Below are 56,221 nucleotides of genomic sequence, written 5' to 3' on the forward strand. Positions count from 1 at the left end.
GCGGGCCCACGAGGTCTTCGGCGTCGACCGGGCGTTGCTGATCACTCAGGACTGGCATCTGCCGCGGGCGCTGTATCTGGCGCTGGCGGCGGGCATCGAGGCTCAAGGGTGCGTGGCGCCCTCGTCCCCGGTGGCGGGAGAGTGGCGGCTGCGAATACGGGAGTGGCTGGCGCGGGTGGCGATGCTGGGCGATCTCTACCTCTGGCACCGCAAGCCGCACTTTCTCGGCCCACGCGAGCCGATTCGCCTCGTCGGCGGCGGCTGAGGCTCAGCGCCGCGAGCGGGGCTTCTGCAGCTTGTAGAGCTCGCGGATCAGCGCCCGGCAACCCTTCCAGCAGCGCTCGATGACCGGCTCCATCTCGTCGGGCAGTGGGTGGGTGTAGAGCGTCGACAGCGACTGCATGACCACGCGCTCCTGCTCGAGCAGCTCGCCGACCAGCACCTGGCTGTCGTCTCCGACGAAACTCTTCAGGCGGCTCCATAGCCAGAGATAGTCATCGCGCTCGACATCGGCGTCGCGCGGCAGGAGGTTGAGGTGCTGCTTGGCGAGCTTCTGCAGCTCACGCATCGCCTCGCCCCGCTCCTCGTAATGAGGCTTCAGAGCATCGCGCAGCGTGGGGCGCAGGCGCTCGAGGTTGTCCTGGAAGTAATCCAGGCTGTCGGCCAGCGCTTCCAGTACGTTGTCCATCGCCACCTGGCGATTATCGAGAAACATGGGCGGTCACCTCCTCCGGTGACGCAGATTGTGCGGCTCGAAACAGTGTTTTGCTACCCCCGGAACGAAGAAATTGTGTGTTTCCATTCCGGGGGCGTGACAGGGGTATCGGCCGACTGCGGCGCGGCTTTAATTCCGTGTCAGCCCTTGGGCTTGGGCGGTGCCTTGCGCGGCGTGGCGGCGTGCTTCTCGAGGTGCTCGATGATCAGGCCGGCGATGTCGCGCCCGGTGGCCGTCTCGATCCCCTGCAGCCCCGGCGACGAGTTGACTTCCATGATCACCGGCCCGTGGTTGGAGCGCAGCAGGTCGACGCCGGCCACCCGCAGGCCCATCGCCTTGGCGGCGCGGATCGCCGTGGAGCGTTCCTCCGGGGTGATGCGGATCACGCTGGCGCTGCCGCCGCGATGCAGGTTGGAGCGGAACTCGCCGTCGGCGGCCTGGCGCTTCATGGACGCCACGACCTTGTCGCCGATCACCAGACAGCGAATGTCGGCGCCGTTGGCTTCCTTGATGTATTCCTGAACCATGATGTTGGCCTTCATGCCCATGAAGGCCTGGATCACGCTTTCCGCCGCCTGGTTGGTTTCGGCCAGCACCACGCCGATGCCCTGGGTGCCTTCCAGTAGCTTGATGACCAGCGGGGCGCCCTTGACCATGGTGATCAGGTCGGGGATGTCGTCGGGAGAGTGGGCGAAGCCGGTCACCGGCAGGCCGATGCCCTTGCGTGACAGCAGCTGCAGCGAACGCAGCTTGTCGCGGGAGCGGGTGATGGCCACGGAGTCGTTGAGCACGTAGGTGCTCATCATCTCGAACTGGCGCAGTACCGCGCAGCCGTAGAAGGTGACCGACGCGCCGATGCGCGGGATCACGGCGTCGAAGCGTTCCAGCTCACCGCCCTTGTAGTGGATCGAGGGCCGATGCGAGGCGATGTTCATGTAGCAGCGCAGGGTGTCGATCACCCGCACCGAATGCCCCCGTGCCTGCGCCGCCTCGATCAGTCGGCGCGAGGAGTACAAGTTGCGATTGCGAGAAAGCAGGGCGATATGCATGTTGTGACTCCGGAGCGGACGAAAGGGCAGGCGTGACGAGTTCAGGGCTCGCCGTGGAGAAAGGCGGCACCGGGCGCGACGAGCAGGCGTCGCATGGCGCGCCGACCCAGCAGCATGGGGTGGCGCATGTCGCTGCGGTCGGTCAGGCTCAGTTCGACCGGGTATTCGAGGTCGCCGAGCCGCATGAGCGTGCGAATCACATAGCGCCATTCGGCCTGGCCGTTGGAGCTGGTCACGCGACGGCGATCATGCAGGTGCAGGCGTACCGCGTGCGGCGGGCTGTCGGGGCCGCTGCCACGGGTCAGAAAGCTGATCCAGACATGGCCGTGTTCCTCGAAGGTCTCGATCTCCTCGGCATGCAGGGCGGAGGTACGCGCTCCCGTATCGGCCTTGCAGCACAGCGTCAGGCCAATCTCCGGCAGGGTGACCATCTCGCGGCGGCCGATCACGGCCTTGGCATGATAGGGCAACGCTTTCATGGGCGAACACCGGGTTTCAGCGATTGAGGGCATGCAGACGGCGCCCGACCGGCGACTCGGGGTCGACCTGGCGCAGCGTCATCAGCAACGGTAACCGCAGTCGCGGGATCAGGGCCAGATCGCGGACCACCTTCATGAAAGGGCCCTCGCCCTGGCCGGCGAGCACGTCGAGAAAGCGTGGCAGACGCTGGGCGTCTTCCAGATGCGCCCAGCCGCGCGCAGCGATCGCGGCGAGCAGGTCCGGCCCGGCGGCAGCCGCATCGCCCAGCAGGCCATCGTACCAGCGGCCGACCCGTTGCGTCTCGCCCTGACCCACGGCGCGCACGCAGGCGCAGAAGGTTTCCAGGTCGCCCTGCGCGGCGGCGGTCTCGCCCCGGGCGATCAGGGCGTCGGTCAGCGCGGGGGCGGGCACGACATGCTCCAGAGCGTGGCACAGCGGGCGCAGTGCCGCCACCGGCAGAGCGGGCAGCTGCCGGGCGAGCTGGGCCGCCTGCTCGGCATCGTGGCGCACGCAGAAGTCGGCGATGCCCTGGAGGCCCAGCGCCTGCCAGCCGTCGGCCGGCAACTGGCCGGTCAGATAGGCTTCAGCCAATTCAAGATGCTCGCTGGCGCTCCGGTCGAGATCGGCACTGGCACGGGCGTGCAGCACGGCGCGCTGGGTGATCTCCGGCGTGAAGGCCAGCGGGTTGTCCTGCATCAGGTTGTCGATGCGCTCGCCATCCCCCGTCTCGATCCCTCCGGCGAGCCGCTCGGCGGTACGCCCCAGGGTCTCGAGGAGACGTTGCAGGAAGGCGTCTCTCGGCACCGGGTCGATATGTCCCTGCTCGTCGAGCGGGAGCGCCAGGAACCATACCAGGGGGTCGCTTTCCGGACTCAGCTGAAACACGCAGGCCAGCTGCGCCTGGCCGAGCCAGGGCTGCGGCCAGCCCTGTTCGCCGCTCTCGAAGGCAACGAGGGTTTCGGCCGGGCAGGGGGCGACACGGCGTCCCATCGTATAGAAATGCGTACGCGCGCCGGTGCGGGTGAAGAAGTCGCTAAGCGTATGTATCGGCTGCATGGCGTCCTCATGGTTGGCGGCGCACTGTAGCGCGTCGCGGCCTGGCTTTCCAGCCTTGCGCAGCGCGGTTGATCATTCTTTGAACGATGCGCCGGAAACAGCATGAATCGGGCATCGGCGCGACTTTTCCCGCGGTTGTCCACAGGGTCTTTCAGGGCTTCTGTGCATTATCGCGATGGCGGGGTTCGGTTGGCCCCTCGGGGGTACGCGGGCGATAATGAGGTAGGTTTCACCACGGAGTTGTCATGACCACTCATCAGGAACTCGAGCAGGCGCTCGAGAATCTCGAATCGACGCTGCGCAGCGTCGACCTCTGGAACACCGCCCGGCCCGAGCCCGAGGCCTTCGACAGCCGCGAGCCGTTCTGCGTGGATACCATGGCGCTGCCCCAGTGGCTGCGCTACGTCTTCATTCCGCGCCTGCAGGCGCTGGTCGATGCGCGGGCCGCCATGCCGGCGACCTGTCAGGTGGCGCCGGCCGCCGAGGCCTACCTGAAGGACTCGCGGACCAGTACCCGCGTGCTGGTCGTGTCGGCGATCGCCGAGGTGGATCGCGTCGTCACGGAGGGCTGACATGGCCTACTACTTTGCCTACGGCAGCAACATGAACGTGGCGCGGGTGGCCGCCCGGATCGGCGAGACGCGCCGGGCACTGCCCGCCGTGCTCGAGGCACATGGCCTGCGCTTCGACAAGGCGTCGCGTATCCCGGGTATCGCTCATGCCAACGTGGCGCCGGCGTCGGGAGAGCGGGTCGAGGGGGCGCTGTTCGAGCTGTGCGAGCCCGCGCAGATCGAGCGCATGGATCCTTTCGAAGGGGTGCCGCACGATTATCGGCGCGAGCGCTGTACCGTGCAGACCACCGAAGGGCCGATCGAGGCGTGGATCTATATCGCCCGGCCGGAGCGCACGAAGCCGGCATTGAAGCCGGCCCGCGAATACCTCGAGCATCTGCTGGCCGGCAGGCCGTTCTTGTCCCGTGACTATCACGACCGGCTGGCCGCGGTGGACGCCGTGGATGGGCTGTGCGAGGCGACGCTGGCAGTGCTTGGGCTGTCCCGGCGCTCGCCGCGCTGAGCCGACCCCGTCAACGCAGAACGCCGGCCCTCGTGAGGGCCGGCGTTGTCGTTGCTGCGTGTTGTTGCCACGGCGGGTCAGAAGTTGAGCGTCACGCCACCGCCCACGATGACCGGGTCGGTATCGAGCTCGCCGCTGTTGCCGGCGTAGCTGTAGTCTGCGTCGACATCGGCGTAGGACGCGAAGCCGTTGAACGACAGGTTCTTGGTGACCACCAGGTCGACGCCCACTTCGCCCTTCGGCGCCCAGGTGTTGTCGACGTTGAGGCCGCTGCTTTCCCCGGAGAAGCGCGTGTAGTTGGCGCCCACCCCGGCATAGGGCTGGATGCGGGAATCCAGACCGCCCAGCGGGTAGTACTCGACCATCAGGTCGATCGGCTGGCTGTCGACATTGGCATCGACCCCCGGGCCGCTCAGCGAGTGTTCGAACTTGTCGCTGCCACCCAGGGTGACACCCACCTTGTCGTGCAGCATGTAGCCGACGCTGCCCACGAAAGCGCTGTCGTCGCCGATCTCGACGCCGGCATTGTCGCCGTCGGAGTGGTTTTCGGCGTAGCCGCCGCGGATCAGCACGTCGCCGGCCTCATAGGCCAGGGCGGCCTGGGATGCAGCAATGAGACCACCGGCGAGCAGAGTTGCGGAAAGCCGTTTCAGCTGGGTCATGGGAACCTCCTTCTTTGCCATGTAGGCGACATCCGTTGTCCGAGTCGCTTTCTACTCGTAAGGAAACGCTGTTTCCTAACTGTGGCTGCAGTATAGGAAACGCTGTTCGAAATTGTCATGTAAAAAAATGTATCTTTTTGGAGAGATTGATTTAAGAGGATCGCGAGCCACGGTCTTGCCGTGGGCCGCTTGGCGAAAATCGCCCTGGAAAGCTTAACTGGAGGGGAAGGACAGGGGGGAGAACCGCATGGACAGGGCGATGTATCGTCAGCTGCCGCGACTGCTGGCGCTGGGCTGGGCCACGCTGATGGCGCTGGTGCTGTTGTGGCATCCGGAGGTCATCCGGGGCATCGCGATGCCGTGGCGGCTGCCGCTGTGGCTGCTGGGCGTGGCGGCGCTGGGCATCGGCTTCGCCCATGGGGCCGGGCTCACGGCCGGGCGCGCACGCGGGCCACGGTACCTGGCAAGTCGCGGCTGCTGGGTACTGCTCGCCGTGTTCTCGCTGCTGGTGCTGTGGCGGCTCTAGGGCGGCCTGCAAGCGGTTTTCGTGTCGTCAGGCGTATCACAACGGAAAAGGGCTCCCGGAGGAGCCCTTTCAGACCGCGTGGCGTCGTCAGACGCTGCCTTCAGCGAGGAATCTGCTGATATTCTCCCGCGTCGGCCGTCACGCTGCTCACCACCAGAATGGCGAGGAAGGAAGCGATGAAGCCGGGGATGATCTCGTAGATGCCGGGGCCGCTCAGGAAGGAAGCGTCCCAGCCCAGGGAAATCCAGATCATGACGGTGACGGCGCCCACGATCATGCCGGCGATGGCGCCCGTGCCGTTGGTGCGTGACCACATCAGCGACAGGATGATCAGCGGGCCGAAGGCGGCGCCGAAGCCGGCCCAGGCGTGACTGACCAGCCCCAGGACCTGAGAGTTCGGGTCGGAGGCGATGATGACGGCGACCACGCCTACCAGCACGACGCTGATCCGGCCCACGGTGACGGTTTCCTTGTCCGTGGCGTCCTTGCGCAGGAACAGCCGGTAGAAATCCTCGGTCAGCGAGGAGGAGGAGACCAGCAGCTGGCTGGAGATGGTGCTCATGATGGCCGCCAGCAGGGCGGCATAGAGGAAGCCGGTGATCAGCGGGTTGAACAGCAGGTCCGCGAGGATGATGAAGATCGTCTCGGGGTCTTCGACATTCATGCCGTTGCGGACCGCATAGGCCCGGCCGAAGATGCCCAGGGAGATTGCGCCGATCAGCGAAATGAGCATCCAGCTCATGCCGATGTTACGGGCTACCGGCACCTCCTTCAGGGTGCGGATGGCCATGAAGCGCACGATGATGTGCGGTTGCCCGAAATAGCCCAGCCCCCAGGTGACCGCCGAGAGCCAGCCGATAAAGGTCAGTCCCGAGGTCCACGAGAGCAGGTTGGGATCGACCTCGTTCAGGGTCTGCGAGGCCTGGGAGAACCCGCCGCCGCCTTCGCCGAAGAGGACGACCAGCGGCATGATCACCAGGGCCAGCATCATGATGCAGCCCTGCACGAAGTCCGTCATGCTCACGGCCAGGAAGCCGCCGACCACGGTATAGGCCAGCACCACGCCGAGGGTGAGGATGACGCCCGTCGCATAGTCGCTCAGGCCGCCGATGTTGATGACCCCCGCGAACGCACTTTCGAACAGCTTGCCGCCCGCGACCAGGCCCGATGCCGTGTACACCGCGAAGAACACGACGATGACGATGGCGGATACCGTGCGCAGCGACAGCGCCCGGGTCGGGAACCGGTTGGCGAGGAATTCCGGAATGGTAATGGCATTACCGTAGTGAACCGTCTGTTCGCGAAGACGGGGCGCCACCAGGGTCCAGTTGAAGAAGGCCCCCACCAGCAGGCCGATACCGATCCAGGCCGAGCCCAGGCCGGACACGAACAGCGCCCCGGGCAGGCCCAGCAGCAGCCAGCCGCTCATGTCCGAGGCGCCGGCCGACAGGGCGGCCACCTTGGGACTCAGGCCTCGGCCCCCGAGCATGTAATCTTCCGATGAAGAGGTCGCCTTGCGCATTGCATAGATGCCGATGGCAATCATGAGCACAAAGTAAGCAATTAGACTGATCCAAACACCGATAGCCATGGAGCGTCTCCAGTTAATCAGGACGGACTAGCGTCGACCGGTCAGCGGGTCTTGCGTGCGGAATCCGGCCGTGGCAAGCATTGTTTATGTAAGCCTTTAGCGATTCAAGACAGGCGATGACGCCGGTCCGGTTTCACCGCCGGGAGGCGCATGGAGGTAGTGTCGGTAGTCAGCTTTTTTTTAACCATGGTGGGTCGTCCTTCTTCAGTTATTGTTGTCAAGCGCCGAAAGGATCCTGCGTTTCGGGAAGGCGATCGGCAAGACCTTTTCGCACGCCTCCGTCCAGCGGGCGGGGCTCGAGGCCCCGCCCGACGGCCTGTCGCTCGGGTCAGTCATCACCCAGCGCGAGCAGGGACGCATTGCCGCCCAGGGCGGCGGTGTTGATGGTCAGCGCCTTTTCGGTGGCGAAGCGCAGCAGGTAATGCGGCCCGCCGGCCTTGGGGCCGGTTCCGGAGAGCCCCTGGCCCCCGAAGGGCTGGACGCCGACCACGGCCCCGATGATATTACGGTTCACGTACACATTGCCTACCCGAACTTTCTGCGCGATGGCCTCGGCGAAGGATTCGTTGCGGCTGTGCACCCCGAACGTCAGGCCGTACTGCTTGGCGTTGATCGATTCGATGACCCCTTCGATGTCGCTGGCCCGGTAGCGCACGATGTGCAGGATCGGGCCGAACTGCTCGCGCTCCAGCGCGTCGATGCCGTCGATCTCGAAGGCGGTCGGCGCGACGAAGGTGCCCTCGGCGGTCTTGGCCGGGTCCAGCTCGGTCTCGGCGATCAGCCGGTTCTCGCCCTTGAGCCGCTCGATGTGGGCCTGCAGCCCCTGGCGGGCGTCGTCGTCGATCACCGGGCCGACATCGGTGCCCAGGTGGCGGGGGTCGCCGACGTGCAGCTCGGCCATCGCGCCCTTGAGGATCTGGATCACCCGGTCGGCGATATCTTCCTGGAGGTAGAGCACGCGGAGCGCCGAGCAGCGCTGACCGGCGCTCTGGAACGCCGAGCGGATGACGTCGGCCACCACCTGTTCGGGCAGGGCGGTGGAGTCGACGATCATGGCGTTGAGGCCCCCGGTCTCGGCGATCAGCGTGGGCAGCGGCGCGCCTTCACGGTCGGCCAGCGAGCGGTTGATGAGCTGCGCGGTATCGGTGCCGCCGGTGAAGGCCACGCCGGTGATGCGGGCATCCGAGGTCAGCACGCTGCCCACGGTGGGACCGTCGCCGGGGAGCAGCTGCACCACGTCGCGCGGCATGCCGGCTTCGTACAGCAGCTCGACGACGCGGTGGGCGACCAGCGAGGTCTGTTCGGCGGGCTTGGCCAGCACGCTGTTGCCGGAAACCGCCGCGGCGACCATCTGGCCGCAGAAGATCGCCACCGGGAAGTTCCACGGGCTGATGCAGGCGAAGACCCCCTTGCCGCCCATGATCAGCTGGTTGGATTCGCCGGTGGGGCCGGGCAGCGCCATGGGTTCGGCGAACAGCTCGCGGGCCCGGTTGGCGTAGTAGCGACAGAAATCCACCGCCTCGCGGATCTCGTCGACGCCGTCGGTGAGCAGCTTGCCCCCCTCGCGGGAACACAGCGTCATCAGCTCGGCGAGGTTGGCCTCCATCAGGTCGGCAAAGCGTTCGAGAATCTGCGCGCGCTCCTCGACCGGCGTGGCCTCCCAGCGCGGGAAGGCCGCCCAGGCGGCCTCCACGGCCTGCTTCGCCTGCTCGGCGGTGGTCCACTGCACGCTGCCCACCACCTGACGCCGATCGTAGGGGCTGAGTACCTCATGGCGCTGGGCATCGAGGGTATCGACCTCGAAGGCCAGCAGCGGCTTGACGTGGTACTGCGTGTCCATGAAGCCGTCCATGGCGCTGGTCAGCGGCCGGTAGTGGCTCCAGATATTGAGGTTCACGCCGTGGGAGTTGCGCCGGCCGGCGCCATAGATGTCCCTGGGCAGCGGAATGCGCGGGTTGGCATAGGTGTCGTACTGGCGCAGGCTTTCCACCGGATGCACGCACAGCGATTCGACCGGCACCCGCGGGTCGACCAGCTGGTGAACGAACGAGGAGTTGGCGCCGTTTTCCAGCAGCCGGCGCACCAGGTAGGGCAGCAGGTCCTTGTGGGCACCGACCGGCGCGTAGATGCGGCAGTAGGTGCCCTTGGGGGCGCGTTTCAGGGCGGCGTCGTAGAGCGCCTCGCCCATGCCGTGCAGGCGCTGGAACTCGAAGGCGCGGTCGGCGTCGTTGGCCAGCTCCAGGATGGTGCTGATGGTGTGGGCATTGTGCGTGGCGAACTGCGGGAAGATCCGCCCGCGGGTGTTCTCCGAGAGCAGGAAGTGGGCACAGACCAGGTAGGCGACATCGGTGTTGGCCTTGCGGGTGTAGACCGGATAGCCGTCGATGCCCAGCTGCTGGGACTCCTTGACCTCGGTGTCCCAGTAGGCGCCCTTGACCAGGCGCAGCGGAATCTCGTCGCCCTGCTGGTCGGCGAGGCGGTTGATGTAGTGCAGCACCGGCAGCGCGCGCTTGGCGTAGCCCTGCACCACCAGGCCGAAGTGACCCCAGCCCTTGGCGGCGTCGCTCTCGTAGACGGCGCGGAAGACCTCCAGGGACAGCTCGAGGCGGTCCACTTCCTCGGCATCGATGGTGACCGCCACGTCACGCTCGCGGGCCATGGCGACCAGCTGCTTCACGCTGTCGACCAGCTCGACGAGGATCTGCTCGCGACGCCCGAACTCGTAGCGTGGATGCAGCGCCGAGAGCTTGATCGAGATCGACGGCGCCGGCGTCCTGGCGTCGAGCTTCTGGCTGACCGCGCCGACGCGCTCGATCGCCTTGGCGTAGTCGTCGAAGTAGCGCCGGGCGTCGTCGCGGGTGCGCGCCGCCTCGCCGAGCATGTCGTAGGAGTAGGTGTAGCCCTTGTCGAACAGCGGCTGGGAGCGCTTGAGCGCCTCGTCGACGGTGCGACCGAGCACGAACTGGCGGCCCATGATCTTCATCGCCTCGACCATGGCGCGGCGGATCACCGGCTCGCCCATGCGATTGACCAGCTTGTTGATGAAGGTGGCCGGCTTGCCCTCGCGGGGCTTGTCGAGCTGGATCACCCGGCCGGTCATCAGCAGGCCCCAGGTGGAGGCGTTGACGAACCAGGACTCGCTCTGGCCGACGTAGGATTTCCAGTCGGCCGGCCCCAGCTTGTCCTCGATCAGGGCATCGGCGGTGGCCTTGTCGGGGATGCGCAGCATGGCCTCGGCCAGGCACATCAGCATCAGCCCCTCGTGGGTGTCGAGGCTGTACTGCTGGAGGAGTTCGTCGATGGAGTCGACGGCGGTGTCCATCTCGCGGACTTCCCGAACCAGGTCGGCGGTCTTGTCGGCGATGCGCTGGAAATCCTCGTCATCGGCCTGGAGGAAGGCGACCAGCTCGCGCATGAAGGCGTCTTCGTCGACGATGTAATGCTCGCTCACTCGGTCGAGCAGCGCGTTCAGGTCCTGTTGCCAGGTCTGCTGGTCCAGCATGGTCTTGGCTTCGAGCATGAGAAGACCCCGTTATCAGGTAGTGACTCGGGCGCAGCCGGGCCCGACGGTGGCAATGCCGTTCCCCCGTCGTCCGTGACGAGCTCTGCAACGCCGGAATCCCCGGCTGCGAACACCAGGGTGCGAGAAGCGATTCTGTAATGGCTTGAATTTAGAGTGGGAGAGATTGCGGCGTCTTGCCAATTTCTTGGCCGGCATTGTCAAAAAGCCGGAAAGTGTGTCCTGTCGTGGTCTTTTTTAGACCAAGGTCGAAGATGATCGCGGCCGATCACGCCGTGTTCCGGGCGGGCACGGCCGGCGCACGGGCACGCTGGCAGCGGCTTGCGCGGCGATTCAGCGGCTCAGCCGTCTGGGCGAGGCGGTGGCGACTCGGGTCAGGCGCCGATGCCGGCGCAGGCGACCCGGGGGCTCGTTGAAGACGCGGCGGAAGGCATGGGACAGCGCGCTCTGGCTGGCAAACCCCGTCCGGGCGGCAATCTCGTTCAAGGGCAGCGGCGAATCGGTCAGCAGCTCCCGGGCGGCATGAAGGCGCTGGCGCAGCACGTACTGGTAGGGGGTGACGCCGGTCTGTTGGCGGAAGCACTCGCTGAAGTGCGCCACGCTCAGGCAGGCGCGTTCGGCCAGATCGGCGACGGCGAGGCGCCGGTCGAGATTGCGCTGGATGAAGGTGTCGATGTCCGCCAGGTCGATGCGTCGCCGCGAAGCCGGCATGGTGTCGGTTTCGGGAAGGCGGGCGCGCAGACAGCCGAGAAAGGTGGCCGCCAGCAGATCGCCCGGTGCCGGCCGGGGTTGCGTGAGTTCCTGCAGCAGGAAATTCAGGTAGGCGCGCAGTGGGTCATCGAGTGCAAAGAAGCGCGGGGCGTCGAACAGCCGGGCGTGCTCGCGGTGGGCCCCGGACAGCGCCGGGGCATCGTCCGGCAGGTCGAGGATCAGCTGCCGGTTGGTGCCGATGCCCTCGTAGTAGTGCACGTAGTTGGCCGGCACGATGCAGCCGGAGAGTGCCTCGATGCGCCCGCCCAGGCCTTCGATCTCGAAGTCGGCGTGCCCGTCGAGGCCGATCACGATCTGGTGGAAGTCATGATCGTGATGCTTGATGGTGTTGTCGAGCGGCGTCAGTCGCAGCGTGCTGGTCATGGGCCGACCTCGTGACGACGGGAGTGCCATTGTAAGCGCTCGGCCGCGGCGACGGTAGGCTCAGAACTCGCGGCGGCCCTCCTCGAGGGCCAGGCGGGCGGCCAGGTGGTCGCGCAGCACGGTCAGCTCCTCGCGTCCGGTGCGCGACAGCAGCGAGCCGCCCTGCTGGGACCGCAGGGAGCGGCCGTGCTCTTCCATGATGCGCTGCGCGCTGCGGCGCACCCCCTCGAGATAGGCGTCGTGACGGATCGGATAGCCGACCACGGTATGCCATTCGGACTCGGAGGCCTGGCCGTTGAGCACGCGCTCGAACAGGCGCAGCAGGTGCTGCGGTTCGGTCCGGTAACGCGGAGTGCGCGCCAGCATCAGCATGGCGATGCTGCCGCCGACGACGAGCAGGGTGACGAGGAAGATCAGCAAATATAGCGCCATGGAGACAGGCCGAAAGGTTGAGAGCGGGCGACGGGAGTCGATCGGGTGGCGCACCACCGGGCTGGCGCACCACCGGGCTGGCGCACCAGATCGCGACCCTTGGGATTATGCAAGGAATCTGGAGCGGGCAACGAGATTCGATCGGATGGCGCACCACCGGGCTGGCGCACCAGATCGCGACCCTTGGGACTATGCAAGGAATCTGGAGCGGGCAACGAGATTCGAACTCGCGACCCTCAGCTTGGGAAGCTGATGCTCTACCAACTGAGCTATACCCGCTCGGCGGCTCGATCATAATGAAAGTACGCCCGCCAAGGCAAGCCCCGGTCGTCATGGTTACATTGCGATACAAAACAGTTCGTCCCGGGAGGGAGAAATCCGGCGAGGCTGTGGTCACAGGAATGAGCGCAATTTTCCAGCAGTCGCGGAAAATGGCGTCTTTGCTTACTTTATTCGATCCCTTGACCGCCACATCATCCCGATGTGGCGGTTTTTTTCGCGAGGATGCTCGGCGGGTCAGTGGCCGCGCATCTGCAGAATGGCGCTGACCACATCGCGCCGGGTCACGATCCCGACCAGCCGTTCGCCCTCGACGACCGGGTAGACCTTGGGCTTGGTGCCGAGCATTTCCTGGGCCAGGTCGGTGATGCTCTTGTTGGGCGTCACCGTCAGCACCTCGTGCCGCATCAGCTCACGTACCGGTGCCGGCTCCTCATCGTGATAGGCGCTGTCGAGCAGCTTGCCCATGACATCCATCTCCGAGACGAAGCCGATCAGATGGTCGCGCTCGTCGACAACGGGGGCCCCGGGGAGCCGGTGCAGGGCCAGCCCGGCGACCAGCGTGGCCACGGATGTGTTGCCGGTCACCCGGTAGCAGTCGCGGGACATGATATCGCGCACGACGGTGGGGGCCTTGGTGTTCATGGCGGTGCCTCCTGCCGAGGGGGCCGACGGCCCCGTCGCTGTGTCCGGCCGGCAAGGCCGCCGGCCGTTGAAACCCGAGGGCCGGGCTCAGTCGCCCGGGCCGCACTCCATGCAGTGTTCGAGGATCGCCGGGCCCAGCTGCAGATTGGCGTTGAGATCGCGCAGTCCCGTGCGCAACCCCTCCTCGATCACCGGGTGGTAGAACGGCATGTCGAGCATCTGCGAGACCGTCAGCCGCTGCTGCAACGACCAGGCCAGCAGATGGGCGAGATGCTCGGCACGGGGGCCGAAGATCTCGGCGCCCAGGAACAGCCCGGAACCGTGCTCGGCGTAGAGGCGCATCAGCCCCTGGTTGGCACGCATGACCCGCGAGCGGCCCTGACTCTCGAAGGAGACCTCTCCGGTGGCCAGGCAGTCGCAGCCGCCGTGGCGCTTCTCGAGCTCCGCATAGCTCGGGCCCACTGTGGCGATCTGCGGGTCGCTGAACACGATACTCAGCGGCGCCCGGCGGTGGCCGACCCGTACCTCGGGGAAGCGCCCGGCGTTGTCGCCGGCGATGCGCCCTTCGTCCGTGGCTTCGTGGAGCAGGGGCAGCTCCTGGTCGGCGTCGCCGGCGATGAAGACGGGCGCGGGCTTGCCGTCGGCTGTGCGGCACTGCATGGTGTAGCGGTTGAAGCATGGCACACCACGCGAATCGAGTTGCAGGTCGGCATTCTCGAGCGCCAGGCGATCCGTGTTGGGGCGGCGCCCCGTGGCGGCCAGAAGATAGTCGAAGCGCTCGGTCAGGCGTCGGCCGGTGCCGCGCTCGATGAACGTCACCACCACCTGGTCGCCGTCCCGCTCGATGCCTTCCACGGTGGCATCAGTATCCACGTAGAGCGCTTCGTGCTCGTTGAGGGTACGCTCGGCGTAGTCGCGGATCACGGTATCCTGCAGTGGCCCCAGGCCGCCGCCGACACCGAACAGGCGCACGCGCACGCCAAGCCGATGCAGGGCCTGGCCGAGTTCCAGGCCGATCACCCCCGGGCCGAAGACCGCCACCGACTCGGGCAGGGTCTCCCACTCGAAGAGATCGTCATTGGTCACCAGCCGGTCGCCGGCCGCCTCAAGGAGCGCGGGATGTTGCGGCCGAGAACCACTGGCGATGATGATGCGCCGCGCGACGACCCGGGTGTGGTTGTCGATCTGCAGCGTGTCGGGGGCGACAAAACGGGCGTAGCCACGCAGCCGGTTGCGCTCGGGGATGCCGTCGACCGACTCGATGACGAAGCCCACGAAGCGGTCGCGCTCGCGACGGACCCGGTCCATCACCGCTCGGCCATCGACCTGTACCTCGCCGGTCACGTTGATGCCGAAGGGGGCGGCGTCACGGGCGTGGTGGGCCGCCTCGGCGGCGGCGATCAGCAGCTTGGAGGGCATGCAGCCGACCCGTGCACAGGTGGTCCCGTAGGGCCCGCCCTCGATCAGCAGCACGGATTGGGTGTGGGCCCTGGCGGCGCGATAGGCGCCGAGGCCGGCACTGCCGGCCCCGATGATGGCTACGTCGACGTGGCGTGTCTCCATGACGCGTTATTCCTCCCGTATTCGATGACAAGATAGCGTGTCGTGGTCAGTGGTGCCGGTGTGCCGGGCAGACGAAGACGCACCCCTTGTCTGCGCGGTGTGCCGCCACCACTGTATATCTTGGGTGAAGTCAGTATGTCGGGAGAGCTGTCGCCAAGGAATTTGATTGGTTGAAAAGTTTTAATAGCTATTTTTGATGGTCGGGGCGGTGGCGTGCAAGGCCGCCCCGAACGAGGAGGTCACCATGGATGCTCGAGAGTATCTCGCCAGACAGGGCGTGAACCTGGATCGCGAGGAGGATCGCCCCAACACCCTGGAGGAGCTGGCCTGGGAGCGGGCGCGTCAGGCCGGGGCCCAACGGCCGCGTACCGGTACGCCCCACGACTGGGAAGACTGGGAGCGTTACCATGATCAGCTGGCCGGCGGCGCTGACCAGCTGGCGCGCAAGATTGACCCGACGGCGCACGGGCGTGGCGCTCGCGACGCCGCAACGCGCCGGGACGACGACGAGGGCACCGGCAACGGGGCCTGATCACCAAGGAAAGGAGAGAGGTAAACGCATGGACGTGATTCGCATCATTCTGGCCATCATTCTGCCGCCCGTCGGGGTATTCCTGCAGGTCGGCTTCGGTCTGCACTTCTGGCTGAACATTCTGCTGACGCTGCTGGGCTACATTCCCGGTATCGTGCATGCGGTCTGGATCATCGCCCGGCGCTGACGGCCGGACAATGCAAGACCCCCGGCGCCTTGCGGCGCCGGGGGCTGAATGGCTGATTCCGTCGATTCGCCCTCGCTCGCGTCAGTAGGGGGCAACACTCATGCTGGAACCACTGCCGACCAGCTTGACCCGCTGGCCGACCTGCCAGTTGCGATCGGCCTTCTGAACCACCACCACCGTGTCGCCGCTGTCGCGCCGTACTTCCAGCTCGTAGGCGTTGACCTGATTGGCGCGATCCTCGATCTTCTTGCCGGCCACACTGCCGCCGATGGCCCCGGCCGCGGTGGCGATGTCACGTCCCGAGCCGCCGCCGATCTGGTGGCCGAGCAGGCCGCCGATCACCGCGCCACCGACCCCGCCGATGAGGCCGCTGCCCTGATCGTCCGCCTGGATACGCACGGGACGTACCGAGACGATGGTGCCGTAGGTGACGGTCTGGCCGGTCTTGGCCTGACTGCCTCGGTAGACATCGCCCGAATAGAGGTCACTGTTGGCGCAGCCGCCCAGGGTCAGAAGGCCCAGCGCCAGTACAGGCAGGTAACGCGTCAGCTTCATTGCCAGTTCTCCCTCTCGCTTTGAAAACGCTGTTTGATAACCCAGTCTAACCGGCATCCGCGGGTTTGACCATGGTGCCGGGTAAAGGTGCCGTGTTGCGATCAGTGTAGTGGAGCCCTCGGGCGAAAACGCAAGCGCGGGGAGGCCTGGGCCTCCCCGCGGTGCATTGCGGTGCGCGGCGGTGCGATCAGCCGAACTGGTTCATGGTATTGGCCTGGCCGCCGGCCTTCAGGGCCCCCTCGCCGGAGAAGTACTCCTTGTGGTCGTCGCCGAGGTTGGAGCCGGCCATGTCCTGATGCTTGACGCAGGCCAGGCCCTGGCGGATCTCCTGGCGCTGCACGCCGGTCACGTAGGCCAGCATGCCCTCTTCGCCGAAATAGCCGCGCGCCAGGTTGTCGGTGGACAGTGCCGCGGTGTGGTAGGTGGGCAGGGTGATCAGGTGATGGAAGATGCCGGCTTCCCGTGACCCCTTGCGCTGGAAGTCGCGGGTCCACTCGTCGGCCAGCTCGGCCAGTGGGGTGTCGTCGTACTCGGCACTCATCAGCTGGCTGCGATCGTAGGCCGAGAGGTCCTTGCCTTCCTGTTCCCAGGCGTCGAACACCTGCTGGCGGAAGTTGAGCGTCCAGTTGAACGACGGCGAGTTGTTGTAGACCAGCTTGGCATCCGGCACCACCTCGCGGATGCGCTCGACCATGCCCGCGATCTGGCCCACATGGGGTTTTTCGGTCTCGATCCACAGCAGGTCGGCGCCGTTCTGCAGGGCGGTGATGCAGTCGAGCACCACCCGGTCCTCGCCGGTGTCGGGGCGGAAACGATACAGGCCGTTGGCCAGTCGCAGCGGCTTGCGCAGTTCACCGTCGATCTTGATCACGGTGTCGCCCTCGTCGATGTCCTCGGCGCTGGACACCGGCACGGTGTCGAGGAAGCGGTTGTACTGCCAAGCCAGGTCGCCGGGTTCCTGGCTGACCGGGATCTTCTGGGTCAGGCCGGCGCCCAGGGAGTCGGTGCGAGCCACGATCACGCCGTCCTCCACGCCCAGTTCGAGGAAGGCGTAGCGCACCGCGTTGAGCTTGGCGATGAAGTCCTCGTGGGGCACCGTGACCTTGCCGTCCTGGTGACCGCACTGCTTGGCATCCGATACCTGATTCTCGATCTGGATGCAGCAGGCGCCGGCCTCGATCATGCGCTTGGCCAGCAGGTAGGTGGCTTCCTCGTTGCCGAACCCGGCGTCGATGTCGGCGATGATCGGCACCACGTGCGTCTCGAAGTTGTCGATCCGCTCCTGGGCGGCCTTGGCGGCGACGTCATCACCTTTGGCGCGGGCGGCGTCGAGCTCGCGGAACAGGTGGCCGAGTTCGCGGGCGTCCGCCTGGCGCAGGAAGGTGTAGAGCTCCTCGATCAGCGCCGGCACGGCGGTCTTCTCGTGCATCGACTGGTCAGGCAGGGGGCCGAACTGGCTACGCATGGCGGCGACCATCCACCCCGAGAGGTAGAGGTAGCGCTTGGCGGTGGTGCCGTGGTGGCGCTTGACGGCGAGCATCTTCTGCTGGCCGATGAAGCCGTGCCAGCAGCCCAGCGACTGGGTGTAGCGGCTGGGATCGGCGTCGTACTCGGCCATGTCGCGGCGCATGACGCCCGCCGTGTAGCGGGCGATGTCCAGCCCCGTGCGGAAGCGGTTCTGCAGTCGCATGCGGGTGGCGTACTCGGGGTTGATGTTGTCCCACTTGCCGCCCTGCTGGTCGCGCAGCTGGCTGAACGTGGTGAGCGTGTCCTGATAGCGGGTCATGGCGCATCCTCGTCAGTGGTGGCCTCGTGGCCTGTTGTCGTGAGCTGGAGTGGCGTCGGTGCCGATATGCTGCAGCCGCGAAATTCGCGGTGGCTTTCCGGCGGTGATGCCTTGCCGTCTTCGGGGCGCTGGCGGCAACTCGTGACAGGATGTCGGTGGCGATCGATCACTACATGATAGTTGTTAAACGATCGTTTTAATCCTGTCTTGCAATGCAATATGGCCCACAACCATGGGGCTCAACAATCATCACTTGGGGGAAAGGCGGGTTGTAGTATGACTACAGAAACCGGCAAATTGCGTGATTTCTGTAGTCGCTTTTCGCGGGTGCGGAAAAGAGCTGTAAAATCAGTCGTTCAGCGGAAGGCGCATATTGCGGTGCAAAATTCCGGCGTCGAGAAAGGTGTCGCCGTAGGCTTCGAAACCCAGGCGGCGATAGAAGTCCAGGGCCTGAATCTGGGCGGCGAGTTCGACGTGAGCATGGCCCTGGTCGCGGGCGGCGCGAATGGCCTCGCGCATCAGGGCCAGCCCGATGCCCCGCCCCCGGCCGGTGGAAAGCACGGCGACACGCCCCACATGGCCGTCGGGCAGCAGGCGGGCGGTGCCCACGGGGGTGCCGTCGTGCCAGGCGAGAAAGTGCACGCAGTCCGGGTCACGCCCGTCCCACTCCTCGTCCTCGGGGACCGCCTGTTCGTCGATGAACACCCGTCGGCGGATGTCGCCGGCCAGCGCGCCCAGGCGTTGCCAGTCGCCGCGTTCGATGTGCAGGGTCGCCTCGCTCATGCGTCCTCCGTGTCGGCTTCGGGGTCGGTCGGCCAGCTCAGGCTGCCGCGATCGAGCAGGCCGGTCACGATGCCGGTCGCCTCGGGGACGGCCAGCAGTGCGGCGTCGAGCGCGGTGTCGCCGGCGAGATGACGGGCCAGGCGAACGTCGCAGCCGACGGCATCGCCGTCGACGAACAGGGTGGCGCGCCCCTCGCCGTGGTCCCGGCAGGCGAAGCGCGAGCCCGGGGTGCGTTCGAGCGTGACCCCGGCGTGTAGTGCCGCGACAAGCGTGTCACCGTCCGCCGGTACCTCGGCGGCGATCGGGTGGTCCGGGTACTTGGGCTGGGTCATCGCCCGGCCGAACCACTGAAGCAGCTGCGCCGGATCATCCAGGGTCTCGAGGATCAGGGTGCGCATGCGGGCCAGTGCCGCATCGTCGATCTCGCCGGGATGGGCCGCCGGCGTCAGGTCCGGGTCCGCGTAGCGCAGCGAGTCGGGCAGCTGCTCGCCGAGATAGTCGGCGAACGAGGTAATCGACTCGTCGGCCGACAGCGCCCGGAAGCCCACCGAGTAGGTCATGCAGTCCGCGGATTCGCTGACCCCGTGGTGGGCGATGCCGGGGGGCAGGTAGAGCATGTCGCCGGGTTCCAGGCGCCAGTCCTGACCGGGCTCGACCGTGAAGCGCTCGAGGATCTTGAGGTCGATGCCCTCGAGGATCGGCGCGTCGTCGCCCGCCACGCCACCGAGCTGCCAGCGGCGGACCCCGCTACCCTGGAGCAGAAAGACGTCATACTGATCGACATGCGGGCCCACGCTGCCGCCGGGTGGCGCGTAGCTGACCATGACGTCGTCGAGCCGCCAGCGCGGCAGGAAATGGAACCGGGCGAGCAGTTCGTCGACCTCGGGCACGTAGTGATCCACCGCCTGCACCAGCAGTGTCCAGTCGCGCTCCGGCAGGCGGGCGAAAGTGGCGTCGTCGAAGGGGCCGTGGCTGACTTTCCAGGGGCGTGGCGCGCCGTCGTCGGCCCGGCCGTCTTCCTCGACCAGGCGGGCCTCGACGCCCTCCTCGCAGGCCAGACCGGCGAGTTCCTCGGGGGCGATCGGCGAGACGAAGTCGGGCAGGGCGCCGCGGATCAGCAGCGGCTTCTTCTGCCAGTACTCGCGGAGAAAGTCGGCGCTAGTCAGACCGCCAAGCAGGGTGAGCGGGGTATCAGGGGGCATGGGTACCACCTCTTGACGAAATACTGAAGTCGCGGGACGGGTATTGGTGGCTTCGAGTCGCGGCTTTTCCGGCAACAGGCCTGTACGAGGGCGCTGTGAACCCTTCCTTGGGCGCTACTTTTTCCATTCTTGGAAAAAGACCCTCTTCAGGCCTGTTCCCGGCACCGCTTGCCATACTGGCGCTAGGCGCTTACAGCTGGCGCGCCTGCTCCGCGGCATTGCCCACGTAGGTGGCCGGCGAGAGCGCCTTGAGCTCGGCCTTGACCGCCTCGGGCAGCTCCAGCGTGTCGATGAAGGCGGCGAAGCCGGCCTGGTCGATGCGCTTGCCGCGGGTCAGTTCCTTGAGCTTCTCGTAGGGCTTCTCGATGCCGTAGCGGCGCATCACCGTCTGGATCGGTTCGGCCAGCACTTCCCAGCTGTTGTCGAGGTCCTCGGCCAGGCGGGCCGGGTTGGCCTCGAGCTTGCCGACGCCCTTGAGGGTGGCCTGGTAGGCGATCAGTCCGTAGGCCAGGCCGACGCCCAGATTGCGCAGCACCGTGGAATCGGTGAGGTCGCGCTGCCAGCGCGAGATCGGCAGCTTCTGCGCCAGGTGGGTGAGCAGGGCGTTGGCCAGCCCCAGATTGCCCTCGGAGTTCTCGAAGTCGATGGGGTTGACCTTGTGCGGCATGGTCGAGGAGCCGATCTCGCCGGCGACGGTGCGCTGCTTGAAGTAGCCCAGCGAGATGTAGCCCCAGACGTCGCGATCGAAGTCGATGAGGATGGTATTGAAGCGGCAGACGGCGTCGAACAGCTCGGCGATGTAGTCGTGCGGCTCGATCTGGGTGGTGTAGGGGTTGAAGGTCAGTCCCAGGCCCTCGACGAAGAGGCGCGCGTTTTCCGCCCAGTCGATCTCCGGGTAGGTGGCCAGATGGGCGTTGTAGTTGCCCACCGCGCCGTTGATCTTGCCGAGGATCTCGGCGGCCTCGATCTGGCGGAGCTGGCGCTTCAGCCGGTAGGCGACGTTGGCCATCTCCTTGCCCAGGGTGGTGGGGCTGGCGGTCTGGCCGTGGGTGCGCGAGAGCATGGGTTGCTCGGCGTGCTCGTGAGCCAGGCGCTCGACGGCGGCGACCACATCGCGCAGGGTCGGCAGCAGGGCGTCGAGGCCGTCGCGCAGCATCACCCCGTAGGAGAGGTTGTTGATGTCCTCGCTGGTGCAGGCGAAGTGGATGAACTCGGTGACCGCGTGCAGTTCGGGAACCCCGGCGACCTGCTCCTTGAGGAAGTACTCCACTGCCTTGACGTCATGGTTGGTGGTGCGCTCGATCTCCTTGATGCGCTCGGCATCGGCGACCGAGAATTCGCTGACGAGCCGGCCGAGAAAGGCCGTGGCCTCGGCCGACAGGGGCGGGACCTCGACGATCTGCGGGTGCGCGGCAAGGCGCTCCAGCCAGCGGACCTCGACGGTGACGCGGGCGCGGATCAGGCCGAATTCACTGAAATGCTCGCGCAGCGACTCGGCCTTGGAGCCGTAGCGGCCGTCGACAGGGGAAAGGGCGGTGAGCGGAGAGAGCTGCATGGTATCGTCCGGTATCTCGGGGCGCCGTGACGGCGGCGCCAAACGGTTGGCAAAAAGGCGTGTTCAGCGCCACTGCTCCAGGGCCTTGCGCATGGCGCTGCGCTGGAACAGCAGCTTCCAGCGACGGCCGCCCTGCTGGTGCCAGAGCAGGGCGAAGCGAATCCCTGAGAGCAGGGCGGCGCGGACGCGTTCGGGCATCATGCGCTGCTGCAACAGGCTGGGCTCGCCCTGGACCACGATGCGCTGGCGGAAGGTCGAGATGGTGTCCTGATAGAGCTCGCCGAGGCTGGCCACCACGTTCTCGTGGGTCTCGCCGAAATGCTCGGCCTGCCCCTGGATGCGGGTCAGCCGCTCGCCCAGGGTGTCCATCATGGTGTCCTGCTGGCGCAGCTTCTGCATCAGCATCAGCAGCGTGAAGCCGTAGCGCAGTACGTTGGGATCGGTACGCTGGCGGGCGACGATGGCGTCGAGCACGTCCAGCCCCAGTCGCAGGTTGTTGGGGTGGCCGCCGTAGATGGCCTCGAAGGAGGCGGGATTGGTGTCCAGCGTGGCCCGTAGCTGGGTGTCCCAGGCCCGTGCGTCGCACTGCCCCTGGCGGGCCAGTTGGTCGACCAGGGCGGCGGCCTGGAAGACCCCTGCCAGGGCCAGGGTCTGCCGCGAAACGGGATCGTCGGGGGCCGTGTGAATGGGGGTGGCGTTCATGCGGCCAGCGTCTCCCGTTGCCAGGTGTCACGAATCACGCCACCGCCGAGGCAGACGTCGCCGTCGTAGAGCACCAGCGATTGTCCCGGCGTCACCGCGCGTTGCGGATCGTCGAAGTGAACCTCCACGCCGCCGTCGTCGCGGGTGTGCATGCGGCAGGGCACGTCGGCCTGGCGGTAGCGGGTCTTGGCGGTGAGCCGCGCCTCGCTGGCCGGCGGCTGCCCGGCGATCCAGTCCATGGCCTCGGTGGTCAGCGCATCACTGTACAGCAGCGGATGATGCTTGCCCTGGACCACGATCAGCACGTTGCGCGCGAGATCCTTGTCGGCGACGTACCAGGGGGCATCCGGATAGTCGGCCAGTCCGCCGATTCCCAGTCCCTGGCGCTGGCCGAGGGTGTAGTACATCAGCCCCATGTGTTCGCCGATGTCGTCGCCCTCGGGGGTCTCGATGCGCCCCGGCTGAGCCGGCAGGTACTGCTGCAGGAAGTCGCGGAAGCGACGCTCGCCGATGAAGCAGATGCCGGTGGAATCCTTCTTGCGGGCGGTGACCAGATCGTGGCGCTCGGCGAGTTCGCGCACCCGGGGCTTTTCCAGTTCGCCCACCGGGAACAGGGTGCGGGCGATCGCGGCCTCGGGCACGGCGTGCAGGAAATAGCTCTGATCCTTGTTGGCATCGAGCCCCTTGAGCAGGCGCGCCCGGCCGTCGCGCTCGCCGCGGCGCACGTAGTGGCCGGTGGCGATCGCCTCGGCACCCAGCATCTCGGCGTATTCGAGAAACACCTTGAACTTGATCTCGCGGTTGCACAGCACATCCGGGTTGGGAGTGCGCCCGGCGCGGTACTCGGCGAGGAAATGCTCGAAGACGTTGTCCCAGTATTCGGCAGCGAAATTGGCGGTGTGCAGGGGAATGCCCAGCTTGTCGCACACCGCCTGGGCATCCGCCAGGTCCTCCCTGGCAGTGCAGTATTCGGTGCCGTCGTCCTCGTCCCAGTTTTTCATGAACAGGCCTTCGACCTGATAGCCCTGTTCGAGCAGCAACAGGGCCGAGACGGAGGAGTCGACACCGCCGGACATGCCGACGATGACCTTGCCGGTGGCTGAAGGCGCCGTAGCTTGGGGCATAACGTCCCTCGAGTGGAACAGGGGTGAATCGCGATGGCGCGGATTATACCCGAAACCGGTCACGGGCTTCGAGCATCAGGCTTCGTGGATGACCGACAGTGGAAAGCGCCGCCCTGCGTGATAGTCGCGAATCCGGGTGAGCACCAGCGGGCTGCGCAGGCGCCCCTCCTGCGCCAGGGACTCGATCTCCTCGAGACACAGCCAGTGCGCGCCGAGGATGCCGTGGTCGAGCGGCGTCGCGAGTGCGCCCCCAGGGCGGGCGATGAAGCCGTGGCTGTGAAAGATCAGGCCCTCGGCGGCGGTGAAGATGTACAGCCCCAGATAATCGGTGATGGTCACGTCCCGGGCGGTTTCCTCGCGGGTCTCGCGGCGTGCCGCCTCGGTCAGGCGCTCGCCCGGCTCCAGGTGGCCGGCGGGCTGGTTGAACACGCTGACCGGGCCGCCGCGATCCTCTTCCACCAGCAGGAAGCGGTCGTCACGGGGGATCACCGTGGCGACGGTGACGCGCGGGGTCCAGCGGCTCATGAGCGTGACCTCCGGCGGCGTGTGTCCGGGGTACGTTTGCCCGGGGCACGCTTGCCCGGGGCGCGTGACCGCGGTGCCGCCGGCGCGTGCAGGACTTCCCGGCGCCACTGCCCCGGCGCCAGGCCGTCGAGCCGCCAGGGGCCGATCGCCACGCGGATCAGGCGCAGGGTGGGGTGGCCGACATGGGCCGTCATGCGCCGGACCTGGCGGTTGCGGCCCTCGTCGATGGTCAGCTCGAGCCAGCGGGTGGGGATGCCGGCGCGCTGGCGGATCGGCGGGTCGCGCGGCGGCACCTCCGGTGCGTCAAGGCGCTTTACCCGGGCCGGGCGAGTGGGGCCGTCGTTGAGGGTCACCCCGCGGCGCAGGGCCTCGAGGGCGTCGTCGTCCGGCGTGCCCTCGACCTGGACCCAGTAGGTCTTGGGCTGCTTGTGGCGCGGGTGGCTGATGCGCTGGATCAGTGCACCGTCGTCGGTGAGCAGCAGCAGGCCCTCGGAGTCGTAGTCGAGCCGGCCGGCGGCATAGATACCGGGCACGTCGATGGCATCGGCCAGGGTCGCCCGGCCGCGCTCGTCGGTGAACTGCGAGAGCATGCGGTAGGGCTTGTGCAGCAGATAGAGGGCGCTCATGGCGGGTGTGGCTCGTTGATCGGGAAATTGTCGACATTGTTCATGCGGACCCGGGCCGGCACTGTTATACTGCGGCCCGACCGCAGGGGTACCAGCGCCGAACCGTGAACCGGGGCCATCCCCGACGCCCGCTCGACGGGGCGGCCCGGGCGCCGGGGTGACTACCCAGTCTACCGCAATCGGGCCGGCCGCTCGCCGGTGCCGTCAGGTGCCGCGGGCCCGGTTGGCAGCGACGCCGATTTCTTGCAATCGCAGCGACACAGAGAGGTTAACGCAACGATGTCCAAATCGCCGAAGATCATCTACACGCTTACCGACGAGGCCCCGGCACTGGCGACCCATTCCCTGTTGCCGATCATCGACGCCTTCACCGACCCGGCCGGCATCGACGTCGAGACGCGCGACATCTCTCTGGCGGGTCGCATCATTTCGCTGTTTCCCGACTACCTCACCGACGAACAGCGCATCGCCGATGACCTGGCCGAACTCGGCGAGCTGACCAAGGCGCCGGAAGCCAACATCATCAAGCTGCCTAACATCAGCGCTTCCGTGCCCCAGCTCAAGGCGGCCATCAAGGAGCTGCAGTCCCAGGGCTACAAGCTGCCCGACTACCCGGAAGACCCCGCCAGCGATGCCGATCGCGACATCAAGGCGCGCTACGATCGCGTCAAGGGCAGTGCGGTCAACCCGGTGCTGCGCGAGGGCAACTCCGATCGCCGTGCGCCGCAGTCGGTCAAGAACTTCGCCCGCAAGTACCCGCATCGTCTGGGCGAGTGGAGTGCCGACTCCCGCTCCCACGTTTCCCACATGAGCGACGGTGACTTCTACGCCAGCGAGAAGTCCGCGGTCATGGCCGCCGAGGGCAGCGTCAAGATCACGCTTCACGGCGCCGATGGCGACGTCACGGTGCTCAAGGAGGCCGTGCCGGTGCTGGCCGGTGAGGTGATCGACGCCGCGGTGATGAGCCGTCAGGCGCTGCGCCGCTTCGTCGCCGAGGCCATCGAGGATGCCAGGTCGCAGGACGTGCTGTTCTCGCTGCACCTCAAGGCGACCATGATGAAGGTCTCCGACCCGATCATGTTCGGCATCGTGGTCTCCGAGTTCTACAAGGAGGTGCTGGCCAAGTACGCCGACGACCTCAAGCAGGTCGGCTTCGACCCCAACAACGGCATCGGTGACCTCTACGCCACCATCCAGTCGCTGTCCGAGGACAAGCGCCAGGCCATCGAGTCCGACATCCAGGCGCTGTACGCCGAGCGCCCGTCGCTGGCGATGGTCAACTCGCACAAGGGCATCACCAACCTGCACGTGCCCTCTGATGTGATCATCGACGCCTCCATGCCGGCGATGATCCGCGATTCCGGCAAGATGTGGGGCGCCGACGATGCCCTGCACGACACCAAGGCCGTGATCCCCGATCGCAGCTATGCCGGCATCTACCAAGTGGTAATCGAGGACTGCAAGAAGAACGGCGCCTTCGATCCGACCACCATGGGCAGCGTGCCCAACGTCGGCCTGATGGCCCAGAAGGCCGAGGAGTACGGCTCCCACGACAAGACCTTTCAGATTCCGGCGGCCGGCACCGTGCGCGTCACCGACGCGCAGGGCAACGTGGTCTTCGAGCATGCCGTCGAGGAAGGCGACATCTGGCGCATGTGCCAGACCAAGGACGCGCCGATCCAGGACTGGGTCAAGCTGGCCGTGGCCCGTGCCCGTGACAGCCAGACGCCGGCGGTATTCTGGCTCGACGCCAACCGCGGCCACGACGCCCAGCTGATCGAGAAGGTCGAGACCTACCTGAAGGATCACGACACGGACGGCCTGGATATCCGCATCATGGCGCCGGAAGACGCCATGCGCTTCTCGCTGGAGCGGATCCGCGCCGGCAAGGACACCATTTCCGTGACCGGCAACGTGCTGCGCGACTACCTGACCGACCTGTTCCCGATCATGGAGCTGGGTACCAGTGCCAAGATGCTCTCCATCGTGCCGCTGATGAACGGCGGCGGCCTGTTCGAGACCGGTGCCGGCGGCAGTGCGCCCAAGCACGTCCAGCAGTTCCTGGAAGAGAATCACCTGCGCTGGGATTCGTTGGGCGAGTTCCTGGCCCTGGCCGCCTCGCTCGAGCATCTGGGCAAGACCTTCGACAACGCCCGGGCCCGGGTGCTGGCCAAGGCCCTGGACCAGGCCAACGGCGAGTTCCTCGACAGCAACAAGTCGCCGTCGCGCAAGGTCGGCGAGATCGACAACCGCGGCAGCCACTTCTATCTGGCGCTCTACTGGGCCAAGGCCGTGGCCGCCCAGGACGAGGACGCCGAGCTCAAGGCCCAGTTCGCCGAGCTGGCGCAAAAGCTCGAGGACAATGAGGCCGCGATCATGACCGAACTCAACGGTGTGCAGGGACAGCCGGTGGATATCCGTGGTTACTACCACCCGGATCATGCACTGACCAGCCAGGCCATGCGCCCGAGCAAGACGCTCAACGACGCCCTGGGTGTCGTCAAGGACTGAGCCTTCGCTCACCGTGTATCGACGGATCCCCGCTCGCCAGGCGAGCGGGGTTTTTTTGTTGACCCCCTTGCAAGGTGACGGCTGCGGACGCATCTTGCAGGGAACCCCGAAGGCGCGGCGACGTCTCATGATGGAGACGCGATGAGCCACGCCTACGGCTTGTAGAGATGGATTCTGGCTCTTATGTTCAATAGAGACGAGACAATGTCGATGACCGCCGTGGCGTCACGGCTCGCGGTGAATGCGGCGGTATTCGCGTCAATCCGGGGAGATACGGTTCGCGCCGGGATGACGCGGCCGCCGGGCCCCGAGGAGGAAGGGGAAGGCGAGCTTGCCACCCGCCCGGCCGACCCGGAGCTCGAGGAGCCGCCGCGCTACAAGGTGGTGCTCCACAACGACGATTACACCCCCATGGAATTCGTCGTCGAGGTGCTGCAGACCTTCTTCTACATGGACCACGAGAAAGCCGTGCAGATCATGATGGCGGTCCATACCCAGGGCAAGGCGACCTGCGGCATCTACACCCGCGACATCGCGGAAACCAAGAGTCATCAAGTCAACGAGTACGCGCGAGAATGCCAGCATCCATTGCTGTGCGACATCGACAGGGCCGACTGACGCCTGGCAACGTGACAGTCAGGGGTTGCGAAAGACTCCAAAGTGCCCGATTGTGAAAGTGCCGACGATGCCCGAGGCGGCGAGAAGGGGACTGCCATGCTGAGCAAAGAACTTGAACTGACCCTGAACACGGCCTTCACGGTGGCGCGCTCCAAGCGGCATGAATTCATGACCGTCGAGCATCTGCTGCTGGCCCTGCTGGACAATGCGTCGGCCGCCGACGTGCTGCGTGCCTGCGGCGCCAGCCTCGACAAGCTGCGTTCCGATCTGCAGGACTTCATCAACTCCACGACGCCGCTGATTCCCGAGGATCAGGAGGACCGCGAGACCCAGCCGACCCTGGGCTTCCAGCGCGTGCTGCAGCGCGCCGTCTTCCACGTGCAGTCCTCCGGCAAGTCCGAGGTCACCGGCGCCAACGTGCTGGTGGCGATCTTCTCCGAGCAGGAAAGCCAGGCCGTCTATTTCCTGAAACAGCAGAACGTGGCCCGCGTCGATGCGGTCAACTACATAGCCCATGGCATCTCCAAGGTGGCCGGCCACGGACAGAACCCGTCGCCGTCCCAGGAGGCCGAAGAGGGGGAAGAGGGTATGAGCGAAGGCAATGCCCACCCGTTGACCGGCTACGCGACCAATCTCAACGAGCAGGCCCGTCTCGGCAAGATCGACCCCTTGATCGGTCGCGATCACGAACTCGAGCGGACCGTGCAGATCCTGGCGCGGCGGCGCAAGAACAACCCGCTGCTGGTCGGCGAGGCCGGGGTCGGCAAGACGGCGATCGCCGAGGGTCTGGCCAAGCGCATCGTCGAGGAGGACGTGCCCGACGTCATCAGCGACGCCGTGGTCTATGCGCTGGACATGGGCGCGCTGCTGGCCGGCACCAAGTATCGCGGTGACTTCGAGAAGCGCCTCAAGGCGCTGCTCGCCGAGCTCAAGAAGCAGCCCAATGCCATCCTGTTCATCGACGAGATTCACACGGTGATCGGCGCCGGCGCGGCCTCCGGCGGCGTGATGGATGCCTCCAACCTGCTCAAGCCGCTGCTCTCCTCCGGCGAGCTGCGCTGCATCGGTTCGACCACCTTCCAGGAATTCCGCGGCATCTTCGAGAAGGATCGCGCCCTGGCGCGTCGGTTCCAGAAGGTCGATGTGCTCGAGCCCACGGTCGAGGACACGATCCGCATTCTCAAGGGGCTGCGCGGACGCTTCGAGGAGCACCACCAGCTCAAGTACACCGATGGGGCGCTGGACAGCGCCGTGCGCCTGGCGGACCGTTACATCAACGACCGCCACCTGCCCGACAAGGCGATCGACGTGATCGACGAGGCGGGAGCGCACCAGCGCCTGCTGCCGCCCGAGATGCGGGTCGCGACCATCGACACCGAACAGGTCGAGGCAGTGGTGGCGTCGATCGCGCGGATTCCGCCGAAGAGCGTTTCCTCGTCGGATCGCAAGCTGCTCTCCAACCTCGATCGTGACCTGAAGATGCTGGTCTTTGGTCAGGACGAGGCCATCGACAGCCTGGCGGCGGCGATCAAGCTCTCGCGGGCAGGGCTCAAGTCTCCCGACAAGCCGGTCGGCAGCTTCCTGTTCGCCGGGCCGACCGGGGTCGGCAAGACCGAGGTGGCTCGCCAGCTTTCCCAGTTGATGGGCATCTCGCTGGTGCGCTTCGACATGTCGGAGTACATGGAGCGCCACACCGTGTCGCGGCTGATCGGTGCGCCTCCCGGCTATGTCGGTTACGACCAGGGCGGGCTGCTGACCGAGGCGGTCACCAAGCAGCCACACTGCGTACTGCTGCTCGACGAGATCGAGAAGGCGCACCCCGAGGTCTTCAATCTGCTGCTGCAGGTCATGGATCACGGTCGCCTGACCGACAACAACGGCCGCGAGGCGGATTTCCGTCACGTGATCCTGATCATGACCTCGAACGCCGGGGCCGAGCAGATCGCGCGGCGCTCGATCGGCTTCCAGACGCAGGATCACTCCACGGACGGCATGGAGATGATTCGCAAGACCTTCACGCCGGAGTTCCGCAACCGTCTGGACGGCATCATCCAGTTCCACGGCCTGGCGCCGGACATCGTGCGCAACGTGGTCGACAAGTTCCTGGTCGAACTGCAGGCCCAGCTCGACGAGAAGCGGGTTCAGCTGGATGTGGACGAAGCCGCCAAGGCCTGGCTGGCCGAGAAGGGCTACGATCCCGAGATGGGAGCCCGGCCGATGGCGCGTGTGATCCAGGAGAAACTCAAGAAACCGTTGGCGGAACTCATCCTGTTCGGCGAACTGGCCGAGCACGGCGGTCTGGTGCATGTCACCGTGGAGGGTGGCGAGTTGCACCTGGCCACGGAGGCCGAGGTCGCCTGACGTCGCCAGCTACCGGTGGACGAGGGGCCGGCTCCGGCCCCGTATCCGCCTTGCCGATCGCGCCTCGTCCCCGGACGGGGCGTTTTCACGAGGAGGGTGGCGTGCTGCGCATCGACGTCGAAGCGGCGGCGTGTGTCACGGTTGCCGGTGCCGGCTGGCCGCGGACGAGAGAAGTCGGTTCAGGCAAGGCCTGTGACGCCGCGGCGACAAGGGGGCGGTGGAGGCGCGTTCAGCGAGAACGGTAGACGATGCGGCCCTTGGAGAGGTCATAGGGCGTCAGTTCAACCTTGACCTTGTCACCGGTCAGGATGCGGATGTAGTTCTTGCGCATCTTGCCGGAAATGTGTGCGGTGACGACATGGCCGTTTTCCAGCTCGACGCGAAACATGGTGTTGGGCAGCGTGTCGACGACGACACCTTCCATTTCGATATGATCTTCTCGTGCCATATAGGCGAACCCTCGATGGTGGACTAGGTCATCACGATGACGTCGTTGCCATGCTGCAACGCCGTCATCGATCAAGATAGCCCGATATTTTGCCGCATGCCGCGCGCCAAGGCAAAGAATCAGCGCTGCCGACGGGGAATCGCCCGGCGCCAGTGACGGCCATCAAGGAACTCGAGCGGCTGGAAGGCCTGCTTGTAGTTCATCTTCGATGACTCGCGGATCCAGTACCCCAGGTAGACATGTGCCAGGCCCAGGCGGCGGGCCAGCTCGATCTGGTAAAGCACGGCATGAGTGCCCAGCGAGCGCCGGGCGTATGCGGCATCGGGGTCGAAGAAGGTATAGATCGCCGACAGCCCGTGACCGAGGATATCGATGGCGGCGACGCCGAGCAGCTGCCCCTTCAGCCGGAACTCCAGCAGCCGGGCGTAGGGATGGTCCAGGGTCAGGAAGGTGCGATACTGCTCGTGGCTCGGCGGATACATGTCGCCGTCGGCATGGCGGGTGCGAATGTAACGTGCGTAAAGCGCATAGTGTTCGGGGTCGAAGACGGCGGGGCGGTCGTGCCATTCCAGATCCGCGTTGCGCTGCCGGAGCTTGCGCTGCGTGCGGCTGGGGGTGAAGTCGGCCACCGGAATGCGTACCGAGATGCAGGCGCTGCAGCCCTCGCAGTGCGGGCGATAGAGATGGCGCCCGCTGCGCCGGAAGCCGAGCAGCGCCAGCGAATCGTAGACGCCTTGCCCGGGCGATTCCTGAGGATCGAGAAACAGCGTCGTCGCCTCGCGGCCGGGCAGGTAACTGCAGGCATGAGGGACGGTCAGGAAGAAGCGCAGATCCCTGGCCGGCTGTCGCGGCGTGCTACTGCTCACGATCTCGGCCTCCCGAATGGCAGCGAAATGGCGGGGCCAGTACCCAGGATTCCGCCGGTAGGGCGGCATAATGCTCAAGATAGTCGATGAATGCCTCGCGGGCGATCTCCCGGGCGCCCAGGCTGGCCAGGTGGGCGGTGTGCATCTGGCAGTCGATCAGACCGCCGCCCTGGGCCTGCAGGTGGTGGGCCAGATGCACCAGGGCGATCTTGGAGGCATCGTTCTCGCGACTGAACATCGATTCGCCGAAGAACATGCGTCCCAGCGCCACCCCGTAGAGGCCGCCGACCAGCTGCCCGTCACGCCAGACTTCCACCGAGTGCGCATGGCCCAGCGCGTGAAGGCGCTGGTAAGCGGCCTGCATGGCGGCGGTGATCCAGGTGCCGTCGGCATCCTCTCGCGGGGCGGCGCAGGCGGTGATGACGTCGGCGAAGCACTGGTCGCGACTGACCGTGAAGCCGCCGTTGCGCAGCCGCTTGGCAAGGCTGCGCCGCACCCGGATCTCCTCGGGAAACAGCACCAGGCGGGGGGTCGGGCACCACCAGAGGATCGGCTGGTCGTCGCTGAACCAGGGAAAGATACCGCGCCGGTAGGCGGCCAGCAGCCACTCGGGGGTGAGGGCGCCGCCGGCGGCCAGCAGACCCGGCGGCGCGTCGAAGGCGTCGGCGATGTCGGGAAACTGCACGGGGGACTCGGCTAGCCAGGGCAACATGAGGTGGCGGGTCTCGTGATCGGGGTGTCGGCGACAAGTGTGCCGCCGCTAACCGCTGCGCTCAATGCCCGGCCGGCCCCCTGTGACCGCCGGGTCTGGCTCGGTATGATGGCGGGCATGGAACGGGGCGGCGCCCGCGGGGCTCGCCGTTGCCGAGGACGGAAAGGGAGAAGGCCTTTTGCGCAAGACATCGTCTGAAGGGCGTCGCCAGAGCGCCGCCCAGGCCCGGGAACGGGCGCGTCGGTTCGGCCTGCGGCTGCAGGGCGCGACGCGGGAGGGCACGGTGATCGTGCTGCTCGCGACGTGCATCTTTCTGCTGCTGGCCCTGTTCAGCTATTCGCCCGCGGATCCCGGCTGGTCGCACAGCGGGCCGGAGCAGGCGGTGAGCAACTGGATGGGGGCCTTCGGTGCCTGGCTGTCCGACGTGCTCTATTCGCTGTTCGGGGCCAGCGCCCTCTGGTGGCCCGGGATGCTGGGCTTCGCCGCCTGGCGCCTGATGCGCCGTCGCGAGGTGCGCCTGGAGTGGGATGCCACGGCGCTGGCGGTGCGGGCCGGCGGGCTGGTGCTGCTGGTCATGGCCACCACCAGCCTCGGGGCGCTGCATTTCTACAACCCGCACAGCGACCTGCCCTATCAGGCCGGCGGCATCCTCGGCGAAGGGCTCTCCGGTGCCCTGACGCCCACGGTGGGGCGGCGCGGGGCCACGCTGGTCGCGCTGGTCGCCTTCCTGGCCGGCTTCCCGCTGTTCTCCGGGCTGTCGTGGCTGACGGTCATGGACGAACTGGGGCTGCGCTTTCATCGCGGCCTGCAGTGGCTGAGTGGCCAGTTCGGCCTGGCGCGCGAGGCGCTGCCCCGTCGACGCGAGAGCGATGCGGCCGGCGAGGCAGAGGATGCCTCGATGTCCGGGCCGGAGGAGGACGCGGCGGCCGACGCCGAGCCCACCCGCCGGTGGTGGCAGCGGCGGCGCGAGGAGCCGGCGCTGGCCGGCGGACCGCGCCAGGAGCCCAACCTGGGCGACATCGGCGGAGCCCCGGCCGAGCCCGACGGGCCCCCGCAGACGGCCCCCCGCGAGCGCGCCCACGAAGACACCAGCACCGAGATCCCCTGGGACGCCCCCGAGCGCACGCCCTCGGCCAGGCAGCCGGGCGCGGCCTCTGCGGCTGATGCGCCGCCCTCTGCGGCCGATGCGCCGGCCTCATCGAGCGCCCCCGAGTCTTCCCGCGACGCCGGGGCGGCCTCCTCGCCACGGCAAACGGCCGATGCGCAGTCGCCGAGGCCCGAGCCGTCGGCACGGCAGGCGGCCGATCTGCAAGCGTCGAGGCCCGAGCCCCCCGCGCGCCAGGTGGGCGACGAGCCGGCGGCCCGCCCCGAGCCGTCGGTGGAGGCGCGGCGCCACGAGCCATCGCTCAATCTGGAGGCCGCGGCTGCCACCCCGGCGCGTCAGGACAATGCCCCGCCGGAACCGGTGCTGCCCGACGACGAGCCGATCATCCCCGCCAGCCTGTCGCGGCCGGTCCGGGATGAGCCGCCGGCGACGCCGGCTCGCGACCGTACCGAAGCGGCGCCGAAGAACGAATCGACCGCCAGCGCGCACTCGCCAGCGCCGCGAGCCGACACGCCGGTGCGCGATGAACGCCCGGCGCCGGCCGAGCCCGAGCCTGCCCCGCCGCCCGAGGCGCCGGCTGCTCGTGAGCCCGCCGTCCGTGCCGATCACAGGCCCGCCGAACACGCGGAGGCGCATGACGACACCCCGCCCGACCGGCAGGCCGAGGCGCCGATGCCGCCTTTCGCTCCGCGCGAGCCCGAGCCCGAGGCGCCCGCTGCCGACGAGCCGCGCATCGCCGGCGCGGAGCAGGCCCGGGAAGCGGCCCGCGATCCGGGCGGCCCGGCGCTGTGGACGGTCGAGCATCTGCAGAACCAGCGCCCGGTGCTCGATGACCTGCCCGAGCCGGACGGCGACTTCCCGTCGCTGCGCCTGCTCACGCCGCCGGATCCGCACCAGCCCAACTACACCCCGGAGCAGCTGGCCGACATGGCCGAGCTGCTCGAGACGCGGCTGCGTGAATACGGGGTCAAGGCCGAGGTGGTCGAGACCTGGCCGGGGCCGGTAATCACGCGCTTCGAGATCAAGCCCGCCGCCGGGGTGAAAGTGTCCAAGATCAGCAACCTGGCCAAGGATCTGGCGCGCTCGCTGATGGTCAAGAGCGTGCGCGTGGTCGAGGTGATTCCGGGGCGGCCCACCGTGGGCATCGAGATTCCCAACCCCAACCGGGCGATGATCCGGCTGCGCGAGGTGATCGATTCCGACGCCTACCAGCAGGCCACCTCGCCGCTGACCCTGGCGCTGGGGCACGACATCGGCGGCGCCCCGGTGGTCGCCAACCTCGGCAAGATGCCGCACCTGCTGGTCGCCGGTACCACCGGCTCGGGCAAGTCCGTCGGGGTCAACGGCATGCTGATCTCGATGCTGCTCAAGGCGACCCCCGAGGACGTGCGGATGATCATGGTCGACCCCAAGATGCTGGAGCTGTCGGTCTACGATGGCATCCCGCACCTGCTGGCGCCGGTGGTCACCGACATGAAGGAGGCCGCCAACGGCCTGCGCTGGTGCGTGGCGGAGATGGAACGCCGCTACAAGCTGATGGCGGCGATGGGGGTGCGCAACATCGCCGGTTTCAACGCCAAGCTCGACGAGGCCGAGCGCGCCGGCGCCCAGGTCGCCGACCCGCTGTGGGAGCCGCAGCCCTGGCAGATGCACGAACAGCCGCCGGTGCTCGAGAAGCTGCCCTACATCGTGGTGGTGATCGACGAGTTCGCCGACATGTTCATGATCGTCGGCAAGAAGGTCGAGGAGCTGATCGCGCGGCTGGCCCAGAAGGCGCGTGCGGCGGGCATCCACCTGATTCTCGCCACCCAGCGGCCGTCGGTGGATGTGGTCACCGGCCTGATCAAGGCCAACATACCCACGCGGATGGCCTTCCAGGTCTCGTCCAAGGTCGATTCGCGGACCATCCTCGATCAGGGGGGCGCGGAGAACCTGCTCGGCCACGGTGACATGCTCTACCTGCCGGCCGGCGCCGGCATGCCGACCCGTGTCCACGGCGCCTTCGTCGATGACGACGAGGTGCATCGGGTGGTCGAGGACTGGAAGCGTCGCGGCGAGCCGGAGTACATCGAGGAGATCCTCTCCGGCGGCGTCTCCGCCGATGCCCTGACCGGCCTGGAGGCCGAGGGCGGTGGCGACGGCGACGATGCCGAGCAGGACGCGCTCTACGACGAGGCGGTGATGTTCGTCACCGAGTCGCGCCGGGCCTCGATCTCCGCCGTGCAGCGCCGCTTCAAGATCGGCTACAACCGCGCGGCGCGGCTGGTCGAGGCCATGGAAGCCGCCGGCGTGGTGTCGTCGATGGGCACCAACGGCAGCCGCGAGGTACTGGCGCCGCCGCCGGTGGGGGATTGAACCCCGGCGGCCGCGCTGCGGTCCATGAAACACGGGGTGCGAGCCACCCCGGGCGTCCATCATTACCAAGGAGATGGCATGAAAGGGTTCAAGACACTGATGGCGACCGGCCTGCTGCTGTTGCTGGCCCCTCTGGCGGCCAGTGCGGATTCGCAGGCGGCCGATCGGCTGGCGACGCTGCTCGAGCCGCTCGACAGCTATGCCGCCGACTTCGATCAGAAGATTCTCGACAGCAGCGGCAACCGCCTGCAGGAGGCCAGGGGGCGGATGTGGCTGTCGCGTCCCGGCAAGTTCCGCTGGGAGGTGGAGGACCCCTACCGCCAGGTCGTGGTGTCGGACGGTGACAAGGTCTATCTCTACGACCCGGATCTGGAGCAGGTCACGGTGCAGCCACTGGATACCCGGGTCACGCATACCCCGGCCTTGCTGCTATCGGGCAGCAGTGACGCGCTCACCAAGAACTACCGGGTCTCGCGTCAGCAGCAGGGCACCGCCGAAACCTTCACGCTGATTCCGCAGACTCCCGATACCCTGTTCGAGTCACTCAAGATGATCTTCTACAGCGAGCGCCTCGGCGGGCTCAAGATGACCGACAGTACCGGCCAGCAGACGGCGATTCGCTTCGACAACGTCGAGGTCAACCCGGCCATCGAGACCGATCGCTTTCACTTCGCCATTCCCGACGGGGCCGATGTGATCCGCGAGGCCGGCTGAACCCATCCCGGCATGTCGCCGTTGTTGTCTTTCCGAACGCTCGGCCCGTGCCGGGCGTTCGTCATTGTGGCGGGTGATGGGCATCGGCCTCGGCGTCCAGGCTGGCCCGCCACTCCTGCATCTGCTTGAAGCGCTTTTCCTGACCGTGGTCGCTGGGTGCGAAAAAGGCGGCGCTCGGCAGCTCGCCGGGCCAGCAGTCGTGCGCGCTGCCGGCCGGGTAGGCGTGGGGTTCGTTGTGCGCATAACGGTAGCCCTCGCCGTGACCCAGCGAGGCCATCAGCTTGGTGGGGGCGTTCCGCAGATAGGTGGGGACCTCGAAATGGGGGTGGTCGGCGACGAAAGCCTGGGCTGTCTTCCAGGCCTGATCGATGGCGTTGCTCTTGGGGGCCACGGCCAGGTGAATGGCCGCATGGGCGATGGCGCGCTGGCCCTCGTAGTCGCCGAGACGCAGGTAGGCATCCCAGGCGGCCATGACCAGTGGCAGGGCACGGGGCTCGGCGTTGCCGACATCTTCGGAAGCGATCGCCGCCAGACGACGAATCACGTCCAGCGGGTCGCCGCCGCCCTGGACGAAGCGGGCGATGTAGAGCAGAGCTGCGTCGGGGCGTGAGGAACGCACCGACTTGTGGATCGCCGAGAGCAGATCGTAGTAGTGATCGCCCTGCTTGTCGAAGGCACTGGCCTGATGGCCGATGACCGCCTCGAGGGCGTCGTGTTCCAGATGCTCGCGGCCCGTGTCGTCGGTGCGCGTGAAGTCGCAGGCGGACTCGAGCAGGCCCAGGGCGCGTCGGGCGTCGCCGCCGCTGGCCCGGGCGAGGGTCGCCAGCACGGCGTCCCCGGCATGAATGTGCCGAGCCCCGAGGCCGCGTTGCACATCGCCGAGGGCGCGTCGCATCACCGCGATCAGCTCGGCCTCGCCGAGTGTCTTGAGAACGTAGACCCGCGCTCGCGAGAGCAGTGCCGAGTTGACCTCGAACGAGGGGTTCTCGGTGGTGGCGCCGATCAGTGTCAGCAGCCCCGACTCGACGTGGGGCAGCAGGGCGTCCTGCTGGCTCTTGTTGAGACGATGAATCTCGTCGAGAAACAGCACCGTGGGCCGCTGGCGAGCCCGGGCGTCGCGGGCGCGCTCGACGGCGGCGCGAAGTTCCTTGACGCCGGCCATCACCGCCGACAGGTGTTCCAGGGTGGCCCCCGAGGCCGCGGCGAGAATCTCGGCCAGGGTGGTCTTGCCGACCCCCGGTGGCCCCCACAGGATCATCGAGCGCAGCCGCCCGCTTTCGGCCATGCGGCGCAGGGGCTTGTCGGGGCCGACCAGCGCAGGCTGGCCGAGGTAGTCATCGAGGCTCCGCGGGCGCATGCGAAAGGCGAGCGGGGCATTGTCATCGGTCGCAGCCGAGTCGGAAAACAGGTCCATGGCGGTATGTCGCTTCGTCGTGTCGCTGCCGTTGGCGGGATTCAACGGGCGCCGGAGCGCCTGTGCCACTAGTGTGATACACGTCGCAGGGCGAAAACAGTCGCACCCGTTGTCGAATGGCTGATGATCAAAAAGATGCCGGGGGGCGCAAGTCGCCTACACTGGGTGAATGATTCAGGGCTACCCCCGTCGCTCAATGTCCAGCAGAGGAGGCTCTCGCCATGCCCATGCTCAATCAATTGCGCCAGGACCATGCCAACATGGCGCGCCTGTTGCACGTGCTCTCGCTCAAGCACAGGACGCTGGATGAGGGCGAGCGGCCCAATTTCCAACTGGTCCGCGAGGTGGTCGATTTCATCCTCGACTACATGAGCGGCTTCACGGTACCGCTGGAGCGGATCTGTGGTGAGCGCCTGATGACGCGCGTGCCCGAGGTCGATGACCTGATCACGCGGCTGACCACGGACTACGAGGCGCTGCATCGTCGCCTGATGCGCCTGTCGGAGGATCTGGACATGATCCTGATGGATGCCGTCGTGCCGATGGACCGCTTCGCCGACGACCTCCAGGCCTATCTGGAGGCGCACCGCGCCTACCTGCGTGCCGAACGCGAGGAGCTGTTTCCGCTGATTCGCGAGCATTTCGACGAGAAGGATCTCGAGGAACTGGCCAGGGCGCTCCCGGAAGGGGCCGAACGCGAGCTGGCGCGACTGCAGGATGCCTACCCGGAGCTGTATGCCGAATTCAGCGAGGCGCCTTCGCCGCTGAGCTGAACGCCGCGCCGGGCGCGCGTTGGGCGGTGCCTCACGGGTAGGGTAGACTAGGCGCTTTTTGGCGTGGTGTGACGAGGCCTTCATGGAGCGCCTTTCGGCGAAACGGATCCTGTGTGCGGCAGCTGGCCGTGAGCGTGGCGATAGCGGCAGTGCGACGCTGGCCCGGGCCGTGCGGTCGGCGGCGCGAGCCCGTGGGGAGGGCGCATGCCCGGCCCCATTCTGATCTTCGACTCCGGCGTCGGCGGGCTGTCGGTAGCGGCATCGATTCGCGAGCGCCTGCCCGACGCCGCGCTGGCCTATGTCTGCGACAACGCCATGCTGCCCTATGGCACCAAGCCCGATGACTGGCTGGTGGCGCGCATCGCCGCGGTGTGCGAGCGCGCCGTGACGGTCAGTGGCGCCAGTGCTCTGGTGGTGGCCTGCAACACGGCCAGCACCCTGGCACTCGAAGTATTGCGGGCCCGTCTGACGATTCCGGTCGTCGGTACCGTGCCGGCCATCAAGCCCGCCGCGGCGGCCAGTCGCTCCGGCGTCATTGCGCTGCTGGCGACGTCGGCAACCGTCAACCGTCCCTATACCAAGCGCCTGATCGACACCTTCGCCGCGCATTGTCGGGTGTTGCGTCTGGCGGCCGACCCGCTGGTGGGCGAGGCCGAACGCTGCCTGGCCGGTGGCTCGGCGGATGAGGCCGTCATTGAAGCCTGCCTGGCGCCGTTGTGGCGCGAGGCGGCGCTGGACAGCGTGGTGCTGGGCTGCACGCACTTCCCGTTGCTGCGCGAGCGGCTCGTCGCCGCCTCGCCGCGCCCGGTCGCCTGGATCGATTCGGGGGCGGCGATTGCCCGACGTGTGGCGGATGTGGTCACCGCCGTGGCGCCCTGCCGGGCGGCCCAGCAGGCCTGGGCCACGGCGGTGCAGGCCGCGCCGGCGGCGGCTCTGAAGGCTCACGGATTTCCGTGTCTCGAGGCCCTGACGCTGCCCACCGATGCCGTCACGCCGGCACCGCTTGTACGCTAGTTTCCCTCGTTTTCATTATCCTGATCCGCCCTCAAGGAGATTCCGTGGCCGTACCCGTCGTCGACCCCGACCGTTACCCTGACCAGCTCGATGCCAAGCGTCAGCGCATCGAGGCTCAGTTCGCGGCCTTCTCGCCGCCGCCGCTGGAGGTCTTCGCCTCGCCGGCCAGTCACTATCGCATGCGCTGCGAGTTTCGCCTCTGGCACGAGGGCGACGACCTGTTCTATGCCATGTTCGAGGTGGACCCGGCGGAGCCCGGGAAAAAACAGGTGATTCGCCTCGACCAGTACCCGGTGGCCAGCCGACTGATCAACGAACTGATGATTCGGCTGCGCGAGGCGGTGATCGACGACCCGGTGCTGCGTCATCGACTTTTCCAGGTCGAGTTCCTGACCACGCTGAGCGGCGAGGCGCTGGTGACGCTGATCTATCACCGCCAGCTCGATGCCGCCTGGGAGGCCCGGGCCCGCGAACTGCAGGATGCGCTGGGGGTGTCGATCATCGGGCGCGCGCGCAAACAGCGTCTGGTGCTCGACCGTGATCACGTCTACGAGCGCCTGACGGTGGAGGGGCGCGAGCTGGTCTATCAGCAGGTGGAAAACAGCTTCACCCAGCCCAATGCCGAGATCAACCGGGCCATGCTGGGCTGGGCCCGCGACGTGACCCGCGATAGCCATGACGCGGACCTGGTGGAGCTCTACTGCGGCAACGGCAATTTCACGGTGGCACTGGCCGGCAATTTTCGCCGCGTGCTGGCCACCGAAATCTCGCGGACCTCGGTGGCGTCGGCCAACGTCAACCTGGCCGCCAACGGCATCGACAACGCGGTGGTGGCGCGCATGTCCGCCGAGGAGTTCGCCCAGGCGCTGGCCGGCGAGAAGCAGGGCCGACGAGTCAGCGACATGGCGCTCGATGACTATGACTTCTCCACGGTGCTCGTCGACCCGCCCCGGGCCGGGCTGGATGCCGCCAGCTGCGAGCAGCTTCGGGCCTACCGGCGCATCGTGTATATCTCGTGCAACCCGGCGACGCTGGCCGAAAACCTGTCTCAGCTCGACGATACACACCACATCCGGCGCTTCGCGCTGTTCGACCAGTTCCCCTGGACCGACCATTGCGAATGCGGCGTGTTGCTCGAGCGGCGCACCTGAACGGCGCGCCCGACCTCAAGTCAAGTGCCGGTCGATGCCTAACTGACATGCTCCATGAGTAACCCGGCATGACGATGGGGAACGCCCAGTGAGCTAGAGTATTCTCATGGGCAGCGTGAATCCCACGCAATGAACATCCCCCCGGCCGTCGCGGACGGCCGGATGCAGCCGAGGTGATTGATGCAACACGTCGCTATCGATGGCAAACAGGAGTTTCTGGCGGCGCTTCGCGAACAGCTCGCCAAGCGTCTGCCGCAGGACAAGGTCAAGGCGGTGGCCGCCTTCGCCGAGGACTTTTACGCCAGTGCCCCGCTGGAGGATCTGGTGGAGCGTCACCTCGACGATACCTATGGTGCCACGCTGACCACCTGGCATTTCATTCAGCATTTCGATCCGCGCTCGCCCAAGGTGCATGTCTACAACCCCGATTTCGAGGAGCACGGCTGGCAGTCGTCGCACACCCTGATCGAGGTACTGCATCAGGACATGCCGTTCCTGGTCGATTCGGTGCGCATCGAGCTCAACCGGCGCGGCATTACCGTCCACGCCATCCACAATGCCGTGCTGGCCGTCGAGCGTGACTCGCACCACGATCTCAAGCGCATCACCGGCACCCGCGCCAAGGATGCGCCGGGGTCGCGCGAGTCGATCATGGTCATCGAGATCGACCGCCACTCCGATCCCGAGGTGCTTGCCGAGCTGGAAACCAGCCTGCATGACGTGCTTGGCGACGTGCGCACCGCCGTCGAGGATTTCGAGCCGATGTGCCGAAAGGTCCACGACGCGCTGGAGGAACTCAAGGCAACGCGGCCGAGCCAGGTCGATGCGGCCGATCATCGCGAGGCGATCGCCTTTCTGGAATGGCTGCTCGACGACAACTTCACCTTCCTGGGCTACGACGAGTACGAGATCGCGTCCACCGGCAAGTCCAAGGATGAACTGCGCCCGGTCAAGAACAGCGAACTGGGGGTCTTCAAGCTCGACAACCCGCGCTATCGCGAGCGAATCCGCAGCGATCAGGGGGTCGAGGGCGATCACTATGTGCTGATTCCCGAACTGCTGTCGTTCGCCAAGAGCGCCTACCATTCGCGAGTGCACCGGCCGGCGTATCCCGACTACATCTCCATCGATCGTTACGACGAGTCGGGCAACGTCATCGGCGAGCGGCGCTTCATCGGCCTCTACGCCGCCGTGGTCTACAATGACTCGCCGCGCCACATTCCCGTGCTGCGTCGCAAGGTTCAGGCGGTGATGGATGCCTCCGGGGTCAACCCCAAGGGCCACAACGGCAAGCACCTGCTGCAGATTCTCGAGGTCTACCCGCGTGACGACCTCTTCCAGATCGGCACCGACGAACTGACCCGCACGGCACTGGGCATCCTCAATATCCGCGAGCGTCGCCGCGTCCGGCTGTTCATCCGCGAGGATCGCTTCGGGCGCTTCTATTCGTGCCTGGTGTTCGTGCCCCGCGATGTCTTCTCCACCGATCTGCGCGTGCGTATTCAGGAGCTGCTGTGCGAGGAGCTCGACGCCAGCTTCGGCGATTTCAACACCTACCTGTCGGAGTCGGTGCTGGCGCGTATCCAGTTCATCCTGCGTTTCAACGGCGAAGCGCCGGTGGACTACGACCTGCGCAAGCTCGAGCACAAGATTGCGCAGCTGGCGCGCAGCTGGAGCGACGACCTCCATAACGCCCTGGTCGAAGGGGTGGGCGAGGAGCGTGCCAATCATCTGATGAACCGCTACCGTGATGCCTTCCCCAGCAGCTACCGCGAGGATTTCACGGCGCGCACGGCGGTCTATGACATTCAGCACCTGTGCGAGGTCAACGAGGGTGCCCCGATCTCGGTCAGTCTCTATCGGCTGGTCGAGGAAGACGAGGAGGGCGTCAACCTCAAGCTGTTCCACGGCGACGCGCCGATCCCGCTCTCCGACGTTCTGCCGGTGATGGAGAACCTGGGGCTGCGGGTACTGGGCGAGCGGCCCTACGGCGTGCACTGCGAGGATCGTGCCTACTGGATTCACGACTTCACCCTGGAGCACAACGGCCGCGAAGTAGTCAACCTGCAGGACATGCGGGAGACCTTCATCGACGCGCTGCGGCGGATCTGGACCGGCGAGGCAGAAAACGACCCGTTCAATCGCCTGGTGATCGGGGCCGGGCTGAACTGGCGCGAGGTGGCCCTGCTGCGGGCCTACGCGCGTTATCTCAAGCAGATCCGTTTCGGCCTGTCGCAGCTCTACATCGCCACCACCCTGGCCAGCTACCCGGCCATCACCCGGGAACTGGTGCAGCTGTTCGCGCTGCGCTTCGCCCCGCGCCGGCAGAGCAAGGACCTCGACGCCACCATCGACAAGAGCATCGAGCGCCTCCACGGGCTGCTCGATCAGGTGGGCAGCCTCAACGACGACCTGCTGCTGCGCCGCTACATCGAGCTGATCCAGGCGACCCTGCGGACCAACTACTACCAGCGTGATGCCCAGGACGGCTTCAAGGACTACATCTCCTTCAAGCTCGATCCCACACGGGTGCCGCTGATGCCCAAGCCGCGCCCCCGCTACGAGATCTTCGTCTACTCGCCGCGGGTCGAGGGGGTGCATCTGCGCGGCGGCAAGGTGGCGCGCGGCGGCCTGCGCTGGTCGGATCGTCACGAGGACTTCCGCACCGAGATCCTCGGCCTGGTCAAGGCCCAGCAGGTCAAGAACGCGGTCATCGTGCCGGTGGGCGCCAAGGGCGGCTTCGTCTGCAAGCGCATGCCCGAGAACGCCGATCGGGATGCCGTGCAGAAGGAAGGCATTGCCTGCTATCAGATCTTCATTCGCGCCCTGCTGGACCTGACCGACAACCTCGAAGGTGGCGAGGTGGTACCGCCGACGGACGTGGTGCGCCACGACGAGGACGACCCCTACCTGGTGGTGGCGGCCGACAAGGGCACGGCGACCTTCTCCGATATCGCCAACGAGATCTCGCTGGAATACGGCCATTGGCTGGGCGACGCCTTTGCCTCGGGCGGTGCCCACGGCTATGACCACAAGAAGATGGCGATCACCGCCCGCGGGGCCTGGGAGTCGGTCAAGCGCCACTTCCGCGAGATGGGACTGGATACCCAGAAGGATCCGTTCTCGGTGGTCGGTGTCGGCGACATGGCCGGTGACGTGTTCGGTAACGGCATGCTGCTGTCCGACAAGATCCGCCTGCTGGGCGCCTTCAACCACCTGCATATCTTCGTCGACCCCGATCCGGACCCGGCGGCCTCGTTCGCCGAGCGCAAGCGGCTCTTCGAGCAGCCGCGCTCGAGCTGGGAGGACTATGACAGTTCGGTGATTTCTGAAGGGGGCGGCGTCTTCAAGCGCAGTGCCAAGTCGATTCCCATCAGCGAGGCGATGAAGCGGGCTTTCGGCATCGAGGCGGACAAGCTCTCGCCCAACGAACTGATCCAGGCGATGCTGCGGGCCCAGGTGGACCTGATCTGGAACGGCGGGATCGGCACCTACGTCAAGTCCAGTGCGGAAACTCACGCCGATGTGGGCGACAAGGCCAACGACGCCCTGCGCATCGACGGCGACGAGCTGCGCTGCCGGGTCGTCGGCGAGGGCGGCAACCTCGGGCTGACCCAGCGCGGCCGCATGGAGGCGGCGCGTCGCGGCGTCAGGGTCAACACCGACTTCATCGACAACGCCGGCGGGGTCAACTGCTCCGACCACGAGGTCAACATCAAGATTCTGCTCGATGACATCGTGGCCAACGGCGACATGACCGACAAGCAGCGCAACCAGCTGCTGGCCGACATGACCGAGGAGGTGGCCGGCCTGGTGCTGCGCGACAATTATCGCCAGACCCAGGCACTGTCGCTCAGCGAGCAGCTGTCCCACGAAGGCCTGGGGCCGTACCGGCGCTTCATCAACGAACTCGAGGCCGGCGGCCAGCTGGACCGCGAGCTGGAGTTCCTGCCCGACGACGAGACCCTGCTCGAGCGCTCCAACAACAACGAGGGATTGACCCTGCCCGAGCTCTCGGTGCTGATCTCGTACGCCAAGAGTACGCTCAAGGGCGACCTGATCGCCTCCGAGGTGCCCGACGACCCCTATATCCAGGCGCACCTGGAGCGTGCCTTCCCGCGGGTGCTGGTCGAGCGTTTCGGCACCGAGATGTATCGCCACCGCCTCAAGCGGGAGATCGTCGCCACGCAGATCGCCAACGACCTGGTCGATCACATGGGGATCGTCTTCATGCGCCGGCTGATCGACACCACCGGTGCCAGCCGGGCCGAGATCGCCCGGGCCTACGTGATTGCCCGCGACAGCTTCAATCTCGACGGCCTGTGGCAGCAGATCGAGGCACTCGACAATCGGGTCGACAGCCGCGTGCAGTATCAGATGATGCTCGATCTGATGCGCCTGATGCGGCGTGCCACCCGCTGGTTCCTGCGGCAGCGCAGCTCGCTGTCGGTCACCGAAAGCATCGAGCACTTCGCGCCGCGTCTCACGCAGCTGCAGGAAAGCATCGGCAAGCGCCTGCGCGGCCAGGAGCGCGAGACCTGGGAGGCCCGCCGCGACGAACTGACCGAAGCGCGCGTTCCCAAGGCGCTGGCCAGTATCGTGGCGGCGACCGGCAACCTCTACGCGGGGCTGGGCATCATCGAGGCCGCCAAGCAGACCGGCGAGAAGATCCAGCGGGTCGCCGAACTCTACTACGAGATCGGTCATCGCCTGGAGCTGCCGTGGATGAGCGAGCAGATCGACGCGCTCGACGTGCGCGACAGCTGGCAGGCGCAGGCCCGCGAGACCTTCCGTGACGATCTCGATCGCCAGCAGCTGGCGCTGACGGTCAGCGTGGTCAAGATGGAGGAAGCGCCGCGCGACATCGAGCCCCGCGTCGACCAGTGGCTGACGCGTCATGCCGACCTCCATGATCGCTGGTGCCGCCTGATCAGCGAGGTGCGCAGCGGCAACCAGGGTGGCTATCCGCTGTTTGCCGTGGCGATCCGCGAGCTGGTCGACCTGGCCGACAGTGGTGGCGAAGGCTGACGGCTGAGTCAACCCGCCGACTTGACGAAACCCCGCTCGACGGGGTTTCGTCATGTATGGGGCCGCTCGACGGTCCCCTCATTCCAACCGATGTCAGGAGGCAAGCATGGCCAGCGAGGGATATCACGAGCCGGTGGAAGAACTGAGCGGCGAGACACGCGACTATCATCGCGCCATCGTCTCGCTCATGGAGGAGCTGGAGGCCGTCGACTGGTACAACCAGCGCATCGACGCCTGCCAGGATGCGTCGCTGAAGGCGATCCTGGCGCACAATCGCGACGAGGAGAAGGAGCATGCCGTCATGACGCTCGAGTGGCTGCGGCGGCGTGACAAGACGCTCGATGCCCACCTGCGGGAATTCCTGTTCACCGAGGGCGACATCGCGCACTGAGTGGGCCCGGCCGGTGGTGTTCGACACCGGCCGACGGCGTCGCCCGCGTCGTCGCTCCGGTGGATTTGCGCTATACTCGCGGCCGCTTTTCATGCCGCCCGCCGAGGAGTCCGATGTACGCGCTCACCCGCCCGATCCTGTTTCGTCTCGACCCGGAAACCGCCCACGGGGTGAGCCTGACGGCGCTCGATGCGCTGCATCGCTGCCATCTGGATACGTTGCTGCACGTGGCCGAGTCGCGCGTCGAGGATCCCGTTACCCTGATGGGGCTGCGCTTTCCCAACCGGGTCGGCCTGGCCGCGGGGCTCGACAAGAACGCCGATCACCTCGAAGCCCTGGGGGCGCTGGGCTTCGGCTTCGTCGAGGTGGGCACCGTGACGCCACGACCGCAGCCTGGCAACCCGCGGCCGCGACTGTTCCGCTTGCCGAAGGCCGGGGCAATCATCAATCGCATGGGCTTCAACAATGCCGGTGTCGACCATCTGATCGCCAATGTCCGCAAGAGCCGTTACGATGGCGTGATCGGCATCAACATCGGCAAGAACCTCACCACGCCGGTGGAGCGTGCCGTCGACGACTACCTGATCTGCCTGGAGCGGGTGCATCCCTACGCGGACTACGTGACCGTCAATATCTCCTCGCCCAACACGCCGGGGCTTCGTGATCTGCAGTTCGGCGAGCATCTCGATGCGCTGCTGGGCACGCTGCGCGAAGCCGCCACGCGACAGGACCAGCGTGCCGGGCGTCAGGTGCCGCTGGCCGTGAAGATCGCGCCGGACATGGACGACACCGCCATCGGTCTGGTGGCCGAGGCGCTGGAACGTAACGGGATCGACGCCGTGGTGGCGACCAACACCACGCTGGCGAGAGAGGCCGTGCAGGGGCTGGCGCATGCCGAGGAGACCGGCGGGCTTTCCGGCGCACCGGTGCGAGCAGCGTCGGATCATGTCGTCAGGACCCTGCGCCATCATCTGCCGGAAATGCCGATCATCGGGGTCGGCGGCATCGACAGCGGGGTGGCCGCCCGGGACAAGCGCGCGGCCGGCGCGGATCTGGTTCAGCTCTATTCGGGTTTCATCTATAAGGGGCCGGCACTGATCGGCGAATGCGCCCGGGCCCTGCGTGACGCTCAGGCCCCGGTGGGTGCGTGAAATACAAAAAGGCCCGCAGCATGATTGCGGGCCTCGGCAGGTAACCGACTGTATCGGGTCGCTATTGCATGACCATCGGGTTCTTGTGAATGCCGGCGACACCCGTCATGCCGGCCCATTGATCACCTCGACCCTCACGCCAACCGCTCATCCAGTATTCCCGTAGGTTGATGTCCTGGCTGGGGCAATCATCCCGGGAGCGCCCGGAGAGGCCGGCCTTGTAGCCATGGACATAGGCACGCTGAAAGCGATCACGTTTCTGTCGTTTCATCGGGTAACCTCTATCATGAGAACCGAATTATTATTGCGAGTCATTACGTCGGCAGTGGGCTCCGGGCCGTCACTGCCGCTGCTTTCGAGACCGCGGACAGAACGCATGCGTTGTCTTAGTAGCTACTAAGTTTCTTTCTAGTTGAATAGTGGCAAGCCTGTCGAGCCGCGTTTTGTCACTGAAATGTTATCGTATTGAAATGAAAGGACCCTTTGCACCCATGAGCAATGATCAAGCGACGCCATCCGGCGTCCGGGCTGCCGGGCATGCCGGTTTTGCCAGCTGCCCCTGGGGCATCGAGTCCCTGCTGGCGGAGGAGCTGAGCGGGCTGGGCGCCACCGTCACCCGGCAGACCGTGGCCGGCGTCCATTTCACGGCCGACCTGGCCACGCTTTATCGCGCCTGCCTGTGGTCACGGCTGGCCAACCGGGTCGTGCTGCTGCTGGTTCAGGCCACCGATATCGAGACCCCCGAGGCGCTGCGGGCCTGCGTCACCGAGGTCGACTGGGCGGTGCACCTGCCGGACGGCGCTTCCCTGGTGGTGGATTTCCAGGGCCAGTCCCGGGCGATCCGGCATACCCGCTTCGGTGCCCAGACCGTCAAGGACGGCATCGTCGATGCGCTGCAGGCGGCCGGGCGCGAGCGCCCCCGGGTCGAGCATCGCGATCCGGATCTGCGCATTCATGCCCATCTGCATCGCGGTCGCCTGACGGCCGGTATCGACCTGTCCGGCGGCAGCCTGCACCAGCGCGGCTACCGCCGGGATCCGGGGCATGCGCCACTCAAGGAAAACCTCGCCGCGGCACTGCTGATTCGTGCCGGCTGGCCGGCCCGCGCCCGCCGTGGCGAGTCGCTGGTCGATCCGATGTGCGGGGCCGGCACACTGCTGATTGAGGCGGCCATGATGGCCGTCGATCGGGCGCCGGGGTTGGGGCGGCCGCGTTTCGGCTTCGAGCGCTGGGCCGGGCATGACGCCGCGCTGTGGCGGGAGTTGCTGCGCGAGGCCGAGGTGCGCGACCGGCTGGGGCGCCGGCGTGTCACCGCGAAGCTGTTCGGCAGCGACCGCAGCCCGCCCGCACTGGCCGCCGCCAAGGCCAATGCCATGCGCGCCGGGATCCCGGCGCTCATCGAGCTCAGCGGAGCGGATGCCCGGCACTGGCAGCGCCCGGCAGCGGCCGAGGGGCCGGGGCTGGTGCTCACCAACTCGCCCTATGGCGAACGCCTTGGCGAGCTGCCTGAATTGGTCACCCTGTATGCCGGGCTGGGCGAGCGGGTTCGCGAGCAGTGTCCGGGGTGGACGCTGGCACTGTTCACCGGCAACCCGGATCTGGGCCATCGCGTCGGGCTGCGTGCCGAGAAGCAGTACGCCTTCAAGAATGGGCCGCTGGACTGCAAGCTGCTACTGATACCGGTGCCCGAGCACGTCGAGGAAGCGGCGCCGCCGCCCCGCTCGGCAGGCGCGACGATGTTCGCCAATCGCCTGACCAAGAACCGCAAGCGCCTGGCCAAGTGGCTCAAGCGCAGCGGCGAGTCCTGCTACCGGCTCTACGATGCCGACATGCCGGAATATGCCCTGGCGGTGGATGTCTACGGCGACCGGGTTCACGTTCAGGAATACGCGCCGCCGCGCTCGGTGGACGCCGCCCAGGCCAACCGGCGGCTGATGGAGGCACTGACGGTGATCCCCGAGGTGCTCGAGGTGTCGGCTGACGCAGTGTACGTCAAGCAGCGCAGCCGCCAGAGCGGCAAGGCCCAGTACGAGAAGCGCGACACCAGCGGTGAGCGCTTCCAGGTCAGTGAGGGGCCGGCACGGCTATGGGTCAACCTGCGCGACTACCTGGACACCGGGCTGTTTCTCGATCACCGGCCGGTACGCCGTCGGCTGCGCGAGATGGCCGCGGGCCAGCGCTTCCTCAACCTGTTCTGCTACACCGGCGCGGCCACGGTGCAGGCCGCGCTCGGCGGCGCCAGCGAGACTCTGAGCGTGGACCTGTCCAATACTTACCTGGACTGGGCGCGCGACAATCTGGCGCTCAACCGGCTCGATCCGGCGCGTCATAGGGTGGTGCGTGATGACTGCCTGCACTGGCTGGAGACGGCGCAGGGGATGTTCGACCTGATCTTTCTAGATCCGCCGACTTTCTCCAACTCCAAGCGCATGGAGGGCACGCTGGATATCCAGCGCGATCATGGGCGGCTGGTGGATCTGGCCATGGCGCGGCTGGCGCCGGGAGGCACGCTGGTGTTCTCGAACAACCAGCGTCGCTTCCGAATCGACGAAGCACTCGTCGCGCGTTATGCCGTCACCGAGATCACGCGGGATACCTTCGATCCGGATTTCCAGCGCCGCGGTGACCTGCACCATTGCTTCCTGATCGGCCATGTGGCGACGCCGGGGGACTGAATTGGGCGCTGGCCGGAAGGGCGGCGTCCGGGGCGGAGGTGGCCGGGCGCCCGGTCACTCCAGCAGCGAGAGTTGACGCACGGCGTCGCGGCCCTCGGGGCTGTCGGCGCTGGTCTTGAGTACCTGGCGGAAGCCACGCGAACGCTGGATATGGTCGACGTCCTCGAGCCACATCAGGGCTTGATCGTAGCTGTCGGCCAGCTGGTGCTTGAGGCCGCCGAACTGGGTGCCGATCTGGCCCCAGGCGCGGCTGAATATCCAGTCGCCGAACATGTCCTGATGGACATGCACCAGCACGTAGTCATGATGGCTTTCCCAGCGGACGATCACGTTGGCTCCTGCGTCGATGGCGGCTTGTCGCGCTCGGCCGCGCGGCCTAAGATGGCGAGCGGCCCGGGGGCACCATTGTAGCCGCCCGGAGGATGCGAACAAGGAGTCTTCCCCATGCGTATACTCGCCGACCAGAACATTCCGCTCGTCGAGGCCTTCTTCGGCGAGCTGGGCGAGATCACGCGGCTCCCCGGGCGGCAGATCGATGCCGCGGCGGTGTGCGATCACGACATCCTCCTGGTGCGCTCCATCACCCGGGTCGATGCCGGCCTGCTGGATGGCTCACGGGTGAAGTTCGTGGGCACTTGCACCATCGGTACCGATCATGTGGATCAGGCCTATTTACGGGAGAACGGCATCGGCTTCGCCAGTGCGCCCGGCTGCAACGCCGAGTCGGTGGTGGACTACGTGCTCTCGAGTCTGCTGCTGCTGGCCGAGGAAGCGGGCGAATCGCTCGATGCGCGCACCGTGGGCATCGTCGGGGCCGGCAACGTCGGTAGCCGCCTGGCCAAGCGTCTGGATGGCATGGATGTTCCCTACCTGATCTGTGACCCGCCGCGCGCTCGCGACGAAGGGCGCGACGATTTCATCGACCTCGACACCCTGATCGAGCGCTGCGACGTGGTCTGCCTGCATACTCCGCTGGTCAAGACCGGCGATCATCCCACCCGGCATCTGATGGACGCCCGGCGCATCCAGGCGCTGCGTCCCGGCAGCGTGCTGCTCAATGCCGGCCGGGGCGCCTGTCTGGACAATACGGCCCTGCGCGAGCGGCTGGCGGCCGGCGGCGACCTGCGTTGCGTGCTGGATGTCTGGGAAGGCGAGCCGGGCATCGACGAGGCGCTGTACCCGCTGGTGGATATCGCCACGCCGCACATTGCCGGCCATAGCCTGGACGGCAAGATGCGCGGGACCGAGCTGGTCTACCAGGCCGTGATGAATCATTACGGGCTGCCGGTGCGCTGCAAGCTGGGGCAGCTCAAGCCGGACCCCTGGCTGCGCAAGCTGGTGCTGACCGAATGGGCGCCACCGCTGGAGGCCCTGGCGCTGTGCGTGCGTGCCTGCTACGACGTGCGTCGGGACATGGTGGGCTTCGAGCGCTACCGCCGTCGCCTCGGCATGGCGGAGGGCTTCGACCGCTATCGGGCCGAATATCCGGTCCGTCGCGAGTTCTCTACCCTGCGGGTCGATCTCAAGAAGAACAACAACGACCTGCGCGAGGCGATCGCCGGTTTCGGCTTCAAGGTCAAGCTGGCCGGTAAGTGACGTCCGCCGGCGGCGCCGGCCTGATCACGAAAAAGGCCCGCCGACGCGGCGGGCCCGATCCTCGATGGTTCAGTGCCTACTGGCGGTAGGCGGATTCCTTGAGGGCACGGATGCGGTCATCCAGCGGCGGGTGACTGGCGAACAGCCGCTCCATCAGCTTGCGGGTCTGGCCGGTGGTGATGGCGAAGGCGGTCAGGCTGTCCGGCATCTGATCGGCCATCTGGGTCTCCGCCTTGAGCCGCGCCAGGGCGTTGATCATCGCGCCGCTGCCGGCCAGCCGGGCGCCGGCGGCGTCGGCGCGGTACTCGCGGAAGCGCGAGAACCAGGCGACGATGACCGAGGCCACCAGCCCGAAGACGATCTCGGCGACGATCACCACCGCCATGTAGCCGAAGAAGCCCAGCCCCTCGTTGTCGTCGCGGCGCAGGAAGCTGTCGATCAACTGGGCGACCACGCGGGCGAAGAATATCACGAAGGTGTTGAGCACCCCCTGGATCAGCGCCAGCGTGACCATGTCACCGTTGGCGACGTGGCCGATCTCGTGACCCAGCACGGCGCGGACCTCTTCCGGGCGCATGCGGTTGAGCAGCCCGCTGGAGACCGCGACCAGCGCATCGTCCTTGTTCCAGCCGGTGGCGAAGGCGTTGGACTGCTGGGCCGGGAAGATGGCGACGTCGGGCATCTTGATGCCGGCATCCCGGGCCAGTTCGGCGACCGTGTCGAGCAGCCACTTCTCGTTGGCGTCCCGGGGCTGGTCGATGATCTGGGCGCCGGTGCTCATCTTGGCCATCGGCTTGGAAAGGAACAGTGAGACCAGCGAACCGGCCATGCCGAAGATGAAGCTGAAGATCAGCAGGCTGTTCATGTTCAGCCCGTTGGCCTGCAGGTAGGGCTCCACGCCCAGCAGCCGCAGGGTGATACTGGCGACCAGCACCACGGCCAGGTTGGTCGCCAGGAACAACAGGATGCGCATCATGGGTGTGACCTCGGTCGTCGGAAAGCCGGAAAATTCAGTGTGTTGTCTGGCTCTTAGATACGCGCCGGGGGGCGGGGTTTCAAGCCCCGGCGCGTTAAATTTATCGACGCGGCGAGCGTGATCGCGGGGCGCGCCGCGGCCTCATTGCCGGTAGCGGCCGAGGAACCGGGCGAAGCGATCGAGTGCGTCGTCGAGCTGGTCGGCCCAGGGCAGGGTAACGATGCGCACGTGGTCGGGTTCCGGCCAGTTGAAGGCGGTGCCCTGGACCAGCAGGATCTTCTCCTGCAGCAGCAGGTCGAGCACCAGCTGCTGGTCGTCCTGGATGTTGAACACCGCGGGGTCGAGTCGCGGGAAGGCGTAGAGCGCTCCCTTCGGCTTGGTGCAGGACACGCCCGGAATGGCGTTGAGCTTCTCGTAGGTGATGTCGCGCTGGGCCCGCAGGCGCCCGCCGGGCAGCACCAGGTCGTTGATCGACTGGTAGCCGCCGAGTGCGGTCTGGATGGCGTGCTGGGCCGGCACGTTGGCGCACAGGCGCATCGAGGCCAGCATGTTCAGGCCCTGGATGAAGTCCTCGGCGCGCTGCTTGCCCACCTTGCCGGACAGGATCATCCAGCCGCTGCGAAAGCCCGCGCAGCGGTAGCTTTTCGACAGGCCGTTCATGGTGACCACCAGCTGGTCGTCGCCGGCCAGCGCGCCGGTGGAGACATGCTCGACGTCGTCGTAGAGGATCTTGTCGTAGATCTCGTCGGAGAAGATCACCAGATCGTGGGCCCGGGCGATCGCCAGCAGCTCCTTGACCACCTCGGGCGGGTAGACGGCCCCGGTGGGGTTGTTGGGGTTGATCAGCACGATCGCCCGCGTGTGGCTGGTGACCTTGTCGCGGATATCCGCCAGGTCCGGCGCCCAGTCGGCCTGCTCGTCGCAGCGGTAGTGCACCGGCCGGCCTCCCGAGAGATTGGCCGCCGCCGTCCACAGCGGGTAGTCGGGCGCGGGGATCAGCACCTCGTCGCCATCGTTGAGCAGGGCCTGCATGGCCATCACGATCAGCTCGGAGACCCCGTTGCCGATGAATATGTCCTCGACGCCGACGCCGGGAATCCCCTTGCGCTGACACTCCTGCATGATCGCCTTGCGCGCCGAATACAGTCCCTTGGAGTCGCAGTAGCCCTGGGCGGTGGGCAGGTTGCGCATCACGTCCTGGAGGATTTCCTCGGGCGCCTCGAAGCCGAACGGGGCGGGGTTGCCGATGTTGAGCTTGAGGATGCGCTGGCCTTCGTCCTCGAGTCGCTTGGCATGATCGAGAACCGGGCCGCGGATGTCGTAGCAGACGTTGTCGAGCTTGTGGGACTTGCGAATCGGGCGGGGCGTGGTGTCCATGAGGCGCGATGATTCCTTGGCGTTGCTGTCTTGGGCGCCGTGGTCCGGTGCGGTTGCGCCGGGGCGGGCGGCGTCGAACAGCATACCCCGGCGTCGCGAACGTGCAAATGGCCGGGGAGAGCGGTTCAGGCCTCGTCAACGGCCTCGATCGGCGGCGGAATATCGTCCGGGGTTTCCAGGGTCAGCCGGCCCAGCTTGCCGTGGCGCAATTCGTGAAGAAGCACTTCGGCGCCGCGGTGCAGGTCGACCTCGCCGCCGGGGCGCAGGCCGCCACGCTTGCGGGCGATCTCGGCGACGATGGCCTGGCCGTCGAAGCCGGCGCGGGCCAGCAGGTCGGGCTGCTGGTCGCCGTCGGCCTCGACCGTGTCGGCGCCCTCGGCCGGCGTGTAGGCGGGCAGGGTCGTCAGCTTGAAGCGCCGGGAGAGGGCCTCCGGGTAGCGTCGGGCGAGTTCCGCCGCGGCAATGATGGCCACGTCGGTATACTCGATCGCCGTGTCACGAATCGCGCCGCTGGCGGCGAGCCGATAGGCGCTGGCCTGATCCTCGATCTTCGGCCACAGCACCCCCGGCGTGTCGGTCAGCGCGATGCGTCCGTCGATGCGGATCTTCTGCTGGCGCTTGGTCACCGCGGGTTCGTTGCCGGTCTTGGCGAGCTTGCGGCCGGCCAGCCCGTTGATCAACGTCGACTTGCCGACGTTGGGGATGCCCATGACCATGACCCGCACGTCACGATCGGCACGCACCTGACCGGCCAGCTCGTGGCAAAGGGCGGGAATGCGCTTGAGCTCGCGGGCCAGGGTGGTGGTTACCGCCAGTGCGCGGGTGTCGGCCTGAGCGTCGAAGTGGGCGACCCATTCGCGGGTGCGCTCGGGGTCGGCCAGGTCGGCGCGCGAGAGGATCTTCAACACCGGCTTGTGTTCGGTGAGGTCGGCCAGCATGGGGTTGGCGCTGGAGTAGGGCAGCCGCGCATCCAGAACCTCGATCACCACGTCGATCTCCGGCAGGGCCTCCTTGATCTGGCGCCGCGCCTTGTTCATGTGTCCCGGATACCAGCCGAGCATCGTTCCCCCTGGAAGGTGTGCACAGAAAACGGGCGCCAATCTTAGCAGATCGGCGCCCGGTGCGGTGGCTTCCTGTGGTTCATTCGCCGGAATGGAAGGTCAGCGCCACCGAGTTGATGCAGTAACGCAGCCCGGTGGTTTCCGGCGGGCCGTCGGGGAAGACGTGGCCCAGATGGGCATCGCAGTGCGCGCAGACCACTTCCGTGCGGCGCATGCCGTGGGAGTCGTCGAAATGCTCCTCGACCGAGCCCTTGCCCAGCGGGCGATCGAAGCTCGGCCATCCGCAGCCGGCGTCGAACTTGTGCTCGTTCTCGAACAGGGCGGCGCCGCAGCACACGCAGTGATAGATGCCCTGCTCGTCGCTGACCCGGTAGTCGCCGCTGAACGGCGGCTCGGTGCCCTTCTCGCGGGCGACCCGGTACTGCTCGGGCGTCAGCTGGTCGCGCCATTCGGCATCGCTTTTCTGCAGCTTGTTGCGCATCGGCATGCTCCTCTTGCGGTGGGGCGTTACTGCGCCATGAGACTACGAAATGGCGGCTCGGGCCAACCCGGTGAATCCCGTGTTCCTGTACCTGCAGGATAGACGCTGCCACCCGCCCGTGGCGCCAGGGGAGCGACAGGAGTCAGCGGAGAGTTGACAGCGGCAGGTGGCCTATTTACTATACGCGCCACCTCGACGAGGCAAGGCACTGCGTCCCATTCGTCTAGTGGTCCAGGACACCGCCCTTTCACGGCGGTAACAGGGGTTCGAACCCCCTATGGGACGCCACTTCCTCATCGGGTGACAGGCTGGAAATTGCGGGAATAGCTCAGTGGTAGAGCATCGCCTTGCCAAGGCGAGGGTCGCGAGTTCGAATCTCGTTTCCCGCTCCAAGTCTGGTTTGCAGGAATGACAGGTGAGGGTCGCGAGCCGGAACGCCGGTCCGATCCAATCTCGTTTCCCGCTCCAGAATTGCGTCCCATTCGTCTAGTGGTCCAGGACACCGCCCTTTCACGGCGGTAACAGGGGTTCGAACCCCCTATGGGACGCCACTTCCGGTCTTGTCAGAGGTTGCAGGCTGCGGGAATAGCTCAGTGGTAGAGCATCGCCTTGCCAAGGCGAGGGTCGCGAGTTCGAATCTCGTTTCCCGCTCCAGTTTTTGGGGTAGCAGAAAATGTGACGAAGGTCGCGAGCCGAAGCGTCGGCCCGGCGGAACGCCGCCCGATCGAATCTCGTTTCTCGCTCCAGAATTGCGTCCCATTCGTCTAGTGGTCCAGGACACCGCCCTTTCACGGCGGTAACAGGGGTTCGAACCCCCTATGGGACGCCACTTGCATCCTTGCCTTCCTTGAAAAGCGGGAATAGCTCAGTGGTAGAGCATCGCCTTGCCAAGGCGAGGGTCGCGAGTTCGAATCTCGTTTCCCGCTCCAGGAATTGATTCTTTGAAATATTCCACGAGGGTCTCGAGCTGGAACGCCAGCCCGGTCGAATCTCGTGTCCCCCCTCCAGTATTTTATCCTTTCTTTCTCGAAGCTCGATTTCTTGCACAGGATGCGCGTGCGCTTCCAGGCGACATTCGGCGATGACGTCATCGGAGCGTGGCCAGTATGATGCGTGCTGTGTTTCGGAGCATGTTGTCTC

The 56,221-nt window shown here is 66.6% G+C and carries 49 protein-coding genes and 7 tRNA genes; 25 read left to right on the forward strand and 31 right to left on the reverse strand.

The genetic code is table 11. The features are described from left to right. Nucleotides 1–265, forward strand: a 265-nt coding sequence (locus ACTCB7_RS07370) for a SanA/YdcF family protein (RefSeq protein ID WP_463006156.1), incomplete at its 5' end; no start/stop codon positions are given. Nucleotides 266–268: 3 nt separating this feature from the next. Here ACTCB7_RS07370 and ACTCB7_RS07375 read toward each other — a convergent pair. The 4 genes from ACTCB7_RS07375 to ACTCB7_RS07390 form a co-directional block, all read right to left on the reverse strand. Next, nucleotides 269–715 carry a hypothetical protein gene (locus ACTCB7_RS07375; RefSeq protein WP_163647500.1) on the reverse strand — a complete coding sequence of 149 codons (447 nt, stop codon included), beginning with the start codon at nt 713–715 and terminating at the stop codon, nt 269–271. Between the two features lie 140 nt (nt 716–855). Beyond that, nucleotides 856–1,764 (reverse strand): 30S ribosomal protein S6--L-glutamate ligase, encoded by a 909-nt coding sequence (rimK, locus tag ACTCB7_RS07380; RefSeq protein WP_163647499.1) that lies wholly within the window; start codon nt 1,762–1,764, stop codon nt 856–858. A 41-nt stretch (nt 1,765–1,805) separates the two neighbouring features. Next, the gene (locus ACTCB7_RS07385; RefSeq protein WP_163647498.1) at nt 1,806–2,243 is read right to left on the reverse strand and encodes an ATP-dependent zinc protease family protein; all 438 of its coding nucleotides are present in this window, start codon (nt 2,241–2,243) and stop codon (nt 1,806–1,808) included. Between the two features lie 16 nt (nt 2,244–2,259). Next, entirely contained in the window at nt 2,260–3,300 is a 1,041-nt protein-coding gene (locus ACTCB7_RS07390; RefSeq protein WP_463006157.1) for a DUF3549 family protein, read from the reverse strand. Nucleotides 3,301–3,545: 245 nt separating this feature from the next. Between ACTCB7_RS07390 and ACTCB7_RS07395 the strand changes: the two genes are divergently transcribed. Both ACTCB7_RS07395 and ACTCB7_RS07400 read left to right on the forward strand, forming a co-directional pair. Continuing rightward, nucleotides 3,546–3,872, forward strand: coding sequence for a YqcC family protein (locus ACTCB7_RS07395; RefSeq protein WP_224420912.1), 327 nt, complete (start codon nt 3,546–3,548; stop codon nt 3,870–3,872). A 1-nt stretch (nt 3,873) separates the two neighbouring features. Continuing rightward, entirely contained in the window at nt 3,874–4,374 is a 501-nt protein-coding gene (locus ACTCB7_RS07400; RefSeq protein WP_463006158.1) for a gamma-glutamylcyclotransferase family protein, read from the forward strand. A gap of 77 nt (nt 4,375–4,451) precedes the next feature. Here the strand turns inward: ACTCB7_RS07400 and ACTCB7_RS07405 are convergent, their stop codons facing one another. Further along, nucleotides 4,452–5,036, reverse strand: a complete 585-nt coding sequence (locus tag ACTCB7_RS07405; RefSeq protein WP_463006159.1) for an OmpW/AlkL family protein — start codon at nt 5,034–5,036, stop codon at nt 4,452–4,454. Nucleotides 5,037–5,283: 247 nt separating this feature from the next. Here ACTCB7_RS07405 and ACTCB7_RS07410 point away from each other — a divergent pair, with 247 nt between their 5' ends. Further along, entirely contained in the window at nt 5,284–5,562 is a 279-nt protein-coding gene (locus tag ACTCB7_RS07410) for a hypothetical protein (RefSeq protein WP_463006160.1), read from the forward strand. A 100-nt stretch (nt 5,563–5,662) separates the two neighbouring features. Here ACTCB7_RS07410 and putP read toward each other — a convergent pair whose 3' ends face one another. The 7 genes from putP to ACTCB7_RS07445 all read right to left on the reverse strand — a co-directional run bounded on the left by putP (nt 5,663) and on the right by ACTCB7_RS07445 (nt 14,726). Then, the gene (gene putP / locus ACTCB7_RS07415; RefSeq protein ID WP_463006161.1) at nt 5,663–7,153 is read right to left on the reverse strand and encodes a sodium/proline symporter PutP; all 1,491 of its coding nucleotides are present in this window, start codon (nt 7,151–7,153) and stop codon (nt 5,663–5,665) included. Nucleotides 7,154–7,481: 328 nt separating this feature from the next. Further along, complete coding sequence (gene putA, locus ACTCB7_RS07420; protein ID WP_463006162.1) at nt 7,482–10,673, reverse strand: bifunctional proline dehydrogenase/L-glutamate gamma-semialdehyde dehydrogenase PutA; 3,192 nt, start codon at nt 10,671–10,673, stop codon at nt 7,482–7,484. Between the two features lie 333 nt (nt 10,674–11,006). After that, nucleotides 11,007–11,807, reverse strand: coding sequence for a helix-turn-helix domain-containing protein (locus ACTCB7_RS07425; RefSeq protein ID WP_463006163.1), 801 nt, complete (start codon nt 11,805–11,807; stop codon nt 11,007–11,009). A 60-nt stretch (nt 11,808–11,867) separates the two neighbouring features. Continuing rightward, complete coding sequence (locus ACTCB7_RS07430) at nt 11,868–12,239, reverse strand: hypothetical protein (protein ID WP_163647489.1); 372 nt, start codon at nt 12,237–12,239, stop codon at nt 11,868–11,870. A gap of 203 nt (nt 12,240–12,442) precedes the next feature. After that, nucleotides 12,443–12,518: transfer RNA gene (locus tag ACTCB7_RS07435), tRNA-Gly, on the reverse strand. A gap of 237 nt (nt 12,519–12,755) precedes the next feature. Continuing rightward, nucleotides 12,756–13,163 (reverse strand): CBS domain-containing protein, encoded by a 408-nt coding sequence (locus tag ACTCB7_RS07440; RefSeq protein ID WP_463006164.1) that lies wholly within the window; start codon nt 13,161–13,163, stop codon nt 12,756–12,758. An 87-nt stretch (nt 13,164–13,250) separates the two neighbouring features. Continuing rightward, a complete protein-coding gene (locus ACTCB7_RS07445) occupies nt 13,251–14,726 on the reverse strand; it encodes a dihydrolipoyl dehydrogenase (protein ID WP_463006165.1) in 1,476 nt (491 codons plus the stop codon). A gap of 244 nt (nt 14,727–14,970) precedes the next feature. Here ACTCB7_RS07445 and ACTCB7_RS07450 point away from each other — a divergent pair, with 244 nt between their 5' ends. Together ACTCB7_RS07450 and ACTCB7_RS07455 are read left to right on the forward strand one after the other, a co-directional pair. After that, nucleotides 14,971–15,258: a hypothetical protein gene (locus ACTCB7_RS07450; protein WP_224415274.1), complete on the forward strand. Its 288-nt coding sequence runs from the start codon at nt 14,971–14,973 to the stop codon at nt 15,256–15,258. A gap of 28 nt (nt 15,259–15,286) precedes the next feature. Further along, nucleotides 15,287–15,445, forward strand: a complete 159-nt coding sequence (locus tag ACTCB7_RS07455) for a YqaE/Pmp3 family membrane protein (RefSeq protein WP_163647485.1) — start codon at nt 15,287–15,289, stop codon at nt 15,443–15,445. 81 nt (nt 15,446–15,526) lie between these two features. On the opposite strand, the gene ACTCB7_RS07460 is transcribed toward ACTCB7_RS07455, so the two are convergent. The 9 genes from ACTCB7_RS07460 to ACTCB7_RS07500 form a co-directional block, all read right to left on the reverse strand. Beyond that, nucleotides 15,527–15,994 (reverse strand): outer membrane lipoprotein, encoded by a 468-nt coding sequence (locus ACTCB7_RS07460; protein ID WP_163647799.1) that lies wholly within the window; start codon nt 15,992–15,994, stop codon nt 15,527–15,529. Nucleotides 15,995–16,187: 193 nt separating this feature from the next. Continuing rightward, nucleotides 16,188–17,786, reverse strand: a complete 1,599-nt coding sequence (locus tag ACTCB7_RS07465; RefSeq protein ID WP_463006166.1) for an isocitrate lyase — start codon at nt 17,784–17,786, stop codon at nt 16,188–16,190. Between the two features lie 348 nt (nt 17,787–18,134). Continuing rightward, the gene (locus ACTCB7_RS07470; protein ID WP_463006167.1) at nt 18,135–18,569 is read right to left on the reverse strand and encodes a GNAT family N-acetyltransferase; all 435 of its coding nucleotides are present in this window, start codon (nt 18,567–18,569) and stop codon (nt 18,135–18,137) included. Continuing rightward, nucleotides 18,566–19,771 carry a JmjC domain-containing protein gene (locus ACTCB7_RS07475; RefSeq protein ID WP_463006168.1) on the reverse strand — a complete coding sequence of 402 codons (1,206 nt, stop codon included), beginning with the start codon at nt 19,769–19,771 and terminating at the stop codon, nt 18,566–18,568. The genes ACTCB7_RS07470 and ACTCB7_RS07475 overlap by 4 nt, the downstream gene beginning before the upstream one ends. A gap of 190 nt (nt 19,772–19,961) precedes the next feature. Then, nucleotides 19,962–21,326: an adenylosuccinate lyase gene (purB, locus tag ACTCB7_RS07480; protein WP_463006169.1), complete on the reverse strand. Its 1,365-nt coding sequence runs from the start codon at nt 21,324–21,326 to the stop codon at nt 19,962–19,964. 63 nt (nt 21,327–21,389) lie between these two features. Further along, nucleotides 21,390–22,028, reverse strand: coding sequence for a high frequency lysogenization protein HflD (hflD, locus tag ACTCB7_RS07485; protein WP_463006170.1), 639 nt, complete (start codon nt 22,026–22,028; stop codon nt 21,390–21,392). Then, on the reverse strand, nt 22,025–23,152 hold the full coding sequence (gene mnmA / locus ACTCB7_RS07490) for a tRNA 2-thiouridine(34) synthase MnmA (protein ID WP_463006171.1): 1,128 nt from the start codon (nt 23,150–23,152) through the stop codon (nt 22,025–22,027). Before mnmA ends, hflD begins: the two co-directional genes overlap by 4 nt. Nucleotides 23,153–23,227: 75 nt before the next feature. Next, nucleotides 23,228–23,677: an NUDIX domain-containing protein gene (locus ACTCB7_RS07495; RefSeq protein ID WP_463006172.1), complete on the reverse strand. Its 450-nt coding sequence runs from the start codon at nt 23,675–23,677 to the stop codon at nt 23,228–23,230. Further along, entirely contained in the window at nt 23,674–24,303 is a 630-nt protein-coding gene (locus ACTCB7_RS07500; RefSeq protein WP_463006173.1) for a pseudouridine synthase, read from the reverse strand. The genes ACTCB7_RS07495 and ACTCB7_RS07500 overlap by 4 nt, the downstream gene beginning before the upstream one ends. 279 nt (nt 24,304–24,582) lie before the next feature. Between ACTCB7_RS07500 and ACTCB7_RS07505 the strand changes: the two genes are divergently transcribed. The 3 genes from ACTCB7_RS07505 (at nt 24,583) to clpA (ending at nt 29,793) form a co-directional block, all read left to right on the forward strand. Further along, nucleotides 24,583–26,814, forward strand: a complete 2,232-nt coding sequence (locus ACTCB7_RS07505) for an NADP-dependent isocitrate dehydrogenase (protein ID WP_463006174.1) — start codon at nt 24,583–24,585, stop codon at nt 26,812–26,814. A 288-nt stretch (nt 26,815–27,102) separates the two neighbouring features. Then, nucleotides 27,103–27,432: an ATP-dependent Clp protease adapter ClpS gene (clpS, locus tag ACTCB7_RS07510; RefSeq protein ID WP_224416793.1), complete on the forward strand. Its 330-nt coding sequence runs from the start codon at nt 27,103–27,105 to the stop codon at nt 27,430–27,432. A gap of 96 nt (nt 27,433–27,528) precedes the next feature. After that, nucleotides 27,529–29,793 (forward strand): ATP-dependent Clp protease ATP-binding subunit ClpA, encoded by a 2,265-nt coding sequence (gene clpA, locus ACTCB7_RS07515; protein WP_463006175.1) that lies wholly within the window; start codon nt 27,529–27,531, stop codon nt 29,791–29,793. A gap of 229 nt (nt 29,794–30,022) precedes the next feature. Here the strand turns inward: clpA and infA are convergent, their stop codons facing one another. The 3 genes from infA to aat form a co-directional block, all read right to left on the reverse strand. Then, nucleotides 30,023–30,241 (reverse strand): translation initiation factor IF-1, encoded by a 219-nt coding sequence (gene infA / locus ACTCB7_RS07520; RefSeq protein ID WP_013332816.1) that lies wholly within the window; start codon nt 30,239–30,241, stop codon nt 30,023–30,025. Nucleotides 30,242–30,360: 119 nt separating this feature from the next. Continuing rightward, nucleotides 30,361–31,107: an arginyltransferase gene (locus ACTCB7_RS07525; protein WP_224415264.1), complete on the reverse strand. Its 747-nt coding sequence runs from the start codon at nt 31,105–31,107 to the stop codon at nt 30,361–30,363. Further along, nucleotides 31,097–31,819 carry a leucyl/phenylalanyl-tRNA--protein transferase gene (gene aat / locus ACTCB7_RS07530; RefSeq protein ID WP_224415263.1) on the reverse strand — a complete coding sequence of 241 codons (723 nt, stop codon included), beginning with the start codon at nt 31,817–31,819 and terminating at the stop codon, nt 31,097–31,099. The genes ACTCB7_RS07525 and aat overlap by 11 nt, the downstream gene beginning before the upstream one ends. 178 nt (nt 31,820–31,997) lie before the next feature. On the opposite strand from aat, the gene ACTCB7_RS07535 reads away from it, so the two are divergent. Together ACTCB7_RS07535 and lolA are read left to right on the forward strand one after the other, a co-directional pair. Beyond that, nucleotides 31,998–35,279, forward strand: a complete 3,282-nt coding sequence (locus tag ACTCB7_RS07535; protein ID WP_463006176.1) for a DNA translocase FtsK — start codon at nt 31,998–32,000, stop codon at nt 35,277–35,279. A gap of 78 nt (nt 35,280–35,357) precedes the next feature. Continuing rightward, nucleotides 35,358–35,993: an outer membrane lipoprotein periplasmic chaperone LolA gene (gene lolA / locus ACTCB7_RS07540; RefSeq protein ID WP_463006177.1), complete on the forward strand. Its 636-nt coding sequence runs from the start codon at nt 35,358–35,360 to the stop codon at nt 35,991–35,993. Between the two features lie 61 nt (nt 35,994–36,054). Here the strand turns inward: lolA and ACTCB7_RS07545 are convergent, their stop codons facing one another. Next, nucleotides 36,055–37,407 carry a replication-associated recombination protein A gene (locus ACTCB7_RS07545; protein ID WP_463006178.1) on the reverse strand — a complete coding sequence of 451 codons (1,353 nt, stop codon included), beginning with the start codon at nt 37,405–37,407 and terminating at the stop codon, nt 36,055–36,057. Between the two features lie 227 nt (nt 37,408–37,634). Between ACTCB7_RS07545 and ACTCB7_RS07550 the strand changes: the two genes are divergently transcribed. From ACTCB7_RS07550 to ACTCB7_RS07575, 6 genes are all read left to right on the forward strand, one after another. Continuing rightward, entirely contained in the window at nt 37,635–38,180 is a 546-nt protein-coding gene (locus ACTCB7_RS07550; RefSeq protein ID WP_463006197.1) for a hemerythrin domain-containing protein, read from the forward strand. A gap of 204 nt (nt 38,181–38,384) precedes the next feature. Continuing rightward, complete coding sequence (gene murI, locus ACTCB7_RS07555) at nt 38,385–39,194, forward strand: glutamate racemase (RefSeq protein ID WP_463006179.1); 810 nt, start codon at nt 38,385–38,387, stop codon at nt 39,192–39,194. A gap of 44 nt (nt 39,195–39,238) precedes the next feature. Beyond that, nucleotides 39,239–40,345 (forward strand): tRNA (uridine(54)-C5)-methyltransferase TrmA, encoded by a 1,107-nt coding sequence (gene trmA / locus ACTCB7_RS07560; protein WP_463006180.1) that lies wholly within the window; start codon nt 39,239–39,241, stop codon nt 40,343–40,345. Nucleotides 40,346–40,525: 180 nt separating this feature from the next. After that, on the forward strand, nt 40,526–45,373 hold the full coding sequence (locus tag ACTCB7_RS07565; RefSeq protein WP_463006181.1) for an NAD-glutamate dehydrogenase: 4,848 nt from the start codon (nt 40,526–40,528) through the stop codon (nt 45,371–45,373). A gap of 106 nt (nt 45,374–45,479) precedes the next feature. Next, a complete protein-coding gene (locus ACTCB7_RS07570) occupies nt 45,480–45,764 on the forward strand; it encodes an encapsulin-associated ferritin-like protein (protein WP_463006182.1) in 285 nt (94 codons plus the stop codon). Nucleotides 45,765–45,877: 113 nt separating this feature from the next. Continuing rightward, a complete protein-coding gene (locus ACTCB7_RS07575) occupies nt 45,878–46,915 on the forward strand; it encodes a quinone-dependent dihydroorotate dehydrogenase (RefSeq protein WP_463006183.1) in 1,038 nt (345 codons plus the stop codon). Between the two features lie 61 nt (nt 46,916–46,976). Here the strand turns inward: ACTCB7_RS07575 and rmf are convergent, their stop codons facing one another. Next, nucleotides 46,977–47,186, reverse strand: a complete 210-nt coding sequence (gene rmf / locus ACTCB7_RS07580) for a ribosome modulation factor (protein ID WP_463006184.1) — start codon at nt 47,184–47,186, stop codon at nt 46,977–46,979. A 220-nt stretch (nt 47,187–47,406) separates the two neighbouring features. Between rmf and rlmKL the strand changes: the two genes are divergently transcribed. Beyond that, nucleotides 47,407–49,590, forward strand: a complete 2,184-nt coding sequence (gene rlmKL, locus ACTCB7_RS07585) for a bifunctional 23S rRNA (guanine(2069)-N(7))-methyltransferase RlmK/23S rRNA (guanine(2445)-N(2))-methyltransferase RlmL (protein WP_463006185.1) — start codon at nt 47,407–47,409, stop codon at nt 49,588–49,590. A gap of 54 nt (nt 49,591–49,644) precedes the next feature. On the opposite strand, the gene ACTCB7_RS07590 is transcribed toward rlmKL, so the two are convergent. Further along, a complete protein-coding gene (locus ACTCB7_RS07590) occupies nt 49,645–49,920 on the reverse strand; it encodes a hypothetical protein (protein ID WP_463006186.1) in 276 nt (91 codons plus the stop codon). A 114-nt stretch (nt 49,921–50,034) separates the two neighbouring features. On the opposite strand from ACTCB7_RS07590, the gene pdxB reads away from it, so the two are divergent. Next, nucleotides 50,035–51,186 carry a 4-phosphoerythronate dehydrogenase PdxB gene (gene pdxB, locus ACTCB7_RS07595; protein WP_463006187.1) on the forward strand — a complete coding sequence of 384 codons (1,152 nt, stop codon included), beginning with the start codon at nt 50,035–50,037 and terminating at the stop codon, nt 51,184–51,186. Nucleotides 51,187–51,262: 76 nt separating this feature from the next. Here pdxB and htpX read toward each other — a convergent pair whose 3' ends face one another. The 4 genes from htpX to msrB all read right to left on the reverse strand — a co-directional run bounded on the left by htpX (nt 51,263) and on the right by msrB (nt 55,081). Beyond that, on the reverse strand, nt 51,263–52,162 hold the full coding sequence (htpX, locus tag ACTCB7_RS07600; protein WP_463006188.1) for a protease HtpX: 900 nt from the start codon (nt 52,160–52,162) through the stop codon (nt 51,263–51,265). 141 nt (nt 52,163–52,303) lie between these two features. Next, nucleotides 52,304–53,539, reverse strand: coding sequence for a pyridoxal phosphate-dependent aminotransferase (locus ACTCB7_RS07605; RefSeq protein WP_463006189.1), 1,236 nt, complete (start codon nt 53,537–53,539; stop codon nt 52,304–52,306). A 125-nt stretch (nt 53,540–53,664) separates the two neighbouring features. Then, on the reverse strand, nt 53,665–54,600 hold the full coding sequence (gene ylqF / locus ACTCB7_RS07610) for a ribosome biogenesis GTPase YlqF (protein ID WP_463006190.1): 936 nt from the start codon (nt 54,598–54,600) through the stop codon (nt 53,665–53,667). A gap of 79 nt (nt 54,601–54,679) precedes the next feature. After that, the gene (gene msrB / locus ACTCB7_RS07615; RefSeq protein ID WP_463006191.1) at nt 54,680–55,081 is read right to left on the reverse strand and encodes a peptide-methionine (R)-S-oxide reductase MsrB; all 402 of its coding nucleotides are present in this window, start codon (nt 55,079–55,081) and stop codon (nt 54,680–54,682) included. A gap of 212 nt (nt 55,082–55,293) precedes the next feature. On the opposite strand from msrB, the gene ACTCB7_RS07620 reads away from it, so the two are divergent. The 6 genes from ACTCB7_RS07620 (at nt 55,294) to ACTCB7_RS07645 (ending at nt 56,010) form a co-directional block, all read left to right on the forward strand. Beyond that, a tRNA-Glu gene (locus tag ACTCB7_RS07620) sits at nt 55,294–55,369 on the forward strand. A gap of 29 nt (nt 55,370–55,398) precedes the next feature. Continuing rightward, nucleotides 55,399–55,473 (forward strand) — tRNA-Gly (locus ACTCB7_RS07625). An 83-nt stretch (nt 55,474–55,556) separates the two neighbouring features. Next, nucleotides 55,557–55,632: transfer RNA gene (locus tag ACTCB7_RS07630), tRNA-Glu, on the forward strand. A gap of 28 nt (nt 55,633–55,660) precedes the next feature. Then, nucleotides 55,661–55,735: transfer RNA gene (locus ACTCB7_RS07635), tRNA-Gly, on the forward strand. Between the two features lie 99 nt (nt 55,736–55,834). Continuing rightward, nucleotides 55,835–55,910 (forward strand) — tRNA-Glu (locus ACTCB7_RS07640). Nucleotides 55,911–55,935: 25 nt separating this feature from the next. Further along, a tRNA-Gly gene (locus ACTCB7_RS07645) sits at nt 55,936–56,010 on the forward strand. The last annotated feature ends 211 nt before the right edge of the window (nt 56,011–56,221 follow it).

The sequence above is a fragment of the Modicisalibacter sp. genome (assembly GCF_055145905.1).

Bases quoted from the DNA above. Each gene is read 5' to 3' on its own strand.
- ylqF (WP_463006190.1), bottom strand. From the start codon at position 54,600: ATGCTCGGCTGGTATCCGGGACACATGAACAAGGCGCGGCGCCAGATC.
- pdxB (WP_463006187.1), top strand. From the start codon at position 50,035: ATGCGTATACTCGCCGACCAGAACATTCCGCTCGTCGAGGCCTTCTTC.
- ACTCB7_RS07575 (WP_463006183.1), top strand. From the start codon at position 45,878: ATGTACGCGCTCACCCGCCCGATCCTGTTTCGTCTCGACCCGGAAACC.
- ACTCB7_RS07375 (WP_163647500.1), bottom strand. From the start codon at position 715: ATGTTTCTCGATAATCGCCAGGTGGCGATGGACAACGTACTGGAAGCG.
- ACTCB7_RS07440 (WP_463006164.1), bottom strand. From the start codon at position 13,163: ATGAACACCAAGGCCCCCACCGTCGTGCGCGATATCATGTCCCGCGAC.
- ACTCB7_RS07390 (WP_463006157.1), bottom strand. From the start codon at position 3,300: ATGCAGCCGATACATACGCTTAGCGACTTCTTCACCCGCACCGGCGCG.
- ACTCB7_RS07605 (WP_463006189.1), bottom strand. From the start codon at position 53,539: ATGGACACCACGCCCCGCCCGATTCGCAAGTCCCACAAGCTCGACAAC.
- ACTCB7_RS07495 (WP_463006172.1), bottom strand. From the start codon at position 23,677: ATGAGCCGCTGGACCCCGCGCGTCACCGTCGCCACGGTGATCCCCCGT.
- ACTCB7_RS07430 (WP_163647489.1), bottom strand. From the start codon at position 12,239: ATGGCGCTATATTTGCTGATCTTCCTCGTCACCCTGCTCGTCGTCGGC.
- rmf (WP_463006184.1), bottom strand. From the start codon at position 47,186: ATGAAACGACAGAAACGTGATCGCTTTCAGCGTGCCTATGTCCATGGC.
- rimK (WP_163647499.1), bottom strand. From the start codon at position 1,764: ATGCATATCGCCCTGCTTTCTCGCAATCGCAACTTGTACTCCTCGCGC.
- ACTCB7_RS07505 (WP_463006174.1), top strand. From the start codon at position 24,583: ATGTCCAAATCGCCGAAGATCATCTACACGCTTACCGACGAGGCCCCG.
- ACTCB7_RS07455 (WP_163647485.1), top strand. From the start codon at position 15,287: ATGGACGTGATTCGCATCATTCTGGCCATCATTCTGCCGCCCGTCGGG.
- ACTCB7_RS07395 (WP_224420912.1), top strand. From the start codon at position 3,546: ATGACCACTCATCAGGAACTCGAGCAGGCGCTCGAGAATCTCGAATCG.
- hflD (WP_463006170.1), bottom strand. From the start codon at position 22,028: ATGAACGCCACCCCCATTCACACGGCCCCCGACGATCCCGTTTCGCGG.
- ACTCB7_RS07410 (WP_463006160.1), top strand. From the start codon at position 5,284: ATGGACAGGGCGATGTATCGTCAGCTGCCGCGACTGCTGGCGCTGGGC.
- ACTCB7_RS07500 (WP_463006173.1), bottom strand. From the start codon at position 24,303: ATGAGCGCCCTCTATCTGCTGCACAAGCCCTACCGCATGCTCTCGCAG.
- ACTCB7_RS07400 (WP_463006158.1), top strand. From the start codon at position 3,874: ATGGCCTACTACTTTGCCTACGGCAGCAACATGAACGTGGCGCGGGTG.
- ACTCB7_RS07570 (WP_463006182.1), top strand. From the start codon at position 45,480: ATGGCCAGCGAGGGATATCACGAGCCGGTGGAAGAACTGAGCGGCGAG.
- ACTCB7_RS07425 (WP_463006163.1), bottom strand. From the start codon at position 11,807: ATGACCAGCACGCTGCGACTGACGCCGCTCGACAACACCATCAAGCAT.
- htpX (WP_463006188.1), bottom strand. From the start codon at position 52,162: ATGATGCGCATCCTGTTGTTCCTGGCGACCAACCTGGCCGTGGTGCTG.
- clpS (WP_224416793.1), top strand. From the start codon at position 27,103: ATGACGCGGCCGCCGGGCCCCGAGGAGGAAGGGGAAGGCGAGCTTGCC.
- lolA (WP_463006177.1), top strand. From the start codon at position 35,358: ATGAAAGGGTTCAAGACACTGATGGCGACCGGCCTGCTGCTGTTGCTG.
- infA (WP_013332816.1), bottom strand. From the start codon at position 30,241: ATGGCACGAGAAGATCATATCGAAATGGAAGGTGTCGTCGTCGACACG.
- ACTCB7_RS07405 (WP_463006159.1), bottom strand. From the start codon at position 5,036: ATGACCCAGCTGAAACGGCTTTCCGCAACTCTGCTCGCCGGTGGTCTC.
- ACTCB7_RS07545 (WP_463006178.1), bottom strand. From the start codon at position 37,407: ATGGACCTGTTTTCCGACTCGGCTGCGACCGATGACAATGCCCCGCTC.
- putA (WP_463006162.1), bottom strand. From the start codon at position 10,673: ATGCTCGAAGCCAAGACCATGCTGGACCAGCAGACCTGGCAACAGGAC.
- ACTCB7_RS07470 (WP_463006167.1), bottom strand. From the start codon at position 18,569: ATGAGCGAGGCGACCCTGCACATCGAACGCGGCGACTGGCAACGCCTG.
- msrB (WP_463006191.1), bottom strand. From the start codon at position 55,081: ATGCGCAACAAGCTGCAGAAAAGCGATGCCGAATGGCGCGACCAGCTG.
- ACTCB7_RS07385 (WP_163647498.1), bottom strand. From the start codon at position 2,243: ATGAAAGCGTTGCCCTATCATGCCAAGGCCGTGATCGGCCGCCGCGAG.
- ACTCB7_RS07565 (WP_463006181.1), top strand. From the start codon at position 40,526: ATGCAACACGTCGCTATCGATGGCAAACAGGAGTTTCTGGCGGCGCTT.
- ACTCB7_RS07450 (WP_224415274.1), top strand. From the start codon at position 14,971: ATGGATGCTCGAGAGTATCTCGCCAGACAGGGCGTGAACCTGGATCGC.
- ACTCB7_RS07550 (WP_463006197.1), top strand. From the start codon at position 37,635: ATGCTCAATCAATTGCGCCAGGACCATGCCAACATGGCGCGCCTGTTG.
- putP (WP_463006161.1), bottom strand. From the start codon at position 7,153: ATGGCTATCGGTGTTTGGATCAGTCTAATTGCTTACTTTGTGCTCATG.
- murI (WP_463006179.1), top strand. From the start codon at position 38,385: ATGCCCGGCCCCATTCTGATCTTCGACTCCGGCGTCGGCGGGCTGTCG.
- ACTCB7_RS07465 (WP_463006166.1), bottom strand. From the start codon at position 17,786: ATGACCCGCTATCAGGACACGCTCACCACGTTCAGCCAGCTGCGCGAC.
- aat (WP_224415263.1), bottom strand. From the start codon at position 31,819: ATGTTGCCCTGGCTAGCCGAGTCCCCCGTGCAGTTTCCCGACATCGCC.
- ACTCB7_RS07445 (WP_463006165.1), bottom strand. From the start codon at position 14,726: ATGGAGACACGCCACGTCGACGTAGCCATCATCGGGGCCGGCAGTGCC.
- purB (WP_463006169.1), bottom strand. From the start codon at position 21,326: ATGCAGCTCTCTCCGCTCACCGCCCTTTCCCCTGTCGACGGCCGCTAC.
- ACTCB7_RS07475 (WP_463006168.1), bottom strand. From the start codon at position 19,771: ATGCCCCCTGATACCCCGCTCACCCTGCTTGGCGGTCTGACTAGCGCC.
- rlmKL (WP_463006185.1), top strand. From the start codon at position 47,407: ATGAGCAATGATCAAGCGACGCCATCCGGCGTCCGGGCTGCCGGGCAT.
- mnmA (WP_463006171.1), bottom strand. From the start codon at position 23,152: ATGCCCCAAGCTACGGCGCCTTCAGCCACCGGCAAGGTCATCGTCGGC.
- clpA (WP_463006175.1), top strand. From the start codon at position 27,529: ATGCTGAGCAAAGAACTTGAACTGACCCTGAACACGGCCTTCACGGTG.